General features: G+C 72.6%; 48 protein-coding genes, 1 tRNA gene and 1 riboswitch. Of the genes, 34 read left to right on the forward strand and 15 right to left on the reverse strand.

Annotated elements, in window-relative coordinates; translation table 11 throughout:
• Positions 1–346: 346 nt before the first annotated feature.
• The 4 genes from mshC to EAD89_RS14015 form a co-directional block, all read right to left on the reverse strand.
• On the reverse strand, positions 347–1585 hold the full coding sequence (mshC, locus tag EAD89_RS14000; protein ID WP_121676000.1) for a cysteine--1-D-myo-inosityl 2-amino-2-deoxy-alpha-D-glucopyranoside ligase: 1239 nt from the start codon (positions 1583–1585) through the stop codon (positions 347–349).
• A 66-nt stretch (positions 1586–1651) separates the two neighbouring features.
• Positions 1652–2470: an SCO1664 family protein gene (locus EAD89_RS14005; RefSeq protein WP_121676001.1), complete on the reverse strand. Its 819-nt coding sequence runs from the start codon at positions 2468–2470 to the stop codon at positions 1652–1654.
• The gene (locus EAD89_RS14010) at positions 2467–3045 is read right to left on the reverse strand and encodes a DUF3090 domain-containing protein (protein ID WP_121652213.1); all 579 of its coding nucleotides are present in this window, start codon (positions 3043–3045) and stop codon (positions 2467–2469) included. Before EAD89_RS14010 ends, EAD89_RS14005 begins: the two co-directional genes overlap by 4 nt.
• A gap of 181 nt (positions 3046–3226) precedes the next feature.
• Complete coding sequence (locus tag EAD89_RS14015) at positions 3227–3940, reverse strand: MSMEG_4193 family putative phosphomutase (RefSeq protein ID WP_121652212.1); 714 nt, start codon at positions 3938–3940, stop codon at positions 3227–3229.
• A 998-nt stretch (positions 3941–4938) separates the two neighbouring features.
• Here EAD89_RS14015 and EAD89_RS14020 point away from each other — a divergent pair.
• On the forward strand, positions 4939–5493 hold the full coding sequence (locus tag EAD89_RS14020; RefSeq protein ID WP_121676002.1) for a hypothetical protein: 555 nt from the start codon (positions 4939–4941) through the stop codon (positions 5491–5493).
• A 125-nt stretch (positions 5494–5618) separates the two neighbouring features.
• Here the strand turns inward: EAD89_RS14020 and EAD89_RS14025 are convergent, their stop codons facing one another.
• Positions 5619–7061: an MFS transporter gene (locus EAD89_RS14025; protein WP_121676003.1), complete on the reverse strand. Its 1443-nt coding sequence runs from the start codon at positions 7059–7061 to the stop codon at positions 5619–5621.
• Positions 7062–7145: 84 nt separating this feature from the next.
• Positions 7146–7382 (reverse strand): hypothetical protein, encoded by a 237-nt coding sequence (locus EAD89_RS14030; RefSeq protein WP_121656798.1) that lies wholly within the window; start codon positions 7380–7382, stop codon positions 7146–7148.
• 157 nt (positions 7383–7539) lie between these two features.
• On the opposite strand from EAD89_RS14030, the gene EAD89_RS14035 reads away from it, so the two are divergent.
• Positions 7540–8694, forward strand: coding sequence for a geranylgeranyl reductase family protein (locus EAD89_RS14035; RefSeq protein ID WP_121676004.1), 1155 nt, complete (start codon positions 7540–7542; stop codon positions 8692–8694).
• 115 nt (positions 8695–8809) lie between these two features.
• Positions 8810–8983: a hypothetical protein gene (locus EAD89_RS30750; protein ID WP_199733504.1), complete on the forward strand. Its 174-nt coding sequence runs from the start codon at positions 8810–8812 to the stop codon at positions 8981–8983.
• A gap of 78 nt (positions 8984–9061) precedes the next feature.
• On the opposite strand, the gene EAD89_RS14040 is transcribed toward EAD89_RS30750, so the two are convergent.
• The 3 genes from EAD89_RS14040 to EAD89_RS14050 form a co-directional block, all read right to left on the reverse strand.
• Positions 9062–10852 (reverse strand): bifunctional UDP-sugar hydrolase/5'-nucleotidase, encoded by a 1791-nt coding sequence (locus EAD89_RS14040; RefSeq protein ID WP_121676005.1) that lies wholly within the window; start codon positions 10850–10852, stop codon positions 9062–9064.
• Between the two features lie 125 nt (positions 10853–10977).
• Positions 10978–11637: a nucleotidyl transferase AbiEii/AbiGii toxin family protein gene (locus tag EAD89_RS14045; protein WP_121676006.1), complete on the reverse strand. Its 660-nt coding sequence runs from the start codon at positions 11635–11637 to the stop codon at positions 10978–10980.
• Positions 11634–11975: a hypothetical protein gene (locus EAD89_RS14050; protein ID WP_121656804.1), complete on the reverse strand. Its 342-nt coding sequence runs from the start codon at positions 11973–11975 to the stop codon at positions 11634–11636. The genes EAD89_RS14045 and EAD89_RS14050 overlap by 4 nt, the downstream gene beginning before the upstream one ends.
• Before the next feature lie 1361 nt (positions 11976–13336).
• Between EAD89_RS14050 and EAD89_RS14055 the strand changes: the two genes are divergently transcribed.
• The 11 genes from EAD89_RS14055 (at position 13337) to EAD89_RS14105 (ending at position 25858) form a co-directional block, all read left to right on the forward strand.
• A complete protein-coding gene (locus EAD89_RS14055) occupies positions 13337–13891 on the forward strand; it encodes a hypothetical protein (protein ID WP_121676007.1) in 555 nt (184 codons plus the stop codon).
• Positions 13892–14258: 367 nt separating this feature from the next.
• On the forward strand, positions 14259–17531 hold the full coding sequence (gene fdh / locus EAD89_RS14065; protein ID WP_255421270.1) for a formate dehydrogenase: 3273 nt from the start codon (positions 14259–14261) through the stop codon (positions 17529–17531).
• 316 nt (positions 17532–17847) lie between these two features.
• Positions 17848–18717, forward strand: coding sequence for a 4Fe-4S dicluster domain-containing protein (locus tag EAD89_RS14070; RefSeq protein ID WP_233578658.1), 870 nt, complete (start codon positions 17848–17850; stop codon positions 18715–18717).
• On the forward strand, positions 18714–19892 hold the full coding sequence (gene nrfD / locus EAD89_RS14075; protein WP_121676009.1) for an NrfD/PsrC family molybdoenzyme membrane anchor subunit: 1179 nt from the start codon (positions 18714–18716) through the stop codon (positions 19890–19892). The genes EAD89_RS14070 and nrfD overlap by 4 nt, the downstream gene beginning before the upstream one ends.
• A gap of 38 nt (positions 19893–19930) precedes the next feature.
• Positions 19931–20026, forward strand: a tRNA-Sec gene (locus EAD89_RS30470).
• A gap of 22 nt (positions 20027–20048) precedes the next feature.
• Complete coding sequence (selA, locus tag EAD89_RS14080) at positions 20049–21353, forward strand: L-seryl-tRNA(Sec) selenium transferase (protein WP_121676010.1); 1305 nt, start codon at positions 20049–20051, stop codon at positions 21351–21353.
• A gap of 2 nt (positions 21354–21355) precedes the next feature.
• The gene (selB, locus tag EAD89_RS14085) at positions 21356–23110 is read left to right on the forward strand and encodes a selenocysteine-specific translation elongation factor (protein ID WP_121676011.1); all 1755 of its coding nucleotides are present in this window, start codon (positions 21356–21358) and stop codon (positions 23108–23110) included.
• A gap of 51 nt (positions 23111–23161) precedes the next feature.
• Complete coding sequence (locus EAD89_RS14090) at positions 23162–23938, forward strand: hypothetical protein (protein ID WP_147458800.1); 777 nt, start codon at positions 23162–23164, stop codon at positions 23936–23938.
• A gap of 47 nt (positions 23939–23985) precedes the next feature.
• Positions 23986–24183, forward strand: a complete 198-nt coding sequence (locus tag EAD89_RS14095) for a hypothetical protein (RefSeq protein WP_121652815.1) — start codon at positions 23986–23988, stop codon at positions 24181–24183.
• Positions 24184–24266: 83 nt separating this feature from the next.
• Complete coding sequence (locus EAD89_RS14100) at positions 24267–25544, forward strand: hemolysin family protein (protein WP_121676013.1); 1278 nt, start codon at positions 24267–24269, stop codon at positions 25542–25544.
• Between the two features lie 128 nt (positions 25545–25672).
• Positions 25673–25858: a hypothetical protein gene (locus EAD89_RS14105; protein WP_089022156.1), complete on the forward strand. Its 186-nt coding sequence runs from the start codon at positions 25673–25675 to the stop codon at positions 25856–25858.
• Positions 25859–25865: 7 nt separating this feature from the next.
• On the opposite strand, the gene EAD89_RS14110 is transcribed toward EAD89_RS14105, so the two are convergent.
• Positions 25866–26513 (reverse strand): hypothetical protein, encoded by a 648-nt coding sequence (locus EAD89_RS14110; protein ID WP_121676014.1) that lies wholly within the window; start codon positions 26511–26513, stop codon positions 25866–25868.
• A 133-nt stretch (positions 26514–26646) separates the two neighbouring features.
• Between EAD89_RS14110 and EAD89_RS14115 the strand changes: the two genes are divergently transcribed.
• Positions 26647–26853: a hypothetical protein gene (locus EAD89_RS14115; RefSeq protein WP_121652812.1), complete on the forward strand. Its 207-nt coding sequence runs from the start codon at positions 26647–26649 to the stop codon at positions 26851–26853.
• Here the strand turns inward: EAD89_RS14115 and EAD89_RS14120 are convergent.
• From EAD89_RS14120 to EAD89_RS14130, 3 genes are all read right to left on the reverse strand, one after another.
• Positions 26850–27326 carry a hypothetical protein gene (locus tag EAD89_RS14120; protein WP_121652811.1) on the reverse strand — a complete coding sequence of 159 codons (477 nt, stop codon included), beginning with the start codon at positions 27324–27326 and terminating at the stop codon, positions 26850–26852. The two genes, EAD89_RS14115 and EAD89_RS14120, sit on opposite strands and share 4 nt — an antisense overlap.
• Positions 27323–27535, reverse strand: a complete 213-nt coding sequence (locus EAD89_RS14125) for a hypothetical protein (RefSeq protein ID WP_007460364.1) — start codon at positions 27533–27535, stop codon at positions 27323–27325. The genes EAD89_RS14120 and EAD89_RS14125 overlap by 4 nt, the downstream gene beginning before the upstream one ends.
• 71 nt (positions 27536–27606) lie before the next feature.
• Positions 27607–28488 carry a universal stress protein gene (locus tag EAD89_RS14130; RefSeq protein WP_121676015.1) on the reverse strand — a complete coding sequence of 294 codons (882 nt, stop codon included), beginning with the start codon at positions 28486–28488 and terminating at the stop codon, positions 27607–27609.
• Between the two features lie 116 nt (positions 28489–28604).
• On the opposite strand from EAD89_RS14130, the gene EAD89_RS14135 reads away from it, so the two are divergent.
• The 16 genes from EAD89_RS14135 to EAD89_RS14210 all read left to right on the forward strand — a co-directional run bounded on the left by EAD89_RS14135 (position 28605) and on the right by EAD89_RS14210 (position 41454).
• Positions 28605–29351 (forward strand): SAM-dependent methyltransferase, encoded by a 747-nt coding sequence (locus tag EAD89_RS14135; protein ID WP_121652809.1) that lies wholly within the window; start codon positions 28605–28607, stop codon positions 29349–29351.
• Between the two features lie 81 nt (positions 29352–29432).
• Positions 29433–30611: a PP2C family protein-serine/threonine phosphatase gene (locus EAD89_RS14140; protein WP_121652808.1), complete on the forward strand. Its 1179-nt coding sequence runs from the start codon at positions 29433–29435 to the stop codon at positions 30609–30611.
• A gap of 56 nt (positions 30612–30667) precedes the next feature.
• Positions 30668–31135, forward strand: a complete 468-nt coding sequence (locus EAD89_RS14145; RefSeq protein WP_121652807.1) for a MarR family winged helix-turn-helix transcriptional regulator — start codon at positions 30668–30670, stop codon at positions 31133–31135.
• A 292-nt stretch (positions 31136–31427) separates the two neighbouring features.
• Positions 31428–32060: a CDP-alcohol phosphatidyltransferase family protein gene (locus tag EAD89_RS14150; RefSeq protein WP_121652806.1), complete on the forward strand. Its 633-nt coding sequence runs from the start codon at positions 31428–31430 to the stop codon at positions 32058–32060.
• Positions 32057–32998 carry a DUF881 domain-containing protein gene (locus EAD89_RS14155; RefSeq protein WP_121652805.1) on the forward strand — a complete coding sequence of 314 codons (942 nt, stop codon included), beginning with the start codon at positions 32057–32059 and terminating at the stop codon, positions 32996–32998. Before EAD89_RS14150 ends, EAD89_RS14155 begins: the two co-directional genes overlap by 4 nt.
• A complete protein-coding gene (locus tag EAD89_RS14160) occupies positions 32995–33327 on the forward strand; it encodes a small basic family protein (protein WP_089000302.1) in 333 nt (110 codons plus the stop codon). Before EAD89_RS14155 ends, EAD89_RS14160 begins: the two co-directional genes overlap by 4 nt.
• Before the next feature lie 11 nt (positions 33328–33338).
• Positions 33339–34322 (forward strand): DUF881 domain-containing protein, encoded by a 984-nt coding sequence (locus tag EAD89_RS14165; protein WP_121676016.1) that lies wholly within the window; start codon positions 33339–33341, stop codon positions 34320–34322.
• Between the two features lie 60 nt (positions 34323–34382).
• A complete protein-coding gene (gene gcvH, locus EAD89_RS14170; RefSeq protein WP_121652803.1) occupies positions 34383–34763 on the forward strand; it encodes a glycine cleavage system protein GcvH in 381 nt (126 codons plus the stop codon).
• Between the two features lie 214 nt (positions 34764–34977).
• Entirely contained in the window at positions 34978–35430 is a 453-nt protein-coding gene (locus tag EAD89_RS14175; protein ID WP_007071101.1) for an FHA domain-containing protein, read from the forward strand.
• Between the two features lie 50 nt (positions 35431–35480).
• Complete coding sequence (locus EAD89_RS14180) at positions 35481–36182, forward strand: MerR family transcriptional regulator (RefSeq protein WP_199723286.1); 702 nt, start codon at positions 35481–35483, stop codon at positions 36180–36182.
• A 184-nt stretch (positions 36183–36366) separates the two neighbouring features.
• Entirely contained in the window at positions 36367–36831 is a 465-nt protein-coding gene (locus EAD89_RS14185) for a bifunctional nuclease family protein (RefSeq protein ID WP_007460347.1), read from the forward strand.
• Between the two features lie 197 nt (positions 36832–37028).
• The gene (locus tag EAD89_RS14190; RefSeq protein ID WP_121652801.1) at positions 37029–37610 is read left to right on the forward strand and encodes a MerR family transcriptional regulator; all 582 of its coding nucleotides are present in this window, start codon (positions 37029–37031) and stop codon (positions 37608–37610) included.
• A gap of 366 nt (positions 37611–37976) precedes the next feature.
• On the forward strand, positions 37977–38375 hold the full coding sequence (locus EAD89_RS14195; RefSeq protein WP_121676017.1) for a group 1 truncated hemoglobin: 399 nt from the start codon (positions 37977–37979) through the stop codon (positions 38373–38375).
• Between the two features lie 2 nt (positions 38376–38377).
• A complete protein-coding gene (locus EAD89_RS14200) occupies positions 38378–39556 on the forward strand; it encodes a globin domain-containing protein (RefSeq protein WP_121652799.1) in 1179 nt (392 codons plus the stop codon).
• Between the two features lie 111 nt (positions 39557–39667).
• Positions 39668–40369 (forward strand): DivIVA domain-containing protein, encoded by a 702-nt coding sequence (locus EAD89_RS14205; RefSeq protein WP_121676018.1) that lies wholly within the window; start codon positions 39668–39670, stop codon positions 40367–40369.
• A 104-nt stretch (positions 40370–40473) separates the two neighbouring features.
• The gene (locus EAD89_RS14210) at positions 40474–41454 is read left to right on the forward strand and encodes a cyclopropane-fatty-acyl-phospholipid synthase family protein (protein ID WP_121676019.1); all 981 of its coding nucleotides are present in this window, start codon (positions 40474–40476) and stop codon (positions 41452–41454) included.
• A gap of 53 nt (positions 41455–41507) precedes the next feature.
• Here EAD89_RS14210 and EAD89_RS14215 read toward each other — a convergent pair whose 3' ends face one another.
• Positions 41508–42164 (reverse strand): NAD(P)H-binding protein, encoded by a 657-nt coding sequence (locus EAD89_RS14215; RefSeq protein ID WP_121676020.1) that lies wholly within the window; start codon positions 42162–42164, stop codon positions 41508–41510.
• A 158-nt stretch (positions 42165–42322) separates the two neighbouring features.
• On the opposite strand from EAD89_RS14215, the gene EAD89_RS14220 reads away from it, so the two are divergent.
• The 3 genes from EAD89_RS14220 to gcvP all read left to right on the forward strand — a co-directional run bounded on the left by EAD89_RS14220 (position 42323) and on the right by gcvP (position 47366).
• Complete coding sequence (locus tag EAD89_RS14220; protein ID WP_121676021.1) at positions 42323–43390, forward strand: MerR family transcriptional regulator; 1068 nt, start codon at positions 42323–42325, stop codon at positions 43388–43390.
• A gap of 60 nt (positions 43391–43450) precedes the next feature.
• Positions 43451–44308, forward strand: coding sequence for an NAD-dependent protein deacetylase (locus EAD89_RS14225; RefSeq protein WP_121676022.1), 858 nt, complete (start codon positions 43451–43453; stop codon positions 44306–44308).
• 64 nt (positions 44309–44372) lie between these two features.
• A riboswitch (glycine riboswitch) is annotated at positions 44373–44471 on the forward strand.
• Between the two features lie 72 nt (positions 44472–44543).
• A complete protein-coding gene (gene gcvP, locus EAD89_RS14230) occupies positions 44544–47366 on the forward strand; it encodes an aminomethyl-transferring glycine dehydrogenase (protein WP_121676023.1) in 2823 nt (940 codons plus the stop codon).
• 149 nt (positions 47367–47515) lie between these two features.
• Here the strand turns inward: gcvP and EAD89_RS14235 are convergent, their stop codons facing one another.
• On the reverse strand, positions 47516–47716 hold the full coding sequence (locus tag EAD89_RS14235) for a DUF5999 family protein (protein ID WP_007460326.1): 201 nt from the start codon (positions 47714–47716) through the stop codon (positions 47516–47518).
• Positions 47717–48042 lie beyond the last annotated feature (326 nt).

Here is a 48042-nt window from a genome sequence, read left to right on the forward strand (position 1 = left end):
GCCCAGGACCCGACCCCCGACCCCGGCCTGGTCCTGGGCTAACGGCTCACGGGGTCGGGACCGTGATCAACTCGGATTCCCGGAAACCGGTGCGTCGCACCGGCCGGGACACCGCGATGTCCGGAAAACCGAGTCGATCAAACCGCGCGCGGGCGGCTCGGCACGCGCGGGCGCACGGCACGGCACGCGCGGGGCGCACGGCACGGCACGCCGGACGCGCCTACGCACGGCACGGCACGTGCCGGGGGCACGGCACGCCGGACGCGCCGGGCACACGGCAGGCGGCACGCCGGAGAGGTCCGGCCGGTCGGGTCACCCCGACCGGCCGGACCGGCCGCGCGGGCTGCTAGAGGCGGATGCCGAGCAGGGCGTCCACGGTGGTGGCGAAGAGGGCCGGGGCCTCCGGGTCGTCCGTCGCGCCCGACAGAGCGGCGTCGGCCCAGCGGTCGGCCACGGCCAGGGCGCCGGGGGTGTCGAGGTCGTCGGCGAGGCGCTCGCGTACCCCGGCCAGCAGTTCGGCCCCGGACGGCCCGGCGGGCGCGGCGGCGGCCCGGCGCCAGCGGGCCAGCCGCTCCTGAGCGGCGGTCAGCAGCTCGTCGGTCCACGTGCGGTCGCTGCGGTAGTGCCCGGAGATCAGCGCCAGCCGGATCGCCATCGGGTCGACCTTGTCGGCGCGCAGCCGGGAGACGAAGACCAGGTTGCCGCGGGACTTCGACATCTTCTCGCCGTCCAGGCCGATCATCCCGGCGTGCACGTAGTGCTCGGCGAACGGCGCCTGGCCGGTGAGCCGCTCGGCGTGCGCGGCGGACGCCTCGTGGTGCGGGAACAGCAGGTCGTTGCCGCCGCCCTGCACGTCGATCCGATCGCCGAGCAGGTTCAGCGCGATCACAGCGCACTCGATGTGCCAACCCGGGCGGCCCTCGCCCAGCTCGCCACCGGGCCAGGACGGCTCGCCCTCGCGGGCGCCGCGCCACAGCAGCGGGTCGAGCGGGTCGCGCTTGCCGGCCCGGTCGGGGTCGCCGCCGCGCTCCGGGAAGATCTCCAGCATCTGCTCCCGGGTCAGGTTCGACTCGTAGCCGAACCGGCCGGTGGCGGAGATGTCGAAGTAGACGTCGCCGGTGCCGTCGTCGAGCCGGTACGCGGCCCCGTCCTTGAGCAGCACCTCGACCTTGTCGGCGATGTCCGGGATCGACTCGACCGCGCCCACGTAGTGCTCCGGCGGGATGATCCGCAGCGCCTCCATGTCCTCCCGGAACAGCGCCGTCTCCCGCATCGCCAGGACCACCCAGTCCTCGCCGTCACGGGCGGCACGCTCCAGCAGCGGGTCGTCGATGTCGGTGACGTTCTGCACGTACCGCACCGGACGGCCGGCGTCGCGCCACACCCGCTGCACCAGGTCGAAGGTGATCATGGTGGCGGCGTGGCCGAGGTGTGTGGCGTCGTACGGGGTGATGCCGCAGACGTACATGCTCCCCGCGTCGGCCGGCTCACTCGGGTGGACACCCTGCCGCGCCGAGTCGTACAACGCCAACGGCTTGCCCCTGCCCGGCAGCCGTGGCACCTCGTGTCCCGCCCAAGACTCCATGGCCTCAGCCTAGCCAGCCCCACGACCGCCCCGGGCCGCCCCACGGGTGATCAAAATGACAGTGGATCACATGGGTGGCCAGGGCACCGCCGGCCAGTCCTCGGACGGCTGCGGGAACCGCCCGGTCCGCCGCAACACGTCGATCCGCGCGGACAGCTCGGCGATCTCGCTGATCGTCAGGTGGTCGGCCAGCTCCGCGCCGAGCGCCCCGGCGACCTGGCCGGCGAGCCCGTCGAGCATCTCCACGGCGTCCGGAGGCAGCTGCTTCCCGGCCCATCCCCAGAGCACCGTCCGCAGCTTGTCCTCGACGTGGAAACTCACCCCGTGGTCCACGCCGTAGATCCGGTCGTCGGCGCCGACCAGCACGTGGCCACCCTTGCGGTCGGCGTTGTTGATCACCGCGTCGAGCACCGCGAGCCGGGCCAGCCGCGGGTCGTCGGCATGTGCCAGCGCGTACGCGACGCCGTCGTCGTCACGGGCGGCCGCGATCGGGAACCAGCGCGGCGGCAGCTCCTCGGCGGGCACGAACCCCACCAGCGGCTCGGCGTCCTCCGGCTCGTCGATCCAGAGCTGGCAGGAGCCCGGACCGAACGGGCCGTCCCGCAGCACGGTGGGCGGCACCAGGTCCCAGCCGGTGGCCCGGGAGACCAGGTACGCCGAGACCTCCCGGCCCGCGAGGGTGCCGTCCGGAAAGTCCCAGAGCGGGCGCTCGCCCCGAACCGGCTTGTAGACGCAGCGCGCGGAGAGGTCGTCCAGCGTCAGGATGCCACGCAGGGTGGTGTTCGACGCGTCGACGAGCCGCCCTTCGAGGTCGAGCGCGCCGTCACGCAACAGCCGCAGCGCGGCGTCGCCGTCCTGGCGGGGCTGGAGGCCGGACGACGTCACCGGTGGTAACCGTTGTGCCGCGGGCAGAGGTGCCCGGCGGGGTCCAACGGCTGGCCGCACAGCGGGCACGGCGGCCGGCCGGCGTTCACCACGCGCCGGGCCCGCTCGATGAACTGGCGGGTCGCCTGCGGGGTGAGCCGGACCCGGAGCCGGTCCAGGTCCTCGTCCGGCTCGTCGTCCTCGTCGTCGTCCTCGTCGACCTCGTCGCCCAGCTCGACCTCGGCTTCCACCTCGCCGGCGGCAATCGCTTCGATCACCACGGTCGCGGTGTCCACGTCGAAGGCCAGCCCGAGGGTCCCGACCCGGAACTCCTCGTCGACCGGAGTGTCCAGCGGCTCGTTGTCGCCCACCACCGGCGCCAGCTCGGGCAGGTCCACGCCGAAGCGCCGCTGCGCCTCGGTGAGCAGCTCCTCCAGCTTCTCGGCGAGCAGGGACACCTGGACCTTCTCCAGCGCGACGCTGACCAGCCGGCCGCCGCCACGAGCCTGCAGGAAGAACGTGCGCTCTCCCGGCGGGCCGACGGTCCCGGCGACGAACCGCTCCGGCGGCTCGAAGGCGTGCACCTGGTGGGTCATACCCACGACCCTATCCGGCCCGCCATGGCATCGCGCACCCCACCGACCCGAATCGCCCAGGCGGCGGCGCGCCCGGCGTAACGGTGGCTGCACCCGGGCGTGGCGGCCCTCTGGTCCCCTGCCGGCGCCGTCGTCACCCGGCGTCCGCCGACGCGGTCGGCGGGCGGGGGCGTCGGCCCGGTCATCGTGACGCACCTGCGCCGCCGCCGACGGCCGCGTCGGAATCACCCGCACGGGTCGCCCGCCGACGCCGCTTGCGCGGCGGCGGTACCAGGGCGGCGAGGTCGCCGCCGGTGTCGTTGAGCCGGACCAGGAACGGCCGCAACGGCGTGTACCGGATCGCCGTCACCGACGCCGGGTCGGCCACGATCCGCTGAAAAAGATCCAGGTGTACGCCGAGCGCGTCCGCCACGATGGCCTTGATCACATCACCGTGGCTGCAGGCCAGCCAGACCGCCTCGGGCCCGTGTTCGGCGCTCACCCGGGCGTCCCACGAGCGCACCGCCGCGACCGCACGCGCCGCCATCGCGGCCATCGCCTCCCCGTCCGGGAAGATCACCGAGCTGGGATGCTGCTGCACCGCCGGCCAGAGCGGCTCCTTGGCGAGCTTCTTCAGCGGCTGCCCCTCCCAGCTGCCGTAGTCGCACTCGATCAACCCCTCCTCGACCACCGGAGCGGCCTGCGGAAGCGCCAGCTCCAGGGTCTGCCGGCAGCGGATCAGCGGACTGGTCACGACCGCCGCGAGCGGCACCCCCCGCAGCCGCTCGCCCACCGCGGTCGCCTGGGCCCGGCCCGTCTCGTCCAACTCGACGGGCTGGCGGCCGGCCAGCCCACCGTCCGCGTTCGCGGTGGTCCGGCCGTGTCGCAGAAGCAGAAGGGTCGCCACGGGGACCACCCTATGACCTGTTCCAGGCCTTTGATCGTCGCGGGCTCCCGGGTGGGGCTGGCCGGATGTCGGCGGGTTGCGGGAGGAAGTGTGTCCTTGCTGGCTCGCTGCGGTGGATTTGGCCGCCGCTGACGGAATCCGGCTCGGGCTTGACCGGCGGTGCTGCGGATCCCCGGGCGGGTTGTTCGATCTGCCGCGGGTTTTGACCGGCGGTGCTGCGGATCGCCGCCGGGTTGTTCGATCCGGCGGCGGGTTGTTCAATCCGGCGGCGGGTTGTTCGATCCGGCAGCGGGTTGTTCGATCCGGCAGCGGGTTAGTTCGATCCGGCAGCGGTCCGGGCCGCCCTCGCGGGTGGTGGCTGTGGTGAGCGGTATACCTCTGAGTCATAAATATGCCTCTGAGGTATCGGGCTCGTTGAGGACCTCGCCCCGGGATCGCCCGGGGAGCGCGTCTTCGGGGTTGATCGACTCGATATCGGCGATGTCGCGGTGTCCAGGGCGTGCGGATGCCCCGATATCGGCGATACCGAGTCGATCAACCCGCAAACCGGCCCATCCGACGCTGCGCCGACCCGCGAGCTTGGTCCGCCTGTCCGGTATGGGGTCGTTTGACGGTGGCCGGGTGCACCCGGCGGCTGGAATCGTGGCGGGCCCGGGGTCGTTACACACCCTGACGATCGCAGCACCGCCTCACCACCCCACCCCTCGGGGCTGGGATGACAGCGAGGCCCGGGTTGGAATGCCGGCGGGTGCGCGGTCGTTGCAGACCCCCGATCGACCGCGCCAGGAATGCACGGGGTGCCGATGTATGGGCCGATCCCGGAATGACCCCGGCCCGGTGGTCGTTACACATGGACCCGGCGCCACGAGCCCCCCGCCCGTAGGCCGCCGACCTTCAAGACTTTCCCCGTGTATGAGAGCGCCGGACGAGGTGCTTGCACCCCACGTGCCGTTCCCCCCGGAACAAGGGCGCGTGTGGGGTGTCTACCCCGTGAAGGAGCAACCCTCATGAACACGATCATTCGTAAGAGCGTGCTGTCCGTTGCTGGTCTCGCGTTCGCCGGTGGTGTGTTCGCCGGTCCGATCGCCGCGCACGCCGCCCCGGTCGAGGGCAAGCCGGTTGCCGTTGCGGTGCAGACGGTCAAGGCGCAGGGCGCCCAGTCGCACATCGACCTCAACGACGAGCAGACCGCGAACGTCAAGGCGATCATCGCCGCGACGAAGAAGGCTGGTCTGCCGGAGCGGGCCGCGGTGATCTCGATCGCCACGAGCCTGCAGGAGTCGAAGCTGGAGAACCTGGGCCACCTCGGCGACCGCAACGACCACGACTCGCTGGGCCTGTTCCAGCAGCGTCCCTCCAGTGGTTGGGGTACGCCGGAGCAGATCACCGATCCGGAGTACTCCACCACCGCGTTCCTCAAGGGCCTCAAGCAGATCGACGGATGGCAGGACATGGCGTTGACCGACGCCGCGCAGACCGTGCAGGTCTCGGCGTACCCGGATGCCTACGCCCAGTGGGAGCAGCAGGCTGCCGACCTGGTCGCCCAGCACTGGAACAGCTGACCCACCACACCACAGCACCGCGTGACACCGACCGACCGCTGGCCGGCACCCCGAACCCGGGGTGCCGGCCAGCGGCATGTCCGCGTCGCGGTGATCGGGCTCCTGCTCGCGTACCTCTCGGGTTGTCAGTCCTTGGTGTGGTTGCGTGTGCGCAGAATGTCGATCAGCGCGGCGATCAGCGCGAGCGCGATGATCCCGGTGGCCAGGATGAGTGACGCTTCGAAGGCCGTGGTCCAGTTGCCGTGGTTGTCGGCCAGCGACGAGAAGAACATCGAGCCGACGGCGGCGATGCCGGCGGCGGCCCCGATCCGCTGACCGGTCTGGAGCATGCCGGCGCCGCTGCCCGCCTGGGGTACCGGCACCTGGGCGAGCGTGAGGGTCTGATTGGGCGCGATCACCAGGCCGCTGCCGATGCCCGCGACGAGCAGCGGACCGGCGGTCACCCAGGGCGCCGGAGCGTCCGGCGCGAGGCGCAGCGCGACCACCGTCGCGGCCAGCCCGATCACCACGCCGAGCAGGCCGATGGCGACCAGCGGCCGGCCGAAGCGGTTCACGATGCGACCACCCAGTGCGGACGCTGCCGCGGAACCGAGGGCGAACGGCGTGATCGCGAGGCCGGCGACGAGCGCGCTGTAGCCGAGGCCGTTCTGCAGAAAGAGGGTGAAGATGAAGAAGATCGCGGTGAAGCCGCCGAAGTAGACCAGCGCGATGAGCGACCCCAGGGTGTACGACTGGAAGGTGAACAACCGCAGGTCGAACAACGGTTCGCGGTGCCGCGCGTACCACCGCTCCCAGAGCCCGAAGGCGACCAGCACGGCCAGGCCGGCCGGGATGAGCGCCCACTTCCACGGGGTCCGCCACTGCTGCTCCTGCACCAGTGGCAGCAGGATCAGCACCACACCCACGCCGAGCAGCAGTACGCCGACCGGGTCGAGTCGGCGCCGGTCCGGCTGGCCCTCGGGGCGGCCGGGCAGCAGGCGCCAGCCGAGGATCGCCGCGACGATGCCGACCGGCACGTTGACGAAGAAGACCCACCGCCACCCGTGCTCCTCGCCGCCGATCGCGATGAGCAGACCGCCGAGCAGCGGCCCGACGGCGGTGGAGATGCCGATGGTGGCGCCGAGCACTCCGAACGGGCGGGCCCGTTCCGGCCCCCGGAACAGTTGCTGGATCAGCCCGATCACCTGGGGGTTGACCACGCCGGCGGCCGCGCCCTGAAGCAGGCGGGCGGTGACCAGCCACGCCGGGGAGGTGGCCAGACCGGCGAGCGCGCTGGTCACGGTGAACAGCGCGATGCCGAAGACGAACGCGTTGCGCCGGCCACGGGCATCGCCGAAGCGGCCGGCCGGCACCAGCACCAGGCCGAAGGTGAGCGCGTACCCCGAGAGAACCCACTGCAGGTCGCTCGGGGAGGCGTGCAGCGCGCGGTCGAGGGACGGGACGGCGACGTTGACGATGCTCACGTCCAGCAGCGTCATGAACGCGGCGACCAGCCCGACGCCCACGGCCTGCCAGCGTCGCCGGTTCTCCGCCGCGTCGACCGGCTGCGGCGAGCGCGCCGCTGTCATCGTGCCCCCCGTTGACCGTCGATCATCATCCCTGACCGCTACCCCGGTCACCGGGGGGCGAACCGTCGAGGGCCGCGCCGCGGGTCACGCCATCTGGCGGGCGCAGAACCGGGGACCGAAGTCGAGGCCCGCCATGGGTGAGTCCTCGCGGTGCAGCAGACCCTTCTCGGTGAGCAGGTGCAGCGGCGCGTCCAACTGCTCCTGGGCCAGCCCGGACTCTTCGGCGATCATGTCCGGGTACGGCACCTGGCCGCGCGCTTCGAGTGCGGTGACCGCCTGGTACACCCGTTGCTCGACCTCAGACAGTTGCACCTGCTGCATGACATCCTCCTTCGCTCGTCCGCCTCTACGCAGACGGTTGCGTTGCGCCGGTTACCCCCTGCGTGACCGAAGATGCCCACCCGATCGGGCGGTCGGCGCGGCCCGCGGGACGCGCGGCGGTCGGCCCGGCTCACGGGCGGTGCCCTAGGCTGCACCCGTGATCGTCTGGGATCTCGTCGTCGTCGGCGCCGGCCCCGCCGGCCTCTCCGCGGCACACGCCGCCGCCAGCGCCGGCGTGCGCACCCTGGTTGTCGAGCGGGCTGAGCATCCGCGTTACAAGACCTGCGGCGGTGGCCTGATCGGCACCTCACTGGCCGCCGTACGGGATCGGATCGACGTGCCCGCGCACGACCGGGTGACCCGGGTGACGTTCACCCGCGACGGCCGCCGTGAGTTCACCCGCCGGCACGGCAGTCCGGTGGTGACCATGGTGCGCCGCGAGGAGTTCGACGACCGGCTGCGCGCGGCGGCGGTCGCCGCCGGCGCCCAAATGCGGGAGCGGGCCGCGGTCCGCGCCATCGAGCAGGACCCGGAGGGGGTACGCCTGCGGCTGGCCGACGGTACGGCGCTCGCGGCTCGGGCGGTGATCGGCGCGGACGGCTCCTCGGGGGTCACCGCCCGGCATGTGGGAGTGCAGTACCGGCAGGTGGATCTGGGGCTGGAGCTGGAGGTGCCGGTGCCCCCGGTGGAGCAGGAGCGTTGGCGGGGGCGGCTGCTGCTGGACTGGGGCTCGATGCCGGGCTCGTACGCCTGGGTGTTTCCGAAGGGCGACAGGTTGACGGTCGGTGTGATCGCGGGTCGGGGCGCGGGGGAGGGCACCCGGGACTACCTGCGGCGGTTCGTCGACCGGTTGGGCCTGAGTGGGCTGCCGGCGGAGCACGACTCGGGGCACCTGACCCGCTGCCGTACCGATGATTCGCCGTTGCGGCACGGCCGGGTGCTGGTCGTGGGGGACGCGGCCGGGCTGCTGGAGCCGTGGAGCCGGGAGGGCATCAGCTTCGCGCTGCGCTCCGGCGAGCTGGCCGGGGCGGCGGTAGCCGACGGCGACCTGGCCGGGTACGAGCGGGCGGTGGCCGAGCGCCTGGTGCCCTCGATGCGGGCGGGGTACCGCCTGCTCGACCTGTTCACCCGCCGTCCGGAGGCGTTCCACGCCCTGTTGGCGACCCCGCCGGGGTGGCGGATGTTCGTCCAGTTCTGTCAGGGCCGGGCGAGCTTCGACGAGATGCTGGCGCGCCGGTCCATCCGGGCGGCGCTCGCGGTGCTGGACCGGCTACCCGCCCCTCGCCGCCCCCTCATTCACCCAGGATCCTAGGATGCCGTAGAGGTGGTGACGGCCGCACCCGAACGGCAGGGAAATCGCACCGACCGGACTGCTGGTGCGGGCCGCTCCGACCGCCACACAATGACGGGGAGCAGGAGGTGCGCCGATGGCCGAGCAGCCGTTCACCGATGACGAGTACGAGTTCCTGCGCCACATCCGGTTCGGGGAGCTGCCGGCCGCCGTCCGCCCCGAGGAGCGCGTCGAGCTGACCGAGACCGATCCGGCGCGCGACCGCCCGGAGAGGGCCGAAGACCCGATCCGCTGGAACGTGCAGGGCTGAGAACGCGGAACGGGCCGCGGGTGTCGCCACCCACGGCCCGCTCGCGGTGCGTACCGGTTCGCCGACCGGCGCGCCCGGTCAGAAGACCGGTACGCCCTCGCGCACCAGCCGCCAGTTGGGCTGGAAGAAGTCGGCCGGGTCGATCGTCCCCTTGGCCTGCGCCCAGTCGATGAGCAGCTGGCGGATCTCCTGCTGCGCGTTGTAGACCTGGGACTTCACGATGCCGGGGAAGTTGCCGCCGCCGCTGCGCCGGTAGTTGTTCACCGCCACCACGAACTGCACGGTGTCCGCCACCGGGGTGTCGGTGCCCGGCAGCACCAGCCGCGTGATGCGCTGGCCGACCGGCTTGGAGATGTCGATGTCGTAGTCCAGGCCGGAGAAGACGTCGTAGTTGTAGTCCGGCACCGCCGGGTCGCTGATCTGCTCCGGGTCAACCGGGGCGCCCGGCGCGAGGGTGCGGAAATACTTCGCCGAGTACTCCAGGTACGCGCGGACCTCGGCGCCGCTGAGCACGACCGCCTCGAGGGTGTTGTCGTACACGTACAGCCCCGCCACGTCGCGGATCTTGACGTCGCCGGCGGGGAAGACCGCGGTCCGGCTGAAGGGCGCCGCGATCGACAGCACCGGCAGGTCCGCGTACGCGGTGCCGGCCAGCGCCGCGCCGACCACCTCGGTCTGCACGTGGTTGATGAAGTCCAGGATCGGCGTGTCCTTGTAGCGCGACTCCGCCGCCGACAACTCCACCGTGGACTGCGCGACCACCTGGTTGACGTACGCGATGGTCTTCTGGTGTTGGGCCCGCACGGCGGCGAGCACCTTCGGGTCCTCGACCACCGTGTTGGTGTTCAGCATGGTGGCGGCCTTCTTGGTGATCGTCCACCGGCCGCGCTCGCGGGTGAGGGTGAAGTCCATCCGGGTCAGCCGCTGGCCCCACTTCGACGGCTCGGACAGCAGCACCTGCGCGCCGGTCCGCTCGTTGGTGACAAACCGCTCGACCACCTCGTTGTGGGCGTGACCGAAGAGGATCGCGTCGATCCCCGGCACCTGCTGGGCGATCAGCGCCACCGGGTTCTCGTTCGGCAGCTCCGGGCCGTAGCTGGAGGTGCCGCTGTCGCCGCCGTGCGCGGAGATCAGCACGAGGTCGGCGCCGCGGGCCCGCATGATCGGCACCCACTTCGCCGCCGTCGCGATCATGTCGTCGAAGCGCAGCTTGCCCTCGACGTTGCCCTTGTCCCAGATCGCCACACCGGGGTTGGTCAGCCCCAGGATGCCGACCCGCAGGGTCGGCGCGGCGAAACCGAGGGAGACCTTCTTGATGACGTACGGCAGGAAGGCCGGCTTACCGGTCTTCGCGTTGACGGCGTTCGCGGCGAGCGCCGGGAACCCGAGCTGGCGGATCCACAGGTCCAGCAGCGGCAGCCCGTAGTTGAACTCGTGGTTGCCCAGCGTCACCGCGTCGTAGTCGATGACGTTCATGGCGCGGGCCATCGGGTGCTTCTCCCCGGTGGCGGTGATCGGCTCCTGCTTGGCGTAGTACGTGGCCAGCGGGGTGCCCTGGATGGTGTCGCCGGCGTCGAGCACCAGCGTCGCCTTGCCGCGGCGCTCCCGACGGATCTGGTTGATCAGGGTCGCCAGCTTCGCGACGCCGATGTCGTTCTGCTTGCTGTCGTCGTACTCGGCGTCCCGGTAGTAGTCCCAGTTGTAGACGTTGCCGTGGGTGTCCGACGTGCCCAGGAGGGTGAGGTCCCAGGTGCGTGACCGGGCCGCGCCGGCCGCCTGCGCGGGCGCGGCGGCGATCAGCGGGGCGGTCGCCGCCGCGGCCGCGGCGGCGAGCACCTGGCGACGCGACGGGCCGGAGGGAGAGGTCATGACGTGCCTTTCCATGGGGTTGGACGCGCCTCGTGGGCGCCTCGCGCACCATAACCACCAGAGCTCACTCCTGCCACGGCAGCCCCGTCGTTCCCGCCGCAGACGGTCCCGCTCGGCGAACCGGATCAGCGCGGCCAGGTGGCCAGGCGCTCCCGAACCCGGGCGACGTCGGCAGAGCCCAGGCCGTAGCGGGCGAAGCGCTGGTCGGGCAGCCGGTCCAGGTACCGCCCGGCGGCCCGCACATCCGCCGGGTCCAGTGCGGGGTCGACCTGCCGGGCCAGCACCAACAGCTCGGTCACGTCGTAGTGCTCCAGAGCCGCCGCCACGTCGATGAAGTCACGAACCTCCCGCCGGTTGACCAACGCCGCGATCTTGTTGGCGACCAGGTCACGGACGTCCATCACCGGGCCGAGGTCCATCACCACCGGGCTCTGCTGCCGGTCCAGCCGGGCCAGGCTGAGGCGGATCTGCCGCCCGTCGCGGCTCACCACGAAGTCCTTCATGTCCCGCCCGTACCCGTCGAACAGGTCGGCGAGGTCGCTGTCCGGGTCGGCGTCGGTCACCGTGAAGCCGGCCCGCTCCAGCGCCACGCGTACCCCGGCGGACGCAGCCGCGGCGGCCCCCTCCACGTCGGCGAAGAGGTCCACGTCCTCGGTGGGGCGGGCGACCAGCCCGTGCGCGGCCCAGGCCACCCCGCCGCCCAACACGAACCGGTGCGGCCCGGCTGCGGCGAGCGCCACCCGCGCCACCTCGCGGTAGAACTCGTGCAGGTGCGGTGCGGTCACGCCGCGCGCAGGCCCCGGTGCCGGCTCTCCCACGCCTGGCGTACGCCGCGGGGCAGGTTCAGCAGCCGCCACACCCGGCGCAGCGTCCGTCCGTTGATCAGGACGCGCAGATCTTCGGCGCTGGTGGTCTCCCGCAGCACGTTCTCGTACATCCAGAGCAGCTGGTCGGGATCGCCGAGATCGAAGGTGCGCTCGGCGTTCCACATCAGCCGTACCGGTAGCTCCACCACGCCTCGGGTGGGGCCCGCCAGCTCGACGAGCGTCCGCGCCACCACGGCAGGACGACCCGGGCGGGCCAGGAAGGCCACGCCGGTCGCGGTGGGGGAGACGGCCTGCATGGTGTCAGGGTAACGCTCGTCGGTGCTGGTGTCCCTCACGACGTTCCCTCCGCTGTTGCGGCCTGGGTTTGTTACGGGGTGCGTCTGGCTTGGCGGTTTCTGTGGTTGGTTCGGTTCTGCTTTGCGTGTTCCTCTTAAGTCGCGCTGCTTTCGCTGCTTTTGTCGCGCTGCGTCGTGGGTGGGGTGGGGCCCGCCGTGCCCGGCTCCGGGCGGTCAGGCTTGATCCCTGCGCCGGGCACGGCGGGCCCCACCCCGTCGGTGGTCGCCGTCCGCCGATCCCCGGCGCGGGGACGGGGTCGGGCAGGCAGCGGGTCACCCCCGACGCACTCCCGTGTCGGCACCCTGCCCGCCGTCTGGCCCTGCCGGGCCTGCCGGGCCGCGCCGGTGTCCTGGCCGCAGTGAGGCCGCCCAGTTGTCTGGAGGCATGGCAGGCCGTGTTTCTCCCGTACGGGTCCGCCGCCCCCGTGCGCGAGGTTCGCGAGGTTCGCGCGGTACGACGCCCGACGGGCTGACACACCGAATCGCCGCGGCGTGCCGATCGGCGGCGCACTGCCGGACCGGCCGGCGGTGCGGTGTCGCGTGCTCCGACGCCGGGGGCGGGTTGCCGACTCGCCGGTGGTCGCGTCTGCCGTTGGGGGCTGGTGTGGTCGTTGGCGATATACCTGTGAGTCATAAATATGCCTGTGAGGTATGGCGTCGGACAGGTGACCTTCGCCCCGGTTGGCCTGGGCTGGGGGTGATCGACTCGGTATCGGCGATGTTGCGGTGTCCGGGCGCCGAGGATGCCCCGATGTCGGGGATACGGAGTTGACCAACCCCGGGGAGCGGCTGGTTCGGCGACGGGACCGTGGTGTGGTGTCGCCGGATGTCCGGTCTGGGGTGGTCTGGCCTGTGACCGGGTGCGCCCGTGGGCTGGAATCGTGGCCGGCCCGGGGTCGTTACACACCCTGACGATCGCAGGAGCACGGCGCGCACCCCCGGGGCCTCCCGGGTTTGGAATGCCGGCCAGGCCGCGGTCGTTGCAGACCCCCGACCGACCGCACCAGCACCCCCTCACACGAGGTGCCGATGAACGGGCCGACCCCGGAATGACCCCGGCCCGGCGGTCGTTGCAGACCCGACCGACCGCACCAACACCCGGCTTCCAAGGGGTGCCGATGAACGGGCCGATCCCGGAATGACCCCGGCCCGGCGGTCGTTACACATGGACCCGGCGCCACGAGCCCCCGCCCGTAGGCCGCCGACCTTCAAGACTTTTCCCCGTGTAGGAGAGCGCCGGACGAGGTGCTTGCACCCTGCGTGCCGTTCCCCCCGGAACAAGGGCGCGTGTGGTGTCTACCCCCGTGAAGGAGCCAACCCTCATGAACACGATCATTCGTAAGAGCGTGCTGTCCGTTGCTGGTCTCGCGTTCGCCGGTGGTGTGTTCGCCGGTCCGATCGCCGCGCACGCCGCCCCGGTCGAGGGCAAGCCGGTTGCCGTTGCGGTGCAGACGGTCAAGGCGCAGGGCCCGCAGTCGCACATCGACCTGAACGACGAGCAGACCGCGAACGTCAAGGCGATCATCGCCGCGACGAAGAAGGCCGGCCTGCCGGAGCGGGCCGCGGTGATCTCGATCGCCACGAGCCTGCAGGAGTCGAAGCTGGAGAACCTGGGCCACCTCGGCGACATGAACGACCATGACTCGCTGGGCCTGTTCCAGCAGCGCCCGAGCTCGGGTTGGGGCACGCCGGAGCAGATCACCGACCCCGAGTACTCCACGACCGCGTTCCTCAAGGGCCTCAAGCAGGTCGACGGGTGGCAGGACATGGCGTTGACCGACGCCGCGCAGACCGTGCAGGTCTCGGCGTACCCGGATGCCTACGCCCAGTGGGAGCAGCAGGCTGCCGACCTGGTCGCCCAGCACTGGAACAGCTGACCCACCGCACCACAGCAGACTGGCCGGCATCCCATCTCGGGGTGCCGGCCAGCGGCGTACGTCATAGGCTTGCAACCGCGACCACCGGTGGCCCGGGAATGACGCGGGTCGTCGGCTGGTTGTGGACAGTGTCGGTGTGACTCAGTGTCCCCGGGCCTCACCTAATATTGCCTTCGCGGAACACCGTTCGGCTGGAGCCGCGTCGCGCCACTCGCCGAGAGGCGACCTGCACACCGACACCAACGCCGCCCCCGGCCCACCGGCCGGGGGCGGCGCTGTCTGTGCCGGTTGCCGATTCCTCGGTTCGCGAACATGCCTCGGTTGACCTATGTTCATGGGGTCGCTCGCGTGGGAGGGGGTGTCGGGGATGGGTCTGCGGACCTTCATCGAGGGTTGGCCGGTCTACCGGCAACTCACCGGCACGGACCCGCTGGGCCGGGGCGCCGCGGCGCAGTCCGTGCGCTCGGCGGAGTTGACCGCCCGCACCGAGGACGCCGACAGCATGGCCCGCTCGGTGTGCCCGTACTGCGCGGTGGGTTGCGGTCAGCGGGTGTACGTCAAGGACGGGCAGGTCAGCCAGATCGAGGGTGACCCGGACAGCCCGATCTCGCGGGGTCGGCTCTGCCCGAAGGGTGCGGCCAGCAAGAGCCTGGTGACCAGCCCGTTGCGGCAGACCACGGTCCGCTACCGTCGGCCGTACTCGACGCAGTGGGAGGATCTGGAGCTCGACACCGCGCTCGACATGATCGCCGACCGGATGCTCGCCGCCCGCGAGCAGACCTGGGAGGACGTGGACGGCCAGGGCCGGCCGCTCAACCGGACGTTGGGTTTCTCCAGTCTGGGTGGGGCGACGCTGGACAACGAGGAGAACTACCTCATCAAGAAGTTGTTCACCGCGATGGGGGCGCTCCAGATCGAGAACCAGGCCCGTATTTGACACTCCGCCACCGTCCCCGGTCTGGGGGCCAGCTTCGGTCGTGGCGGCGCCACCGACTTCCAGCAGGACATCGCCAACGCTGACGTCATCGTGATCCAGGGTTCGAACATGGCCGAGGCGCACCCGGTGGGCTTCCAGTGGGTGATGGAGGCCAAGCGCCGCGGCGCGAAGGTCTTCCACGTCGACCCGCGGTTCACCCGCACCAGCGCGGTGGCGGACAGCTACCTGCCGATCCGGGCGGGCACCGACATCGCGTTGCTCGGTGGGGTGGTGCGCTACATCCTGGACAACGAGTTGGACTTCCGTGAGTACGTGCTGTCGTACACCAACGCGGCGACGATCGTCAGCGAGCAGTTCGCCGACACCGAGGACGGCGACGGCTTCTTCTCCGGCTTCGACCCTGAGACCGGCAGCTACGTGCAGGACAGCTGGCAGTACGAGGGGCACGAGGACTCGTCCGGCAGCGGGCACACCGCGAAGGAGCGGGACACCGCCGCTGGTCTGCGGCACGAGTCGCACGGCGCGGAGGTGGGCGGGCAGACCCGCCGTGACGAGACGTTGCAGCATCCGCGCTGCGTCTACCAGATCCTCAAGCGACACTTTGCCCGCTACACGCCCGAGATGGTCGAGCGGGTGTGCGGCATTCCGCAGGAGAAGTTCCTGGAGCTGGCCGAGGCCTGGACGCGGAACTCCGGTCGGGAACGCACCGGAATGCTGATCTACTCGGTGGGCTGGACGCAGCACAGCGTGGGCGTGCAGTACATCCGCACGGGCGCGATCATCCAGCTGCTCCTGGGCAACATGGGTCGCCCGGGCGGCGGCGTGATGGCGCTGCGCGGGCACGCCAGCATCCAGGGCTCGACGGACATCCCGACCCTGTTCAACCTGCTGCCCGGTTACCTGCCGATGCCGCACCACGCCGACCACCCCACGTTCGACGAGTGGGTGGACAGCATCCGGCACCCGGGGCAGAAGGGCTTCTGGGGCAACGCCCGCTCGTTCGCCGCCAGTCTCCTGAAGGCGTACTGGGGGGACGCGGCGACGCCGGAGAACGACTACTGCTACGGCTACCTTCCCCGGATGACCGGCGATCACGGCACCTACCAACAGGTGCTGAACATGATCGACGGGAAGATCAAGGGGTACTTCCTGCTGGGCCAGAACCCGGCGGTCGGCTCGGCGCACGGTCGCGCGCAGCGCCTCGGCATGGCCAACCTCGACTGGCTGGTGGTCCGCGACCTGTTCATGATCGAGAGCGCCACGTTCTGGCAGAACGGCCCCGAGGTGGCCACCGGCGAGATCGTGCCCGAGGAGTGCCGTACGGAGGTGTTCTTCCTGCCCGCCGCCTCGCACGTGGAGAAGGAGGGCAGTTTCACCCAGACGCAGCGGCTGTTGCAGTGGCGGGAGAAGGCCGTCGAGCCGCCAGGCGACGCCCGTTCCGAGCTGTGGTTCTTCTACCACCTGGGCCGCAAGCTGCGCGAGAAGCTGGCCGGCTCGGGCCTGCCGCGCGACCGGGCGCTGCTCGACCTCACCTGGGACTACCCGACGCACGGCCCGCACGCGGAGCCGAGCGCCGAGTCGGTCCTGCGCGAGATCAACGGGTACGACGTGTCGACCGGCCGCCCCCTGTCCTCGTTCGGCGAGGCCCGCGCGGACGGCTCCACCGCGATCGGTTGCTGGATCTACACCGGCGTGTACGCCGACGGCGTCAACCAGGCGGCCCGGCGCAAATCCCGGCACGAGCAGGACTGGGTGGCCGCCGAGTGGGGTTGGGCCTGGCCGGCGAACCGGCGGATCCTGTACAACCGCGCGTCCGCGGACCCGGACGGTAATCCGTGGAGCGAGCGCAAGAGGTACGTCTGGTGGGACCCGGACAAGGGCGAGTGGACCGGCTACGACGTGCCGGACTTCGAGAAGACCAAACCGCCGTCGTACCGGCCGCCGCACGGCGCGTCCGGCACGGAGGGCATCGCCGGCGACGACCCCTTCATCATGCAGGGCGACGGTAAGGGCTGGCTGTACGCGCCGAGCGGTGTCCTGGACGGGCCACTGCCGACCCACTACGAGCCGGTTGAGTCGCCGGTGCGCAACCCGCTGTACCGGCAGCAGGCCAACCCGACCCGCAAGACGTACGCGCACCCGGTGAACTCGGTGAACCCGAGCCCGCCCGAGGAGCACAGTCAGGTCTTCCCGTACGTGTTCACGGTCAGCCGGCTCACCGAGCACCACACCGCCGGCGGGATGAGCCGGACGGTCCGTCCGCTGGCAGAGTTGCAACCGGAGATGTTCGTCGAGGTGTCCCCGGAGTTGGCGGCCGAACGTGGGCTGGCGCACCTGGACTGGGCGCACCTGGTCAGCGGCCGTGCGGTGATCGAGGCGAAGGTGCTGGTGACGGACCGGCTCACGCCGCTGCGGGTGGACGGTCGGATCATCCACCAGGTGTGGCTGCCGTACCACTTCGGGTTCGAGGGTCTGGTGACCGGCGACTCGGCCAACGACCTGTTCGGCATCAGCCTCGATCCCAACGTCCTGATCCAGGAGAGCAAGGTCGGCACCTGCGACGTCCGGCCCGGCCGCCGGCCCACCGGGACGGCGCTGCTCGACCTGGTGGCCGAGTATCAGCGGCGAGCGGGGATCATCCCGGGCCGCAACGCCCCGGTGGTCACCACCGACAGCGACGGGGAGGGGCGCGGTGATTCCTGACCCGAACAGCCTGTACGGGCCGCTGGACCCGGCGCCGGACGCCGGTTGGTCGACCGCGCCGCCGCGGATGGGGTTCTTCACCGACACCAGCGTCTGCATCGGCTGCAAGGCCTGCGAGGTCGCGTGCAAGGAGTGGAACGGGGTGCCCGGCTCCGGCCTGGACCTGCTCGGCATGTCGTACGACAACACCGGCGCGCTGACCGCGAACTCGTGGCGGCACGTCGCCTTCATCGAGCAGCCCCGCCCGGCCGGGCACCGCACGCCGCCGTTCGCGGGGACGCCGACCGACGGTCCGGTCAGCGCGGCGTCGGCGGCCGTGGCGGCCGGCACCAGCGGGCGCACCGGCACCGACCCTGGATTGCCGACCGGCGCGCCGTCGGCCGCCGCCCGGATGGCCACGGGCGGGCCGGCCGACGTGCTCGGCGCCCCGATCGCCGCCGGGCGCGGGGGCGGTGGCCCGATCGCCGCAGTGGCACGGGACAACGGCCCGGTCGCCGCAGCCCCACGGGACATCGGCCCGGCCACCGCCGACCCGGGTGACGGTGGCTCGGGGCCGCAGTTCCTCGGGATGCCGGGTGCGCAGCCGCCGGGTCGGGGCAGCGGTGCGGAGGGGCGTACGGATTTTCGGTGGCTGATGATGTCGGATGTGTGCAAGCACTGCACGCATGCGGCGTGTCTGGACGTCTGCCCGACGGGTTCGTTGTTCCGCACGGAGTTCGGCACGGTGGTGGTGCAGGAGGACATCTGCAACGGGTGTGGTTACTGCATCTCCGCCTGCCCGTACGGGGTGATCGATCAGCGTAAGGACGACGGTCGGGCGTGGAAGTGCACGCTCTGCTACGACCGGTTGGGTGTGGGGATGACCCCGGCGTGTGCGCAGGCGTGCCCGACGGAGTCGATCCAGTACGGGGAGTTGGAGGAGTTGCGGGAGCGGGCGGCGGCGCGGGTGGCGACCCTGCACGAGCGGGGGGTGCCCGAGGCGCGGTTGTACGGGCACGACCCGAACGACGGCGTCGGTGGTGACGGGGCGTTCTTCCTGCTCCTGGACGAGCCGGAGGTGTACGGGCTGCCACCGGACCCGGTCGTGACCACCCGCGACCTGCCGAAGATGTGGAAACGCGCCGGGCTCGCGGCCCTGGCCATGGCGGCGGCCACCGTCGCCGCGTTCGTCGGAGGTTCCTCGTGAGTCCGCACCGCCCCGAGGTGGGCGCCCTGTTCCGCCGCTTCCGCGACCGGCTCGCCGCCGCGAGCCCGACCGAGGCGAGCCTGACCGAGGTGAGCCCGACCGACGCGAGCCCGACCGACGCGAGCCCGACCGACGCTAGCCTGAGCCCGCGGCCGCAGCGGAACGCCGAGCAGACCGGCGGGCGCGCGCGGCGGGGCGGTCGTCGTGGTGGCGGTGAGGAGCTGCGGGTTCCGGAGGCCGAGTTCACCTCGTACTACGGCCGGCCCGTCCTGAAGGCGCCGGTCTGGAAGTGGGACATCGCCGCGTACCTGTTCACCGGCGGGCTGGCCGCCGGCTCGTCGCTGCTCGCCGCGGGCGGGCAGCTCACCGACCGACCGGCGTTGCGCCGGGCCGGCCGGGTCACCGCGCTGGCCGCGGTCAGCGCCAGCGCCGTCTTCCTGATTCACGACCTGGGCCGACCGGCCCGGTTCCACCACATGCTGCGGGTCGCCAAGCCGACCTCGCCGATGTCGGTGGGCACCTGGATCCTCACCGCCTACGGGCCGGCGGCCGGGGTGGCCGCGATCGCCGAGGCCGCCGACTGGCTGCCCCGGCGCGGGCTGCTCGGACTGGCCCGCCGGGCGTTGCCGCCGGTCGGGCACGCCGCTGGGCTGCTCGCCGCCGGTACTGCGCCCGCGCTGGCCACCTACACCGGGGTGCTGCTCGCCGACACGGCCGTGCCGTCGTGGCATGAGGCGTACCCGGAGCTGCCGGTCATCTTCGCGGGCAGCGCGCTGGCCAGCGGCGCCGGCGTGGGTCTGCTCGCCGCGCCACCGGCGGAGGCCGGGCCGGCCCGGCGGATGGCGGTGGTCGGCGCGGCGATGGAGCTGTACGGCGCGCACCGGGTGGAGACCCGCCTCGGCCTGCTCAGCGAGCCCTACCGGAGGGGCCGGCCCGGTCGGTTGCTGCGCGCCGGTCGGCTGCTGACCGCGGCGGGGGTGGCCGGCGCGCTGCTCGGCCGGCGCAGCCGGGTGGTCGGCGCGTTCTCCGGCGCCGCGCTGCTGGCCGCCTCGGTCGCGACCCGGTTCGGCATCTTCTACGGCGGGGTGGCCTCCGCCCGCGACCCTCGGTACACGGTGGTGCCGCAGCGCGAACGGGTCGAAGCCCGCCGGACCGAGGGTGGATCTTCCACCTGACCGGGCGGCGCCGCCTGTGCTGTGATCGAATGTCCGATGGAGGCGTTCAGGCGGCTGGTGCCCCTCCCGGTCTTCAAAACCGGAGTGGTCCGGGACCCGGGCCAGGCGGGTTCGATTCCCGTCCGTCTCCGCCAACAGGCGGTAGGAGATGACGTGATGGGCGACGGTCCGGTGGACCCGCGGCGTCGGGTGCCCCGTACCGACGCGCTGCTCGCCGATCCCCGGTTGGCCGCGGCCGCCGCGACCCTCGGCCGGGACCGGGTCAAGGCGGTCGTCGTCCGCGCGCAGGAGCGGGCCCGCGGCGGCGAGATCGGCCCCGACGAGGTCCGGGACGCCGCCGTCGCGGCGTTGCCGGCACCCGGCCCCCGCGCGGTGCTCAACGCCACCGGCGTCGTGCTGCACACCAACCTGGGCCGGGCGCCGCTGTCACCCACCGCGGTCGCCGCGGTCGTGGCCGCCGCCGGGCACACCGATGTGGAGCTGGACCTGAGCACCGGGCGGCGGGCCCGCCGCGGCCGGGACGCCCTCGACGCGCTGGCCGCCGCCGTACCGGACGCGGGCGCCGTGCACGTGGTCAACAACGGCGCCGCCGCCCTGGTGCTGGCCGCCACCGCGCTGGCCGCCGGTCGGGAGATCGTGGTCAGCCGGGGTGAGCTGGTCGAGATCGGCGACGGTTTCCGCCTGCCGGACCTGCTGGAGAGCACCGGCGCCCGGCTGCGGGAGGTGGGCACCACCAACCGCACCACGCTCGCCGACTACGCCGCCGCGCTCGGCCCGCAGACCGGCTTCGTGCTCAAGGTGCACCCGTCGAACTTCCAGATCACCGGCTTCACGTCGGCCACCCCGGTACGACAGCTGGCCACCCTGGGCGTGCCGGTGGTCGCCGACATCGGCTCCGGGCTGCTCGCCCCGGATCCGCTGCTGCCCGACGAGCCGGACGCGGCCGGCGCCCTGCGGGCCGGCGCCACCCTGGTCACCGCCAGCGGCGACAAGCTGCTCGGCGGCCCGCAGGCGGGGCTGCTGCTCGGTGACGCCGAGCTGGTCGACCGGCTGCGCCGCCATCCGCTGGCCCGGGCGCTGCGCGTGGACAAACTCACCCTGGCCGCGCTGGCCGCCACCCTGCACCGCCCGGACACGCCGACCCGAGCGGCGCTGCACGCCGACCCGGGCGCCCTGCGCGAGCGGGTGGAGCGGCTGCGCGACCGGCTCGGCGTGGACGGCCGCAAGGCGGAGGTGGTGCCGGCGGTCGCCGTGGTCGGCGGCGGAGGCGCCCCCGGCGTGGAGTTGGACTCCTGGGCGCTGAGCCTGCCCGAGCGGTACGCGGCGCCGCTGCGCACCGGCGATCAGCCGGTGCTCGGCCGGGTGGTGCGCGGCCGGCTCCTGCTCGACCTGCGCTGCGTACCCGCCGACGCCGACGAGGCGGTCCGGGCGGCCGTGTTGCGCGTACCCGGGGACGACTGACCGTGTTCGTCGTCGCCACCGCCGGGCACGTCGACCACGGCAAGTCGACCCTGGTCCGGGCGTTGACCGGAATGGAGCCGGACCGGTGGGCCGAGGAACGCCGCCGGGGAATGACCATCGACCTGGGCTTCGCCTGGACGACCCTGCCGTCCGGCGGCACGGCCGCGTTCGTCGACGTGCCCGGGCACGAGCGGTTCGTGCCGAACATGCTCGCCGGGGTCGGCCCGGTGCCGGCGGCGCTGATCGTGGTCGCCGCCGACGAGGGGTGGATGCCCCAGTCCGCCGAGCACCTGGCGGCGCTGGACGCGCTCGGCGTCGCGTACGGCCTGCTGGCGGTGACCCGCGCGGACCTGGCCGATCCGGAGCCGGCGACGGCCCGGGCCCGGGCCGAGATCGCGGCGACGAGTCTCGGCGCGGTGGAGGCGGTGGCGGTCAGCGGGCTGACCGGCGCCGGCCTGCCGGAGCTGCGCGCCGCCCTGGACCGGCTCGCCGCCGGGCTGCCGGCCCCCAGCGTGGACGATCCGGTCCGGCTCTGGGTCGACCGCAGCTTCACCGTGCGGGGCAGCGGCACCGTGGTCACCGGCACCCTCGGCGCAGGTCGGTTGCGGGTCGGCGACGAGTTGGAGCTGGCCGGCAGCGACGAACCGGTCCGGGTACGCGGCCTGCACTCACTCGGCCAGGCCCGGTCCGAGGCGACGGCGGTGGCCCGGGTGGCGGTCAACCTGCGCGGCACGCCCCGCGACCGGCTCGGCCGGGGCGACGCGCTGCTCACTCCGGGCCGGTTTCACCGCACCGACCTCGTCGACGTCCGGCTCACCGGCGATCCGGCGGCCGACCTGCCGGCCACCCTCACCCTGCACGTGGGGTCGGCGGCGGTGCCGGTACGGGTCCGCCCGCTCGGTCCGGACACCGTCCGGCTCCGGCTGGCCCGTCCGCTGCCCCTGCTGGTCGGCGACCGGGCGCTGCTGCGCGACCCGGGTCGGTATCACGTGGCCGGCGGGGTGCGGGTGCTGGACGTGGCCCCGCCGCCGCTGGCCCGCCGGGGCGCCGCCGTCTCCCGCGCGAAGGTCCTCGCCGACCTGGACGGGCGACCAGATCTGGCCGGGGAGCTGCGCCGCCGCCGGCTCGTCCGGGCCGGCACGCTGATCCGGATGGGTGTGCCGGCGCACGCCGCGCCCGTGGCGGGTGACTGGCTGGCCGATCCCGAGCACTGGGCACGGCTCGGCGAGCAGCTGATCGAGGAGGTCGCCCGGTACACCCGGGAGCACCCGCTGGAGCCGGGGATGCCGGTGGACGCCCTGCGTCAGCGCCTGGCCCTGCCCGACCGGGTGCTGGTGGAGGCGCTGGTCCGGCCGCCGCTGAGGATCCACGCGGGCCGGGTCGGTGCCGCGAGCGCCGGCGCGCTGCCCGAGCAGGTGGCCCGGGCCGTGCAGCGCGTCCGCGTCGAGTACGCCGACCGACCGTTCCGCGCCCCGGAAGCCGACCGTCTCGTGGACCTGGGCCTGGGTCCCCGGGAGATCGGGGCCGCCGTGCGCGCCGGTGCGCTGCTGCGGCTGGCCGACAGCGTCGTGCTGCTGCCCGACGCGCTCGACGAGGCGGTGCGGGTGCTGGCCGGCCTGCCCCAGCCGTTCACCCTCTCCGCGGCGCGGCAGGCGCTGGACACCACCCGCCGGGTGGCGGTGCCGCTGCTGGAGCTGCTCGACCGTCGGGGCGCGACCCGCCGGCTGCCCGACGACGCCCGGATCGTCGTCACCTGAGCGGCTCGTTCGGCCCACGATCGGATTGCGGCGGGCTGTCAGGGTGTGGGGATGGCCCAGCCTTCCCCGTTCCCGTCCCCGTCGCCGCCGTTCGGTGGCCGGTGGCGCCGCATTGCTCCGGTCATGCTGCGGTGGGGGCTGCCGGTGCTGTGGGTGCTCTGGGCCGGCCTGGCGTGGTGGGTGGAGCCCCGCGAGTCGACGGTGGACCAGCTCGACAGGGACCTGGCGGCTGGCCGCGTGGTGACGTTCCAGCGGGCGTACGGCTGGGTCGACGACGACGCGTACTGGGGCAGCCGGCCACGACCGCAGTACGACACGCAGGGTGGACTGATCGCCTGGAGCGTGCCCACCGGCCAGATCCGATACGCCTTCGTCGCACCGCCCGACCCGGAACCCGCGGCGACGCCGAGCCCGTCCGGGGCCGCCTCGACGAGCACGCCGGGTGACTACCGGCCCGGGAGCCGGGACGCACGGCTCGCCGACGTCGCCGGTCCGTGGCAGGCCGACGGGGCTCTCGCGCACCGAATCGCGGACACCGCCGCGTTGCTCGCCGCCGTGCTGGTCCTGCTCTGGCTGGCGCGGCTGGTCACCGGCGCGCCCCCGATGGCCGGTACCCGATGGTTCTGGTTCTGGGTCGGGCTGCTGCCGTTCGGCGTGGGCGTGCTGGCCTGGTCGTACCGGGAGCTCTGGCGACCGCCGTCGGCGCCCGTTCCCGGCCGTGGCTCGGGGTGGCGTGGATTCGGTTGGCTGGTGCTCGGCGGCATCGGGCTCGCCCTCCTCGTCGCGGGGGCGCGGGGCCTGCTCGGCGCAGCCATCGTGCCCGGCTGACCCGGTATCCGGCCACCAGATCACCGACCGTCACTTACGGTGACGCCATGGACCCTTCGGCGGTCTGGCGGGACCGGCAGCACCGGTGGCGGATCGAGGCGTACCGCGCCCCGGACCTGCGGTTCGCCATCTACGCCACCAACGGCCCCACCGAGTCCGCCCCGCTCTGGCTGTTCGGCATGTCGGCGCTGGCACGGTGGCTGATGACCCACGCGATCTCCCTGGACGACCTGGAGGTCGACTGAGCGGGGACCGGCGGGCAGGAAACCGCGCCCACGGCCGGCTCTGCTGCGGTTGAGTGGCGTGAGGCGGCGGACGGGGGTACGCGATGGGCGTTCAGCTCGGACAGTTGGTGCTGGTGGCCGTACTGGTCCTGATCAACGCCGCGCTCTCCGGCAGCGAGATGGCGTTGGTGACGCTGCGCGAGGGGCAGCTGCGGCGGTTGGGCCGGCGGAGCCGTGCCGGCGACCGGCTGGTGCGGCTCTCCCGCGACCCGAACCGCTACCTGGCCACCATTCAGCTCGGCATCACCCTGGCCGGGTTCCTCGCTTCGGCGGCGGCCGCGGTGTCGCTGGCCGAGCCGCTGGTCGCCCCGCTCGGCTTCCTCGGCGCGGCGGCCCGGCCCGCCTCGGTGGTGCTGGTGACGGTGGCGTTGACCTTCGTCACCCTGGTGATCGGCGAGCTGGCCCCGAAGCGGTTGGCCATGCAGCGCGCGGAACGCTGGGCGCTGCTCAGCGCCGGCCCGCTGGACCTGCTCGCCCGACTGTCCCGGCCGGCGGTGTGGCTGCTGAGCCGGGCCACCGACGCGGTGGTCCGGTTGGCCGGCGGCAATCCGAAGGCCAGCCGGGAGGAGACCACCGAGGAGGAGTTGCGGGAGATGCTGGTCAGTCAGCGCGGCCTGTCGGCCCAGCAGCGGGAGATCCTGACCGGCGCGTTCGACATCGCCGGGCGGACGCTGCGGGAGATCCTGGTGCCCCGGCGGGACGTGACCACGCTGCCGGCCGGCCTGGCCGCCGGCGAGGGTGTCCGGCGCCTCGCCGCCGCCGGACGGTCCCGCGCGCCGGTCACCGGCTCCGGCAGCCTGGACGAGGTGATCGGCGTGGTGCACATCCGTGACCTGGTGCGCGCCGGCGACGGCACGGTGGGGGAGCGGGCCCGCCCGCCGCTGCTGCTGCCGGTCACGCTGCCGGTCGCCGACGCGCTGCGCCGGCTTCGTCTGGAGCACCAGCAGCTCGCCCTGGTGGTCGACGAGCACGGCGGCATCGACGGCATCGTCACCCTGGAGGACCTGCTGGCGGAGGTGGTCGGCGAGTTGTACGACGAGACCGACCGGGACGTACGCGAGGTCGTCCGGGAGCCGGACGGGTCGCTGCTGGTGCCCGGTGACTTCCCGCTGCACGACCTGCCCGACCTGGGGGTGCGGTTGAGCTTCCCGCTGTCGCGGGAGTACACGACGGTGGCCGGGTTGGTGCTGGCCCGGCTGCGGCATCTGCCCGATGAGCCGGGGGAGACCGTCCGGTTGCCCGGGCTCACCCTGGAGGTGGTGGAGGTCGCCGACCGCGCGGTCCGCCGGGTGCGGCTGCGCGGCTTCACCAACGAGCGCTGACGACCCTCGATCGGCCGGGGTCGAGGTCGCCTGTCGACGCCATACCCGAGGTGCTGCAAGCCACCCGTACGGGGGACACTCCGGCGAACCGGCCGCGGAGCGGACGGGCCGCGCATACGGTGCGAGATGTGAAGGACCGAGGGTTTCGTACGTTCGTCACGGTGCTGGCCGGCCTCGCGGTGATCTACTTCGGCACCGCCGGCCGCAGCCCCGAGGAGGGCCGGGGCATCTCCGGCGGGCTGGTGGTGCTGGCGTTGCTCGCCGCGCTGCTGGTGTGGCACCTGACCCGACCGGGCGACAAGACGGTGAAGTGAGCGGTTCTCAGCGGGCGGCGCGGGTGACCTCACCGGCGGACTCCTCGCCGAGCGCCACCCGTACCAGCGCCGACGCGAGCCGCCCGAAGTCCGGCTCGTCGACCAGCCCGGCCAGCCCGTCCGGTGAGCCCGGCAGGCCCAGCCGCTTCGCACCGGCCAACGTCCGGCGGTCGGCGTACGGGCGCAGGTCGGACCAGACCGTCTGCGCCTCGCGCAGGTAGATGTCCGCGCCGGTGGGTCCGATGCCGGGGAACTCGGTGAGCCGGCGGCGCAGTCCGGCCGGGTCGCCCCGGGCCTCCGCGTGCAGGCGCCGCAGGTCGCCGTGCCACCGGTCGAGGCACAGTCGGGCGCCGGTGCCGAGCATGGTGGCCGTCCGCTCGTCGTAGCGCCGGTAGTGGCCCCGGCCCAGCGCGTCCACCCGCTGCTGCCAGGTGGCCGCCTCCATCGCCTGCGGTGTGCGGTAGCCGGCCGCGAACAGCTCGCGTGCGGCATCGACCGCAACGCAGGCCCGGATCCGGGTGCTCAGCAGGGTGGTCAGCACCAGCAGCTGGTACAGCGGCCCGGGTCGGTCGGAGAGCCGGATGCCGGCGTCCTCCGCGTACGTGCGGCTGCTGCGTTCCAGCAGGACCTGCGCCACGATTCGGTCGTTGCCCACGTCCGGTGGGTACCCGCCCCGCCGTCGCCTAGCCCTTGCGCCGGTGGTCGGGTCCGGAATGCCGCCGGGTCGGGCGGGTATGCCTGCGGTGGAGGCGGTCGATGCCGCCTGCCGTACCCGGAGGGAGACACCCGTGGTCAACCCGCAGCAGGAGGAGTTCCGGCGCAACGCCAAGGGAGCCACCAGTCAGGACAGCAAGGGGCCCAAGCCGACGGGGCACCCGCTCAACCGCGGCTCGTCCCGCGGAGACGAGGGTCGGCCGGTGCCCAAGGGCCAGGTGTCGCCGTACGGCCCGACCGGTGAGCCGGTCGCCGAGGACGACAGCGACAACCGGATCTAACGACCGCCACGTGACGGCCGCCGCAACCTGTTCCAGGTGGCGGCGGCCGTCAGCCCGTACGCCAGGTGGGGCACGATGTCGGAGATCCAGTCGCTGCGCCGCCAGGTGCGCGGGTCGCTGATGCCCAGCGCGGTGATGGACCCGTCGGTCATCGTCATCACGCCGGCGCCGAGCACGCCCGTGGCCATCGGCAGCGGCTGGCGCCGGCCACGCGCGTACAGCGCGAACGCGACGCCGGCGGCGACGCCCAAGCCGTAGCCGACCAGGGCGCCGAGGCCCGAGCGGCGGTTCTCCGCCGGGGCCCCGGATCCCAGGTCCACGTGGGCGATCCCGGCCAGCCGGTCGACGGTCTGCTCCGGGGTGCTGCTCGACGGGCGGGCCCGCAGAGCCATGTCCAGGTAGGTGACCACGTTGAGCGCGGTGCTGCCGACGGCGCCCGCGATGGCGCCGTCGGCCAGGTCGGCCCTTCTCACTTCGGGTCGCCTGGTTCGCGCTCACTCTTGGGGCCGTACGTGCGCTCGCCGCGCACCACGCCCCGTTGACCGCGATCCTCCTGCAGGATCCGGTTGGCGACCTGGTTGGCCTTGCCGTCGGGTACCCGCCGTCCGGAATCGTCGATCGCGTTGCGCATCCGCGCCCGCTGCTTGTCGTAGGCGTTACTGCCCGGCCGTGGTCCTGGCATCTGCTGCCTCCTTCGTCGCCGTTGGCGTACCGCGGCCGTCTACCCGTCTGGCAGCGGGCCAACCCCGGGTCTCAGCGGGGGCCGCGGACCACCGCGACGGGGCACCGCGCGTGGTGCAGCACCGACTGACTCACCGACCCCAGCAGCAACCCGGTCACCTCGCCGCGCCCCTGCCCGCCGACGACCACCAGCTGGGCGGCGCCGGACGCCTCGGCGAGCACGGCGCCGGGCCGCCCGTGCACAGCCCGCCCGGTCAGGCGCAGGCCGGGGCAGCGCTCGGTCAGCCCGGCCAGCCACTCGGCGAGGACCTGATCCTCTTCGCCGTGCAGCCGCGCCTCGTCGTACACCAGGGGTTGCATGTCGCCGGGGCCGCTGCTGGGTGGGTGCCGGTAGGCGTGCACCGCAAGCAGCGGCACGCCGCGCGCCACGGCGGTCTCGGCGGCGAACTCCGCGGCGAGCCGCGACGCCGCCGAACCGTCCATGCCGACCAGCACCGGCTCGTCGGGACGTTCCGCGCCGCGGGCCACCAGCACCGGGCAGTCGGCGTACGCGGAGACCTGCACCGCCACCGAGCCGACCACCAGCGAGGCGAAGCCGCCCAGCCCCCGGTCGCCGAGCACGATGAGCGCGGCGGTGGGGGATTCGCCCACCAGCACCGCGGCGGCCTCGCCGTCGATGATCTCGCCGGAGACCGACAGGCCGGGTGCGGTGGCCTGGGCCTCGGCCACCGCGGCGGCGACCAGCTCCTCGGCCTGATGGCGCAGTCCACCGCCGGGCGGGGCGTCCGGGGCGGGGGAGACCGGCACGTGCAGCAGTGGCCAGATGAACCCGTGCACGACGCGCAGCGGCCGGTGTCGGCGGGCGGCTTCGGTGGCGGCGAGGCGGACCGCGCGCGTGGACGGCTCCGAGCCGTCCACGCCGACCACCACCGCCGCGCTGTGCGCCGAGTTCACCGGGCCACCTCCCGCCGGGGCCAGTATCGCGGCCGGGGGCGGCCCGGCGGAGCGATACCGCCCAGAGCGTCCGGGTCGGTACGCTGGCGACGACCAGCCGGGAGGGAGTGTCGTCGATGGGTGAACCGGACCAGCCGAGCACGGCTCGCATGATCGACTTCTGGCTCGGCGGGGATCACCACTTCCCGGTCGACGTGGCCGCCGCGACCGCGTTCGAGCAGGCGTACGGGCCGTGCGCGCCGGTGTTCCGGGAGCTGCGGGCCTTTCTCGGTCGGGCGGTGCGGGCCATCGCCGGGCAGGGCGTCGACGGGTTCCTGGTCTTCGGCGCGGGGGTGCCCACGATGGGCAACGTGCACGAGGTCGCCGCCGAGGCCACCGTGCTCTACACCGACGTGGATCCGGTCACCATCCGGCTGGGGCAGCGCATCCTCGCCGGCAGCGACCGGGCCGGCTACGGCTACGGCGACGCCACCGACGTCGGCACCGTCGACCCGGCGCAGCTGCACCGCTTCGTCCCGGGCTGGGGCCGCCGGCCCGTCGGGGTGATCTTCCTCGGGCTGGCCGCGTTCCTCGACGACGACACCCTCGCGCGCACCCTCGACGAGCTGTACGCCGCCGCGGCGCCGGGCAGCATGCTCGCCGTGGACTTCGACACCGAGGAGCTGGCCGGTCATCCGGAAGCGCTGGCGATGATGGGGCCGGCCTTTCGCATGCGTACGCCGGACGCGTTCGCGCCACTGCTGGGCCGGTGGGCGCCGACGGCGGACGGCATCGTCCCGGTGCACCGGTGGCGGCCGGACGGCACGCCGGCGGCGGTGCCCGACGCGTTCCACGGCGCGCTGGCGACCCGAGGCGCCGACTGATCCCCGATGACCGCGCCGACGGGTCGCCCGCAGGGGTCCGTATGATGCTTGCCCTGTAGCAAGCTTCTGGAGAGGACGACCATGGTGGACGCCCCGGACGTGGTGTCGCGTGCCCTGCGCGAGGCCCCGCCCGACCAGTTGGCCGAGGCCGCGGACCGGGCGATCCGCTCGACGCTCGGGGCGGTGCGCACCGACGTGTTCGTCGCCGACTACCGGATCAGCGGGCTCTGGCCGGTGCTGGACCCGGACCTGCCGGCGGCCGGGTTCCTGGCCTGCCACACCATGGCGCAACGCTGTTTCAGCAGTCAGCAACCGGTACGCGACGCCGCCGAGCAGGGCGCGTGCCGGCTCTACCTGCCGCTGACGGTGTGGGGGGAGCGGCTGGGTGTGCTGATGATCGAACTGCCGGCCGTACCGGGCCCGGCCGTCACCGGTGTCGCCACGGACATCGCCGGCGCCCTGGCGGTGACGATGCGGGCCGCGGACCGGGAGACCGACCGGTACCGCCGGGCCCGACGCCGTGAGCGGCTGAGCATGGCCGCCGAGATGCAGTGGGACCTGCTGCCCGGGCGCAGCGTCGCCCACCGCGCGTTCCATCTGGCCGGCCAGCTCGAACCGGCGTACACCGTCGGTGGGGACCACTTCGACTGGTCGCTGGACAGCGACCGGCTCACCGTGACGGTGCTCAACGGTGAGGGCAGTGGCCTGGCCGCGTCGCTGCTGACGGCGGTCACCGTCAACGCGATGCGCAACGCGCGCCGCTCCGGCGGTGGCCTGGTGGAGCAGGCGGAACTGGCCTCGGACACGGTCTTCTACCAGCACCGGGGTGACCGGCACGTGGCCACCCTGCTGCTGGAGGTGGACACCGGCACCGGGCGGATACGCGCGGTCGACGCCGGTTCACCGCAGATGTTCCGGCTGCGGGGCGCGACGGTCGAGCCGCTGAAGCTGGAGCAGCAGCTACCGCTGGGCATGTTCGCCGAGACCCGCTACGAGCTGCAGGAGTTCCAGCTCGCGCCCGGTGACCGCGTCTTCGTGGTCAGCGACGGCGTGTGGGCCGCCGAGCCGGCGGGCCAGGAGCCGTACGGGCAGCGGATGATGGCACGTTCCCTGCGCGCCACACGGTTGCAGCCGGCCACGGAGGCGGTTGGTACGGTGATGCGCGAACTGCACGCCTACCACGCGGACTCCGATCTGCGCGACGATGCCGTCGTGGTCTGCCTGGACTGGCACGGTCCGCGCGATCGGGACGGCGGGTGAGAATCGCCGCCGCTCCGTCGGGCGGGCACCAGCGTGACGACGGCAGGGGACATCAGGTGGAGCGACCTGCGGATCTCGCCTCGGCGATCGACACGGCAGCCGAGACGTTGATCGCCGTGCTCGAGTCGGCGGCGGCGCGACACCAGGTGCCGCCGACCCAGTTGCGGGTCCTGGCGCTGATCAGCAGCCGGGCCGAGACGAACGTCAACCGGTTGGCGGAGTTGCTGGACGTGGTGCCCTCCTCCGCCAGTCGCCTCTGCGACCGGCTGGAGGCGACCGGGCTGCTCCGCCGGGTGGCCGATCCGCGGGACCGGCGCGAGGTGCGGTTGGTGCCGACTGCCGCCGCGCAGACCCTGCTGCGGGAGTTGGCCGAGCGGCGGCAGCGCGCGGTGCAGGTGGTGTTGGACCGGATGCCTCCACGAATGCAGCACGATCTCCTGGTGGCGTTGCTCGCGTTCGGTCGGGCGGCGACCCAGGCGGCGCCGGAGCAGCAGCAGACCGACTCCGCCGTGCGCACGGCCTGACTCCGTACGGCACCCTCCACTAGTATCCTAGGATGCCTTACGCGTGGTGATCCACGCCACAGTGCGGCAGAGCCGCACCGAATGGCGCACGGCGGCACCCGGGGCGCGGGCGGAAGCCCGATATAGTGGCAGCGCACTCGCCCGGCCCGCGATCATCGATCGCGGGCCGCGTCAGGGAAGAGGTCCCGTCCGGGGCCGTAGGGGAGCCGGCGGTGGCCGGCCCGACAGCGCGTACGACCTCCGCCGCGCCCGACGTCGGCCGGGCGTCGGGGCGTGCCGCGGAGGAGGTTCGGTGTCGCGTCGGCCGGCTCGGGCAGAGCATCCGCGAGACACCGGTGACCAGGCTCCCGGTGACCAGGTGCTCACCCTGCCCAACCTGATCAGCTTCGGGCGGCTGCTGGGCGTGCCGCTCTTTCTCTACCTGTTCCTGGTCGCCCGCGCCGACGTGGCGGCGGTCGTCGTGCTGGCCATCGGTGGCACCACCGACTGGGTGGACGGCTGGATCGCCCGCCGGCTGCGCCAGGTCAGCAGGCTGGGGGAGTTGCTCGACCCGCTCGCCGACCGGCTCTACATCCTGGCCACGCTGCTCGCCTTCACCGCCCGGGAGGTGGTGCCGTGGCAGTTCACCGCGGCGCTGCTGGCCCGGGAGCTGCTCCTGCTCGGTTCGCTGGCGGTGCTGCGCCGCTACGGGTACGGGCCGCCGCCGGTGCACTACGTGGGCAAGACCGCCACGTTCCTGCTGCTCGCCGCGTTCCCGGTGCTGCTGCTGGCCACCGCCTCGACCGGGGTGGCGACGGCGGCCGCCGCGATCGGCTGGGGGCTGGCCTGGTGGGGGCTGGTGCTCTACTGGGTGGCCGGCGGAATGTACGTGGTGCAGGCGGCCCGGCTGGTGCGCGCGGCACGAGGCCCGGGAGCGGCGGCATGAGCGCCCCGCGGCCCGAGGGGCCCCGCCGGGAGCGGGTGTACGCCCCGGACTTCCTCACCGAGCTGTTCCGCAACCCGCTCGACCCGGGCTACGCCGACGCGGCGGCCGCCAGGCGGTCGCGACCGGCCGAGGCGCCGCAGGGGTGGCGCGCCTGGTCGACGCGTTCGGTCAGCCTGGTCGTGGTGGTGGTGCTGGGTTTCCTCTTCGCGGTCGCGTACCGGCAGACGATGGCGGACGAGCCGGGGCGCAGCAAGGCACGCTCCGGGCTGGTGGCGCAGATCAAGGATCGGGTGAGCGAGACCGACCGTCTGTCGGTGCGCGCCGACGAGCTGCGCGAGGAGGTCGGTCGGCAGCGGGACGCGGCGTTGAGCGGTTCGGCCGCGGCGCGGTTGCGCAACCTGGAGGCGAGCACCGGGCTGGGTCGGGTGCGCGGGGACGGCGTGGTGGTGCGGCTGGCCGACGCGCCGGGTAACCAGGACGCGGTGACCGGCGCGGGCGCGGGGCCGCCGCGGGTGCTCTACACCGATCTGCAGGGCGTGGCGAACGCGTTGTGGAGCGCGGGCGCGGAGGCGATCGCCATCAATGGGCAGCGGTTGACCTCGACGTCGACGATCCGGTTGGCGGGTGAGACGATCCTGGTGGACTTCCGGCCGGTGACCGGTCCGTACGAGGTGTCGGCGATCGGTCCGGGCTCGTTGGAGCGGCGGTTCGAGGCCAGCCGGAGCGCGGCGCTGATGCGGGAGGTTTCGCAGAAGACGGGCATGTCGTTCGGGGTGCGGGAGGCGGAGGACCTCACCCTGCCGGCCGCTCCGGAGCCGCAGCTACGCTACGCCAAGCCGTCGGTCAGTCCGAGCCCTTCCGCGTCGGGTGTCCGTTCCGGCAGTCCCGGGCCGTCCGGCTCGGGGCCGACCTCTAGCCCCTCCGGAGGTGGCCGATGATCGCGGTGCTGGCGTTGCTCGCCGGTGTGGTGCTCGGTGTGTGGCTTGATCCGACCGTGCCGACGGCGTTGCAGCCTTATCTGCCGATCGCGGTGGTGGCCGCGTTGGACGCGGTGTTCGGTGGGGTGCGGGCGAAGCTGGATCGGATCTTCGACGACAAGCAGTTCGTGGTGTCGTTCATCTCGAATGTGCTGGTCGCTGGTCTGATCGTGTATCTCGGTGACCAGTTGGGGGTGGGCGGTCAGTTGTCCACCGGTGTGGTGGTCGTGCTCGGGGTGCGCATTTTCGGCAACGTGGCGGCGATCCGTCGGCACCTGTTCCGGGCGTAGGTTTGAGTGCGATGAGCGACGAGCAGACCGAGACGGGTACGGGGTGGCCGCAGCCGGCGGGTCCGGTGCGGCCGGGTGGGCCGGCGGGTGAGCCGGATCCGCGGCCCGACGCGCCGGATCCGGATGAGTTGAGCCCGTTGGCGCCGCAGGGGCCGGCGGAGCCGGAGCAGCCGGCCGAGGAGTCGGGGACGGCGCCGGTCGACGAGGGCGCGACGGTGGACCTGAGCGGTGTGTCGCGGTCGGACGGGTCGGCGGGGCCGGCTGAGGAGCCGGCGAGGTCGCTGGCGTTGGGTCGGTTCCGGTGGAGCACGGCCGGGGTGATGATCGTGGCGCTGTTGGCGTTGCTGGGCTTCACGCTGGTGGTGCAGCTCAAGACCACGTCGACGGATCCGACGCTGGGGGCGACGCGGCAGGAGGACCTGGTGCGGATCCTGTCGGACCTGGATGCCCGGGAGAACCGGTTGCAGCAGGACATCCGGGCGTTGGAGGACAGCCAGCGGCAGTTGCGCTCGGGTGAGCAGGGGCGGCAGGCCGCGCTGGACGAGGCGACGCGGCGGGCGGATCAGTTGGGCATCCTGGCGGGCACGTTGCCGGCGAGGGGGCCGGGGTTGACCGTGCGGTTCGACGCTGGCGGTGGTGAGCCGATCTCCGCGGACAAGGTGCTGGACGCGGTGCAGGAACTGCGGGGCGCCGGCGCGGAGGCGATGCAGATTTCCGGGAGTGATCAGGCGACGGTGCGGATCATCGCGTCGACGTTCTTCCTGGACGGGGAGAACGGGTCGTTGGTGGTGGAGGGGCGTCGGTTGGCGGCGCCGTACACGATCACGGTGATCGGTGACCCGGCGACGATGCGGACGGCGTTGAACATTCCTGGTGGGGTGGTCGCGTCGGTCCAGCGTGACGGCGGTAACGTGACTGTTGAGGAGCGTGGGGTTGTCGAGATTTCGGCGCTGCACGCGCCGATCAAGCTGGAACACGCCCGTCCGGTCTCCTGACCGGCGCGGCCGCGCCGGGCCCGGGTGGTCCGGGGCACCGATGGATGAAGGACGCATCTGGTGATTCCCGAGGATCTGCGATACACCGCCGAGCACGAGTGGGTGGCGGGTGACGGCACCGGTTCGGTCCGGGTCGGCATCACGCACTTCGCGCAGGACGCGTTGGGTGACATCGTGTACGTGCAGCTGCCCGAGGCGGGCGCGGCGGTGGCGGTCGGTGACTCGTTGGGTGAGATCGAGTCGACCAAGAGCGTGTCGGAGATCTACGCGCCGGTGGCCGGTACGGTGGCGGCGCGCAATGAGGCGCTGGGTGACACGCCTGAGCTGATCAACACGGAGCCGTACGGCGCGGGTTGGTTGGTGGAGATCACCCCGAATGATCCGACCGCGGTCGACGGGTTGCTGACGGCGGACGCGTACCGCCAGATCACCGAAGGCTGAGTGTGCTTGATCCGGTGCGTGGGATGTCTGCGCGCGTCCGGTTGCCCTGCATTTCGGCGCTGGCTAGGCTCGCCCAGTCGACCGAGAACCCAATAGTTGAGCGTTGCGGAATTGCCTTCCCTGGCACGGGGAGCCAGCCGCCGGGTGTTCAAGTGCCCGGCGGCCAGACCCGCCATTACCCGACGCCGACCGAACAGATCCGTGAGGTGGTCCCATGACGCGCCCAGACGACGAGTTCCCCCCGCTCGACGTCACTTCGACGCTCAATCTCGGTTCGCTCGACGAAGTGCTGGAGGGGCCGGACACCGATGTGGTGCCGAGCCGGATGTCCGGTTCGTTGCCGCCGGGTATGGCGCTGCTGGTGGTTCGTCGCGGCCCGAATGCGGGTGCCCGGTTCCTGTTGGACCACGATGTGACGACGAGTGGCCGGCACCCGGACAGTGACATCTTCCTCGACGATGTGACGGTGTCGCGTCGGCACGCCGAGTTCCACCGTGACGGTGGCACGTTCACGGTGCGGGACGTGGGCAGCCTCAACGGCACGTACGTGAATCGTGAGCGGGTCGAGGCGGCCACGTTGAGCAATGGTGACGAGGTTCAGATCGGTAAGTTCCGGGTGGTGTTCATCGCCGGTCCGCGCCCGGAGGAGGAGGCCGGCCGGGGGTGAACGAGCCTGCGGCCTCCACGCCACCCGGGGCGGCCCGGTCCCAGCCGCTGATGAGCATCGGTGAGGTGCTGGGTCAGTTGCGGGTGGATTTCCCGGACACGACGATTTCGAAGCTGCGGTTCCTCGAGGCCGAGGGCCTGGTCGAGCCGCAGCGGACGGCGGCGGGTTACCGGAAGTACAGCTGGGACGATGTGGCGCGGTTGCGGTTCGTGTTGACCGCGCAGCGGGACAGGTACCTGCCGTTGCGGGTGATCCGTGAGCAGTTGGCGGAGTGGGACTCGTCCGGTGAGCAGCCGGAGCGGTCGCGCCCGGCGTTGGTCGCGGTGGGGCCCGATGGTGCGGTGCCGGGTCGGGAGTCGGCGGAGCCGGCCGAGTCGTCGCAGGTGCGGCTCGGCCGGGCTGATCTGGTGGCGCGCAGCGGGATCGACGAGTCGACGTTGGCCGAGTTGGAGCGTCTCGGTGTGCTGGTGTCGGATCCGCCGGGGTGGTATGACGCGGATGCGTTGATCATCGCGTCGGCGGTGGCGGGCCTGGCGGCGTACGGGTTGGAGCCTCGGCATCTGCGGGGGTACCGGACGGCGGCGGACCGTGAGGTCGGGTTGTTCGCGCAGTTGGTGGCGCCGTTGGCGCGGCAGAGTGATCCGGCGGCGCGGGCGCGGGCGGCGGAGACGGCGCGGGAGTTGGTGGCGTTGTCGGAGCAGTTGCACGCCGCGTTGGTGCGGGTGGGGTTGCGCTCGACATTGGGGCGGTGAGGGTCCCGGCGGGTGGCGGCTGAGCGGAAAGATCTCTTCCGGGAAGCGTGCCGTAGGCTTGCCGGGGTAACCCCTTTCTGGCGCGGGCGTGGTGCTGTAGCGCATGGGACGGCCGTGTCGCGGTCCGTGTACCGTGCAGGGAAGGGCGCGGTGCGGCGTAGGTGACAACGACACGGAGGCGGCGGTGCGCGAGCTGAGCGTGGTCGGAGTTCGGGTGGAGCTGCCCAGCAACCAGCCGATCGTCCTGCTCAGGGAGGTCGAGGGGGACCGCTATCTGCCGATCTGGATCGGCGCGGTCGAGGCCACGGCTATCGCTTATGAGCAGCAGGGGGTCAAGCCGGCCCGACCGTTGACGCATGATCTTCTGCGGGACGTGTTGGCGGCGTTGCAGGCGCCTTTGCAGGCGGTGGAGATCACCGAGCTCAAGGAGAACGTCTTCTACGCTGATCTGTTGATCGGCGACGGGGTGCGGGTGTCGGCGCGGCCGAGCGATTCGATCGCGTTGGCGTTGCGGGTCGGTGCGCCGATTCGTTGTGCCGAGCAGGTCCTCAGCGAAGCGGGGATCGTCATCCCCGATGAGCAGGAGGACGAGGTGGAGAAGTTCCGCGAGTTCCTGGAGCAGGTGCGTCCGGAGGACTTCGCGGGCTGAGTCGGTCTCCTGGCCGGTTTTTTCGAGGCGTCACTGTGGGTGATCCGCGGCGCTTCTGGTGATCTTTCTCGGTGGCTGCGCGGCGTGTCGCGTCGGTTTCTCCGTGGTAACCCCTGAGGGCGGCGATAGGGTTGCCGTGTCGAGGGGTGCGCGTCCCGGAAACGACGCGTCACCGCACTGACGGGGAGGTTGTCCGGATGCACGAGCCGCGGGATCCCGATCCAGGTACGGAGTTGGCGTCGCCAGGTGTGGCGACTGAGGGTGACGGTTCGGTGGGCTACCGGGGTGTGACGGCATGTCACGCGGTGGGCATCAGTTACCGGCAGCTCGATTACTGGGCGCGGACGGCGCTGGTGGTGCCGAGTGTGCGTGACGCCTCGGGTTCGGGGACGCAGCGGTTGTACTCGTTCCGGGACCTGGTGGTGTTGAAGGTCGTGAAGCGGTTGTTGGACGCGGGGGTGTCCCTGCAGAACATCCGCAAGGCGATCGAGGCGCTGCGGTCGCGCGGGGTGGAGGACCTGGCCGGCATCACGCTGATCTCCGATGGGACGACGGTGTACGAGTGCCGGTCCCCGGAGGAGGTGGTCGACCTGTTGCAGGGTGGCCAGGGCGTGTTCGGGATCGCGATCGGTGGCGCGTTCAAGGAGATCCAGGGTTCGTTGTCGCATCTGCCGGCGGAGCCGGCGGCGAGCGGCCCGGTGGAGCCGGCGGTGGTGTCCGGGTCGGAGCCGGGGGGCGACGAGTTGGCGGCGCGGCGGGCGCGGCGGCGCGCGGGCTGAAGCGTCGTTGGTGCCGTCCGGGCTGTCGACGCGCCCGGATTTCACGTTTGGTTTTTCGCGGCGGGCCGGTGACTGACGGTCAGGTCGCCGGCTGCGTTTTGGCATAGCTGAGCGGGCTGCACCCACTGTTGATCACAGTGGGTGCTGTCGTGTTCGCCCATTGTGGATGGTTGCGCCGGTTGCGGTGACGCTGTGTGCCCGGTTGTTGTCGGGAATCCGATAGGGGGGCGCTGACCGGAAAACGCCAACACGCTATGGTCCGTCACGGTCCCCGGTGTGTCGCCGTGGCATGACGATGTCGCTCCGGTGGGCCGCTGCCCCTCCGCGCCGACCCCGCGCGACCCCTCCACCCTGGAAGGAACGACCGTGACGGTTACCGAAGAAGCCGCTCCCGCCTCGCACTACGACCGCATTGGCGGCGCCAGTTCGGTCAAGGCGGCCGTCGAACTGTTCTACGACAAGGTGCTCGACGACCCGGATCTGGCGGGCTACTTCGCTGACGTGAACATGCCGGGTCAGCGGCGGCACCTGACGTTGATGTTGACGGTGGTGCTGGGTGGTCCGAACGAGTACGCCGGTCGCGGGTTGGCCGAGGCGCACCAGCCGTTGAACATCCCCGTGGAGCACTACGTCAAGGTCGGTGAGCACCTGATTGTGACGCTGACGGAGTTGGGTGTGCCGGCGGACATCCTGGCTGACGTGCAAACGGTGCTGGGGCAGGTGCAGGACCAGGTCGTGGCCGCCGGGAACCGTCCGGGCGTCTGACGGTGGACGCGGCTCGACTCAAGCAGAGTTGGTCTCTGGTCGCCGGGCACGGCGACCAGGTGCCGCTCTATTTCTATTCGACGTTGTTCCTGACCCATCCCGAGACGCGGCAGATGTTCCCGACGAACATGGCCGGGCAGCGGGACCGGTTGGTGACCGCCCTCGGGCACATCGTGTCCAACGTGGACCAGGTGGATCGCCTGGTGGGGTTCCTGCGGGACCTCGGCGCGGACCACCGCAAGTTCGCGGTCCGCGCGGAGCACTACCCGGCGGTCGGTGAGGCGCTGCTCGCGACGTTGCAGCACTTCCTGGCCGAGCAGTGGACCGAAGAGTTGGCGCAGGACTGGGCGGCGGCGTACGGGCTGGTCGCACAGGTGATGATGGAGGCCGCGCAGGCCGCGGAGACGGTGAATCCACCGTGGTGGGTGGCGGAGATCGTCGCGCACGAGCGGCGGGCGTTCGACGTGGCGGTGCTGACGGTGCGCCCGCAGTACCTGCTGCCGTTCACTCCGGGTCAGTCGATCGGTGTGTCGCATCCGTCGGTGCGTTCCTGGCGGTACTACTCACCGGCGAACGCGCCGCGCGCGGACGGCACCCTGGAGTTGCACGTGCGGGCCGCGCCGGGTGGCGCGGTGTCCTCGCGACTGGTGTACGGCTCGGCGGTGGGTGACCGCCTCCACCTGGCGGCGCCGGTGGGGGATCGGCTGTCGTTGTGGTCGGCGGGCTCCAGTGATCTGCTGCTGCTGGCGGCGGGCACCGGCTGGGCGCCGGTGAAGGCGTTGGTGGAGCAGGTCGCCGCGGAGGGTTCCCGCCGGCGGGTGGACCTGTATGTGGGGGCCCGTTCGCGTAGCGAGTTCTACGACAGCGACGCGATCGACAAGTTGGCGTCGTCGTGCCCGTGGTTGACGGTGACCTACGTGGTGGGTGCCGACCTGAACCGGTCGGGGGAGTTCGTGCACGCCGTGGACCGGGCGTTGGCCGACGGTGACTGGCGCTCGCGGCACGTGTACGTGTGCGGGTCGGACGAGATGGTTTCGCATGCGGTGCAGACGTTGGTCCGGGCGGGTTACCACTCGGAGCAGGTGCACCACGAGGGTCTGGGCAAGCACTGGTACGGCCCGGCCTGGCGTACGGCGGTGGAGCAGTCGACCGCTGGTGACACTTCCGGAGGTGTTCGGTGAGCGCGAGGAGTGAGCTTGCGAGCCCCGCAGTCGCGAACGAAAGGCAGGCTCGGTGGTGAGCGCGAGGAGTGAGCTTGCGAGCCCCGCAGTCGCGAACGGAGGGCGGGCCCGGTGAGCGCTACCCCGATCAGCCGGTACGACGGTGTGCAGGTCGCCGGCGGTGTGCAGGTGCGGATGACCGCGGACCGGGTCCGGCGGTGGGAGTTCGGCACGGCGTCGTTCGGTCGGCGTGGTTATGACAACGCCGACGTGGACCGGTTCCGGGTGCAGGTCGCCGATGAGCTGGATCTGTTGGCGACGCAGGTCGCGAACCTGCGCGCGGAGAACGAGCGGCTCAACGACCGGGTGGAGTTGCACCGGCACGGCGTGATCCCGAGTACGGGCGCGGCGGCGAAGGTGCCGGCGGCCAAGGAGGTGAATCTGCTCTCCGCAGCGCAGCGGGAGGCGGAGCAGATCATCGCGCAGGCGCACGACTACGCGCGGCGGGTCGCGGAGTACGCCCGGGTGCAGTACGAGAGCTACATGCAGGCGGCAGCGGAGGAGGCGAAGCAGGAGGCGGAGCGGGCGGTGGCGGATTACCGCAGCTCGGCCGGGTCGAGCTTCGACGACACGGTGGCCACCCGGGAGGCGTTGCGGATCTTCGGCGAGATGATGGTGTCGCACATGCAGGCGGCGGCGCGGCATCTCGACGACGGCAGCGAGCAGTTGGCCCGCACGATGGACCGGATCGCGAAGGAGACGCCGGGGGCGTCGTTCGCGGTCGGCGCGGCGGGGCAGACGGCGCTGCCGCGGCACCACCAGCAGCAGCGGTGACCGTCGGGTGGGGTTCGCTGCGGCGGACCCCACCCGGGTGACGCCCGGCACGACGTGGTCGGGTGAGCCGTTGGTCGCGGGTCCGCGCATGCGATGGTTGGCCCATGTCCGTATCACCGTCTCCGACCGGCTCCCCGCCGCTTCCGCATGCTGGCGCCCGGGACGTGGTGGCCGCGTTGGAGGCCTCGACCTGGGCGATGGCCGCCGTGGTCGGCACGATGCGGGACGCCCTGTCGGCGCCGCTGGCCGAGGTTCTCGTGGCATCGCCGCAGCGCAGCGCTGTGTTGGAGGCCGCCGGCCTGCTGTCCTGGGACGGTGCGGTGCCGGTTCCGCACCCCTCGCTGGTGCCCGCCGACGGGCCGCTCGGGCGGAGCACGGTGGAAGCGCGGCTGAGTTCGCTGCGGCAGGCGGTCGCCGCCGCGGCGCAGGACGTGTCCGCTCCGCCCGGGGGTGGCTGGGCCGAGCTGGACGATGAGGTGCTGCTGAACCAGGGCCGGGCGTCGGCCGCGACCGGCCGGGCTCTGGCCACCCGGGTGGTGCCGGGGTTGCCGGGGCTCGCGGAGCGCCTGGCCGCGCCGGACGGGCGTGTCCTGGACGTCGGCACGGGCGTGGCCGCGTTGGCCGTCGCGCTGGCCCGGGAGCTGCCCGGGGTGTCGGTGGTGGGCATCGACGTTCTGCCGCGCGCGCTGGATCTCGCCCGGGGGGAGCTGGTGGAGGCGCGGGACGTCGCCGACCGGATCAGCCTGCGCCGTCAGGACGTGGCCGAGCTGGCGGAGCCGGGCGTGTACGACCTCGTGTGGCTTCCCGCGCCGTTCCTGCCCGAGGAGACGCTGGTGGCCGCTCTGCCCCGGCTGGCCGAGGCGCTGCGGCCCGGTGGGTGGATCGTGACGGGCACCAACCCGCCCGCCGGTGACCCGCTGCGGGCAGCCGTCGACCGGTGGAACGCCGTCCGCAACGGCGGCAACACCTACGACACGGACCGCATGGCGCAGGTCCTGGCCGCCGCGGGGCTGGACGACGTCCGGCGTTTCCCGACGGTCCCCGGTGGGCCCGTGCTGGTCGCCGCCCGCCGCCCGGGCGCCTGACCCCACGGCGGCCCGGACGCGGTCAGGGCGTGCCGGGTCGAGCCGCCCCGCGCTCAGGCGGTGCTGGCACGGACGGCGTCGGCGATCGGTGTCGGCCCGTTGACCAGTTCCAGGGTTCGGCCGGCGGTGCGTGGTTCGTCGAGCAGCGCGACGAGCACCAGGGCCACGTCGGCGCGGGTGACCGCGCCCCGCCCGGCGTGTGCGGCGAGGGTGACGCGTCCGCTGGGTTCGTCGTCGGTGAGCCGGCCGGGTCGCAGCACCGTCCAGTCCAGGTCGCGGTCGCGCAGGTCGTCCTCGGCGGCACGTTTGGCCCGCAGGTACGCCGCCCACACGTCGTCGGTGCCGGCGGCGGGCGGGGCGTCCACGCCCATGGAGGAGACCAGCAGGTAGCGGCGGACGCCGGCGTGGGTGGCGGCGTCGGCGAGCAGCGCGGCGGCGGCCCGGTCGACGGTGTCCTTGCGGGCGGCGCCGCTGCCGGGGCCTGCGCCGGCGGCGAAGATCACCGCGTCGGCACCGTCGAGGTGCGCGGCGAGGCCGGTGGCGTCGGTGCGTTCCAGGTCGCGGACGACCGGGGTGGCGCCGGCGGCGCGCAGCGCGTCGGCCTGTTCGGGGTTGCGGATCAGGCCGACGGCGGTGTCGCCGCGCGTGGCGAGCTGACGCTCCAGCAGCAGGGCGATCTTGCCGTGGCCTCCGGCGATGACAACACGCATGCGCCCAACCTACCGGCGGCGTCGGACGGGTCGGGTTCGTAGGCTGAGGCCCCTCGACGCGGAGGCCCCTCGACGCTGAGGCCCTTGACCTTGACCTTCGGGTAACCCCCAGCCTGGTGTGTGCCGGTCGCCGCGACCGGCACGAGGAGGATGTCGACGTGGGGCTGCTGACCATCGGGGCGTTCGCCCGGGCGGCGAGACTGACGCCGAAGGCGTTGCGCCTGTACGACCAGGTGGGGGTGCTGCTGCCGGCCGCGGTCGATCCCGAGTCCGGATACCGGCTCTACGATCCGGCGCAGCTGCCGTTGGCCCGGCTGGTGGCCCAGCTCCGTCGCATCGGCATGCCACTGGCGACGATCCGCGTGGTGTGTGGGTTGGAGCCTGCGGCGGCGGCTGAGGCGGTCACCGCGTACTGGCGGCAGGTGTGCGCCGACACCGTGGCTCGGGCCCGGCTCGCCACCCTCCTCGTGGACCACCTGTCCGAAGGGGGCACCACCATGGCTCAACCGAATCCGACCGTCGCCGTGCGCTACGCCACCGGCTGTGACACCGGGCTCGTGCGGGACAGCAACGAGGACGCCGCGTACGCCAGCGAGCGGTTGCTCGCCGTCGCGGACGGCATGCGAGGACCGGGCGGCGCCGCCGCCAGCGCCGCCGTCATCGACGCCCTCAAACCGTTGGAACTCACCGACGCGCCGGCCGCCGACCTGTTGACGATGCTCACCGGTGCGGTCACCGACGCCGACCGCACCGTGCGCGGGCTGGCGACCGGTGACCACCAGCCGGTCAGCACCCTGACGGCGCTGCTGCGCAGCGGCTCCCAGCTGGCCCTGGTGCACGTCGGCGACACCCGGGCGTATCTGCTGCGCGACGGTGAGCTGTCCCTGCTGACCCAGGACCACACGTGGGTGCAGGCCCAGGTGGATCAGGGCAGGCTCGACCGCGACGAGGCCGCCGCGCATCCTCAGCGCGCTGTGCTGGTGCGTGCCCTCGGCGCCGGCCCGCAGGTCGAGGCGGATCTCGCGCTGCGGGTCGCCCTGCCGGGTGATCGGTACCTGCTGTGCTCCGACGGGCTGTCCGCCGTCGTCGACCGTGCCGATCTGCGATCGACGCTGAGCGCGGCCACCGATCCCGAGCACACGGTGCGGAGCTTGATCGATCTGGCTCAGGCCGCGGGGGCGCCGGACAACATCGCCTGCGTCGTCGCCGACATCGTCGCGGTGTAGTCGGCGCCACAGGCCTGCGGGGGTTCGGCGGCGGCGGGTGCGGTGAGGCAGCATGAAGGGGTGACGGAGAGCCTGAACGCGTTGACCTCGCTGGTGGCCGGTGGCCAGGTGGTGGTGCTCAGCGGGGCCGGCCTGTCCACCGAGTCGGGCATCCCGGACTACCGGGGGCCCAGCGGGGTGGCCCGCCGCCACACGCCGATGACCTTCCAGGCGTTCACCCGCGATCCCCTCGCACGGCGGCGCTACTGGGCGCGCAGCCACCTGGGGTGGCGGTTGATCGCCCGGGCGGCGCCGAACGCCGGGCACCGGGCGGTGGCGCGGCTGCAGCACGCCGGCCTGGTCGACGCGGTGATCACCCAGAACGTCGACGGGTTGCACGGCGCGGCGGGAAGCGGGTCGGTGGTCGAGCTGCACGGCCGCCTGGACGAGGTGACCTGCCTGGACTGCGGCAACCTGACGTCCCGGGAGGAGGTGGACCGGCGGCTGCGCGAGGCCAACCCCGACTTCGTGGCCCGCGTCGCCGCCGTCAACCCCGACGGTGACGTGGATCTCCCCGACGAGCAGGTGGCGGCGTTCCGGCCGGTGGACTGCGGGATCTGCGGCACCGGGATGTTGAAACCGGACGTGGTGTTCTTCGGCGAGACGGTGCCGCCGCAGCGGGTGGCGCGGTGCTTCGCGCTGGTGGAGCAGGCTCGGGCGGTGCTGGTGCTCGGGTCGTCGTTGACGGTGATGTCCGGCCGCCGGTTCGTGATTCGGGCCGCGAAACGGGGCATTCCGGTGGCGATCGTCAACCAGGGCCCGACCCGGGGTGACGCGTACGCCACGGTGTGCGTCGACGCGCCGCTGGGGGCGCTGCTGCCGGCGCTGGCCGAACGGGTCACCGGCGGCGCGGCGGTGGGCGCTCCGGCCGGGGTGTGACCGCCGGCGAAGGGGTACGACATCTGCCGGAAACACCGACGCTGGTAGCGTTGACCATGCCGGTACCACCCACGTGGGAGAGACCGCCCGACAGCAGCCGGGGCGGCGCCGAAGGGGCAAATCCTCCCCGGAACCTCTCAGGCAAAAGGACCTCGTGGGCAGGCACTGTGGAGCGCCCTGCGGGTGCGACAGAGGGGGAGGCCGATCCGTCGACCTCGTCCCGGGAGCGCCCCCCATGACCGTAGAGCAGTTCGCCACCCGTCACATCGGTCCCGGCCCGGACGACGAGCGCCGGATGTTGGAGGTCGTCGGGCACGGCTCGATCGACGAGCTGATGGACGCCGCGATCCCCGAGGTGATCCGCTGGCACGGCACCCTGGACCTGCCGGACCCGGCCACCGAGGCCGAGACGATCGCCGAGCTGCGGGCCCTGGCGGCGCGCAACATCGTCGCCGTTTCCATGATCGGCCTGGGCTACCACGGCACGCACACTCCGGCGGTGATCCGCCGCAACGTGCTGGAGGACCCGGCCTGGTACACGGCGTACACGCCGTACCAGCCGGAGATCAGCCAGGGCCGGCTGGAGGCGCTGCTGAACTTCCAGACCATGGTCACCGACCTGACCGGCCTGGCGACCGCGAACGCGTCGATGCTCGACGAGGGCACCGCCGCGGCGGAGGCGATGACCCTGGCCCGCCGCGCGTCGAAGAGCAAGAGCCCGGTGTACGTGGTCGACGCCGACGCGCTGCCGCAGACCATCGCGGTGATCACCAGCCGGGCCGAGCCGCTCGGCATCGACGTGCGGGTCCTGGACGTCGACCGCGACGAGCTGCCCGGTGAGTTCTTCGGCCTGCACCTGCAGTACCCGGGGGCGTCCGGCGCCGTACGCGACCACACGAGTCTGGTCGAGGCCGCGCACGCCGTCGGGGCCCTGGTGACCGTCGCGGCGGACCTGCTGGCGTTGACGCTTCTGCGCGCGCCGGGGGAGATCGGCGCGGACATCGCCGCCGGCACCACCCAGCGTTTCGGCGTACCCATGGGCTTCGGCGGGCCGCACGCCGGTTACCTGGCGGTGCGCTCGGGCCTGGAGCGGATGCTGCCGGGCCGCCTCGTGGGAGTGTCGCGCGACGCGGACGGCAACCCGGCCTACCGGCTGGCGTTGCAGACCCGTGAGCAGCACATCCGGCGGGAGAAGGCCACCAGCAACATCTGCACCGCGCAGGTGCTGCTCGCGGTGATGGCCGGCATGTACGCCGTCTACCACGGCCCCGACGGGCTGCGGGACATCGCGGAGCGTACCCATGGCATGGCGGCGCGGCTCGCGGCCGGGCTGCGCGCCGGCGGCGTCGACGTCGCGGACGTCGCGTTCTTCGACACCGTCACCGCGACCGTGCCGGGGCGGGCCGCCGAGGTGGTGGCCGCCGCCGCCGAGCGCGGCGTCAACCTGCGGCTGGTCGACGCCGACCGGGTGGGTGTCTCGTGCGACGAGACGACCACCGGCGAGCACCTGGCGGCGGTGTGGGCGGCGTTCGGTGTGCCCGCCTTCGACGGCGACGTCGACGCGGCCCTGCCGGTCGCGTTTCGTCGCACCGGCGACTTTCTGACCCACCCGGTGTTCCGCAGCCACCACTCGGAGACGGCGATGCTGCGCTACCTGCGCCGGCTGTCGGACTTCGACTACGCCCTGGACCGGGGCATGATCCCGCTCGGGTCGTGCACGATGAAGCTCAACGCGACCACCGAGATGGAGCCGGTCAGCTGGGCGGAGTTCGCGCAGATCCACCCGTTCGCCCCGGACGCGCAGACTGCCGGGTACCGGGAGCTGATCGGTCAGCTGGAGTCGTGGCTGGCCGAGGTGACCGGCTACGACGCGGTCAGCGTGCAGCCCAACGCCGGCTCCCAGGGTGAGCTGGCCGGGCTGCTGGCCATCCGGGCGTGGCACCGCAGCCGCGGCGAGGCGCACCGCGACGTGTGCCTGATCCCGTCCTCGGCGCACGGCACCAACGCGGCGTCGGCGGTGATGGCCGGCATGCGGGTGGTCGTGGTGGCCTGCGACGACGACGGCAACGTCGACCTGGTCGACCTGGACGCGAAGATCGCCAAGCACCGGGACGCGCTCGCCGCGATCATGGTGACGTACCCGTCGACGCACGGGGTGTACGAGACGGGCATCGCGCAGCTGTGCGCGAAGGTCCACGACGCCGGCGGGCAGGTGTACGTCGACGGGGCGAACCTCAACGCCCTGGTGGGGTTCGCCAAGCCGGGCAAGTTCGGCGCGGACGTGTCACACCTGAACCTGCACAAGACGTTCTGCATCCCGCACGGCGGTGGCGGACCGGGTGTGGGTCCGGTGGCGGTGCGGGCGCACCTGGCGCCGTTCCTGCCCGGCGACCCGCTGGGCGCGCACGTCGACGCCACGCCGGCGATCTCCGCGGCGAAGTACGGGTCGGCGGGAATCCTGCCGATCCCGTGGGCGTACCTGCGGATGATGGGCGCGGCCGGGCTGACCCGGGCGACCGGGGTGGCGGTCCTGGCGGCGAACTACGTGGCGGCGCGGCTGCGCGGGCACTTCCCGGTGCTGTACGCCGGCAACAAGGGCCTGGTGGCGCACGAGTGCATCCTGGACCTGCGGCCGCTGACCAAGGCGACCGGGGTGAGCGTGGACGACGTGGCGAAGCGGCTGATCGACTACGGCTTCCACGCGCCGACGATGTCGTTCCCGGTGGCCGGGACGCTGATGGTGGAGCCGACCGAGAGCGAGGACCTGGCCGAGCTGGACCGGTTCTGCGACGCGATGATCGCGATCCGGGCGGAGATCGAGCAGGTCGCCTCGGGGCAGTGGCCGGCCGGGGACAACCCCCTGGCCAACGCGCCGCACACCGCGGCGATGGTCAGCGGCGACGAGTGGCCGCACGCGTACCCGCGGTCGGTGGGCGCGTACCCGGCCGGGGTGGACCGGGCCGGGAAGTACTGGCCGCCGGTGCGGCGCATCGACGGCGCGTACGGCGACCGGAACCTGGTCTGCTCGTGCCCGTCGCCGGAGGCGTTCGAGGACTGACAACGCCGGAGGCGTTCGAGGACTGACGGCGGGGCGCCGGGGCGGGCGGTGTGGCCGCCCCGGCAGCCGCGCCGACCTGGGCGGGGACGTCCCGTACCGGGGGACTAGCCTGGGTCGGCGGCGGCGAATCGGTGACGCTGAGTGGTCAATCAGGCCACGAGGGCGTGGCGGGCGGGGCCGCGGTGCGGGGCGATGCTGCTGCCGTCGGGGAGCAGCTCACCAGTGTCCTCGAAGACGATGACACCGTTGCAGAGCAGGCTCCAGCCCTGCTCACGGAAGCAGGCGAGGACCCGGGCGGCTTCCCGGTCGGTCGCTTCAGCGGAGGGGCAGGTCGGTTGGTGCTGGCACATCGGGCTCTCCGGACTGTGGGGGCACTGTGTCATGGTTCACATGACCAGTGACGCACAGTACCAAGCGAAAGTGGCCGGCATCGAGCAGGTAGCCGCCCGGTGTACCGGAAATCCACTGAACGGATGAGGAAGGTTGGACCGTACGGCGTGGAAACGCTCCCACAGGTGCTGGTAGATGCGCCCGCGGCACCGGCCGCGTGCCGGGGCGCCCTCGTCGAGCGCGCCCGCCTGCAGTGGCGCCGCGCCGACGGCGGCGATCCCGCCGCCCTCGCCGAGGAGTTCCTCGCCTGTCTCTTATACACATCTGACGCTGCCGACGATAAGGC

Origin of the sequence: Micromonospora sp. BL4 (assembly GCF_003667505.1) — a bacterium.
Classification (GTDB): Bacteria; Actinomycetota; Actinomycetes; order Mycobacteriales; family Micromonosporaceae; genus Micromonospora.

Excerpts from the sequence above, each read along its gene's own strand:
- gcvP (WP_121676023.1), top strand. The coding sequence starts at position 44,544 with ATGACCGTAGAGCAGTTCGCCACCCGTCACATCGGTCCCGGCCCGGAC.
- EAD89_RS14235 (WP_007460326.1), bottom strand. The coding sequence starts at position 47,716 with ATGTGCCAGCACCAACCGACCTGCCCCTCCGCTGAAGCGACCGACCGG.
- EAD89_RS14215 (WP_121676020.1), bottom strand. The coding sequence starts at position 42,164 with ATGCGTGTTGTCATCGCCGGAGGCCACGGCAAGATCGCCCTGCTGCTG.
- EAD89_RS14020 (WP_121676002.1), top strand. The coding sequence starts at position 4,939 with ATGAACACGATCATTCGTAAGAGCGTGCTGTCCGTTGCTGGTCTCGCG.
- EAD89_RS14175 (WP_007071101.1), top strand. The coding sequence starts at position 34,978 with ATGACGCGCCCAGACGACGAGTTCCCCCCGCTCGACGTCACTTCGACG.
- EAD89_RS14135 (WP_121652809.1), top strand. The coding sequence starts at position 28,605 with ATGGGTGAACCGGACCAGCCGAGCACGGCTCGCATGATCGACTTCTGG.
- selA (WP_121676010.1), top strand. The coding sequence starts at position 20,049 with ATGGGCGACGGTCCGGTGGACCCGCGGCGTCGGGTGCCCCGTACCGAC.
- EAD89_RS14180 (WP_199723286.1), top strand. The coding sequence starts at position 35,481 with ATGAGCATCGGTGAGGTGCTGGGTCAGTTGCGGGTGGATTTCCCGGAC.
- EAD89_RS14100 (WP_121676013.1), top strand. The coding sequence starts at position 24,267 with ATGGGCGTTCAGCTCGGACAGTTGGTGCTGGTGGCCGTACTGGTCCTG.
- EAD89_RS14055 (WP_121676007.1), top strand. The coding sequence starts at position 13,337 with ATGAACACGATCATTCGTAAGAGCGTGCTGTCCGTTGCTGGTCTCGCG.
- EAD89_RS14090 (WP_147458800.1), top strand. The coding sequence starts at position 23,162 with ATGGCCCAGCCTTCCCCGTTCCCGTCCCCGTCGCCGCCGTTCGGTGGC.
- EAD89_RS14025 (WP_121676003.1), bottom strand. The coding sequence starts at position 7,061 with ATGACAGCGGCGCGCTCGCCGCAGCCGGTCGACGCGGCGGAGAACCGG.
- EAD89_RS14190 (WP_121652801.1), top strand. The coding sequence starts at position 37,029 with ATGCACGAGCCGCGGGATCCCGATCCAGGTACGGAGTTGGCGTCGCCA.
- EAD89_RS14030 (WP_121656798.1), bottom strand. The coding sequence starts at position 7,382 with ATGCAGCAGGTGCAACTGTCTGAGGTCGAGCAACGGGTGTACCAGGCG.
- EAD89_RS14160 (WP_089000302.1), top strand. The coding sequence starts at position 32,995 with ATGATCGCGGTGCTGGCGTTGCTCGCCGGTGTGGTGCTCGGTGTGTGG.
- EAD89_RS14165 (WP_121676016.1), top strand. The coding sequence starts at position 33,339 with ATGAGCGACGAGCAGACCGAGACGGGTACGGGGTGGCCGCAGCCGGCG.
- EAD89_RS14050 (WP_121656804.1), bottom strand. The coding sequence starts at position 11,975 with ATGCAGGCCGTCTCCCCCACCGCGACCGGCGTGGCCTTCCTGGCCCGC.
- EAD89_RS14010 (WP_121652213.1), bottom strand. The coding sequence starts at position 3,045 with ATGACCCACCAGGTGCACGCCTTCGAGCCGCCGGAGCGGTTCGTCGCC.
- EAD89_RS14210 (WP_121676019.1), top strand. The coding sequence starts at position 40,474 with ATGTCCGTATCACCGTCTCCGACCGGCTCCCCGCCGCTTCCGCATGCT.
- mshC (WP_121676000.1), bottom strand. The coding sequence starts at position 1,585 with ATGGAGTCTTGGGCGGGACACGAGGTGCCACGGCTGCCGGGCAGGGGC.
- EAD89_RS14125 (WP_007460364.1), bottom strand. The coding sequence starts at position 27,535 with ATGCCAGGACCACGGCCGGGCAGTAACGCCTACGACAAGCAGCGGGCG.
- EAD89_RS30750 (WP_199733504.1), top strand. The coding sequence starts at position 8,810 with ATGGCCGAGCAGCCGTTCACCGATGACGAGTACGAGTTCCTGCGCCAC.
- EAD89_RS14155 (WP_121652805.1), top strand. The coding sequence starts at position 32,057 with ATGAGCGCCCCGCGGCCCGAGGGGCCCCGCCGGGAGCGGGTGTACGCC.
- EAD89_RS14140 (WP_121652808.1), top strand. The coding sequence starts at position 29,433 with ATGGTGGACGCCCCGGACGTGGTGTCGCGTGCCCTGCGCGAGGCCCCG.
- EAD89_RS14040 (WP_121676005.1), bottom strand. The coding sequence starts at position 10,852 with ATGACCTCTCCCTCCGGCCCGTCGCGTCGCCAGGTGCTCGCCGCCGCG.
- EAD89_RS14095 (WP_121652815.1), top strand. The coding sequence starts at position 23,986 with ATGGACCCTTCGGCGGTCTGGCGGGACCGGCAGCACCGGTGGCGGATC.